Annotated in this window: 49 protein-coding genes and 2 tRNA genes (2 of these 51 only partly in view); 17 read left to right on the plus strand and 34 right to left on the minus strand. The window is 64.1% G+C overall.

The window, feature by feature from the left end:
- From DOM54_RS12260 to DOM54_RS12305, 10 genes are all read right to left on the minus strand, one after another.
- Window positions 1-124, minus strand: partial view of an HP0495 family protein gene (locus DOM54_RS12260; RefSeq protein ID WP_110716563.1) — the 5' end (the start) only. It extends 164 nt beyond the left edge of the window; 124 of the gene's 288 nt are visible here — the first part of the coding sequence; its start codon is at window positions 122-124; the stop codon falls past the left edge of the window.
- A gap of 139 nt (window positions 125-263) precedes the next feature.
- Entirely contained in the window at window positions 264-1,484 is a 1,221-nt protein-coding gene (locus DOM54_RS12265) for a D-alanyl-D-alanine carboxypeptidase family protein (protein ID WP_110716564.1), read from the minus strand.
- A 26-nt stretch (window positions 1,485-1,510) separates the two neighbouring features.
- Window positions 1,511-2,629 carry a septal ring lytic transglycosylase RlpA family protein gene (locus DOM54_RS12270; protein WP_110716565.1) on the minus strand — a complete coding sequence of 373 codons (1,119 nt, stop codon included), beginning with the start codon at window positions 2,627-2,629 and terminating at the stop codon, window positions 1,511-1,513.
- A complete protein-coding gene (mltB, locus tag DOM54_RS12275) occupies window positions 2,626-3,657 on the minus strand; it encodes a lytic murein transglycosylase B (RefSeq protein ID WP_110716566.1) in 1,032 nt (343 codons plus the stop codon). Before mltB ends, DOM54_RS12270 begins: the two co-directional genes overlap by 4 nt.
- A 35-nt stretch (window positions 3,658-3,692) precedes the next feature.
- The gene (gene rodA / locus DOM54_RS12280; RefSeq protein WP_110716567.1) at window positions 3,693-4,835 is read right to left on the minus strand and encodes a rod shape-determining protein RodA; all 1,143 of its coding nucleotides are present in this window, start codon (window positions 4,833-4,835) and stop codon (window positions 3,693-3,695) included.
- Entirely contained in the window at window positions 4,825-6,720 is a 1,896-nt protein-coding gene (gene mrdA / locus DOM54_RS12285) for a penicillin-binding protein 2 (protein ID WP_110716568.1), read from the minus strand. The genes rodA and mrdA overlap by 11 nt, the downstream gene beginning before the upstream one ends.
- 105 nt (window positions 6,721-6,825) lie before the next feature.
- A complete protein-coding gene (rlmH, locus tag DOM54_RS12290; protein ID WP_110716569.1) occupies window positions 6,826-7,293 on the minus strand; it encodes a 23S rRNA (pseudouridine(1915)-N(3))-methyltransferase RlmH in 468 nt (155 codons plus the stop codon).
- On the minus strand, window positions 7,290-7,667 hold the full coding sequence (gene rsfS / locus DOM54_RS12295) for a ribosome silencing factor (protein WP_110716570.1): 378 nt from the start codon (window positions 7,665-7,667) through the stop codon (window positions 7,290-7,292). Before rsfS ends, rlmH begins: the two co-directional genes overlap by 4 nt.
- 112 nt (window positions 7,668-7,779) lie before the next feature.
- Window positions 7,780-8,454 (minus strand): nicotinate-nucleotide adenylyltransferase, encoded by a 675-nt coding sequence (gene nadD / locus DOM54_RS12300; RefSeq protein WP_110716571.1) that lies wholly within the window; start codon window positions 8,452-8,454, stop codon window positions 7,780-7,782.
- Entirely contained in the window at window positions 8,441-9,724 is a 1,284-nt protein-coding gene (locus DOM54_RS12305) for a glutamate-5-semialdehyde dehydrogenase (protein WP_110716572.1), read from the minus strand. The genes nadD and DOM54_RS12305 overlap by 14 nt, the downstream gene beginning before the upstream one ends.
- Before the next feature lie 341 nt (window positions 9,725-10,065).
- Here DOM54_RS12305 and DOM54_RS12310 point away from each other — a divergent pair, with 341 nt between their 5' ends.
- The 3 genes from DOM54_RS12310 to DOM54_RS12320 are packed head-to-tail and all read left to right on the plus strand — an operon-like array spanning window position 10,066 to window position 13,075.
- Window positions 10,066-10,761, plus strand: a complete 696-nt coding sequence (locus DOM54_RS12310; protein WP_206019082.1) for a hypothetical protein — start codon at window positions 10,066-10,068, stop codon at window positions 10,759-10,761.
- Window positions 10,752-11,672, plus strand: coding sequence for a diguanylate cyclase domain-containing protein (locus DOM54_RS12315; RefSeq protein ID WP_162619846.1), 921 nt, complete (start codon window positions 10,752-10,754; stop codon window positions 11,670-11,672). Before DOM54_RS12310 ends, DOM54_RS12315 begins: the two co-directional genes overlap by 10 nt.
- A complete protein-coding gene (locus DOM54_RS12320; RefSeq protein ID WP_110716575.1) occupies window positions 11,669-13,075 on the plus strand; it encodes a bifunctional DedA family/phosphatase PAP2 family protein in 1,407 nt (468 codons plus the stop codon). Before DOM54_RS12315 ends, DOM54_RS12320 begins: the two co-directional genes overlap by 4 nt.
- Before the next feature lie 16 nt (window positions 13,076-13,091).
- Here the strand turns inward: DOM54_RS12320 and DOM54_RS12325 are convergent, their stop codons facing one another.
- Window positions 13,092-13,730: a flavin prenyltransferase UbiX gene (locus DOM54_RS12325; RefSeq protein WP_110716576.1), complete on the minus strand. Its 639-nt coding sequence runs from the start codon at window positions 13,728-13,730 to the stop codon at window positions 13,092-13,094.
- On the minus strand, window positions 13,714-15,087 hold the full coding sequence (gene mpl / locus DOM54_RS12330) for a UDP-N-acetylmuramate:L-alanyl-gamma-D-glutamyl-meso-diaminopimelate ligase (RefSeq protein WP_110716577.1): 1,374 nt from the start codon (window positions 15,085-15,087) through the stop codon (window positions 13,714-13,716). Before mpl ends, DOM54_RS12325 begins: the two co-directional genes overlap by 17 nt.
- Before the next feature lie 420 nt (window positions 15,088-15,507).
- On the opposite strand from mpl, the gene DOM54_RS12335 reads away from it, so the two are divergent.
- Together DOM54_RS12335 and DOM54_RS12340 are read left to right on the plus strand one after the other, a co-directional pair.
- Window positions 15,508-16,767, plus strand: a complete 1,260-nt coding sequence (locus DOM54_RS12335) for a 6-phosphofructokinase (RefSeq protein ID WP_110716578.1) — start codon at window positions 15,508-15,510, stop codon at window positions 16,765-16,767.
- Between the two features lie 397 nt (window positions 16,768-17,164).
- Window positions 17,165-17,713, plus strand: a complete 549-nt coding sequence (locus DOM54_RS12340) for a glycine zipper 2TM domain-containing protein (RefSeq protein ID WP_110716579.1) — start codon at window positions 17,165-17,167, stop codon at window positions 17,711-17,713.
- A 1,045-nt stretch (window positions 17,714-18,758) separates the two neighbouring features.
- Here the strand turns inward: DOM54_RS12340 and DOM54_RS12345 are convergent.
- The 5 genes from DOM54_RS12345 to hemA all read right to left on the minus strand — a co-directional run bounded on the left by DOM54_RS12345 (window position 18,759) and on the right by hemA (window position 23,457).
- On the minus strand, window positions 18,759-19,505 hold the full coding sequence (locus DOM54_RS12345; RefSeq protein ID WP_110716580.1) for a HesA/MoeB/ThiF family protein: 747 nt from the start codon (window positions 19,503-19,505) through the stop codon (window positions 18,759-18,761).
- Between the two features lie 51 nt (window positions 19,506-19,556).
- Window positions 19,557-20,057 (minus strand): Lrp/AsnC ligand binding domain-containing protein, encoded by a 501-nt coding sequence (locus tag DOM54_RS12350; RefSeq protein ID WP_110716581.1) that lies wholly within the window; start codon window positions 20,055-20,057, stop codon window positions 19,557-19,559.
- A gap of 193 nt (window positions 20,058-20,250) precedes the next feature.
- Window positions 20,251-21,081 carry a peptide chain release factor N(5)-glutamine methyltransferase gene (gene prmC, locus DOM54_RS12355; protein ID WP_110716582.1) on the minus strand — a complete coding sequence of 277 codons (831 nt, stop codon included), beginning with the start codon at window positions 21,079-21,081 and terminating at the stop codon, window positions 20,251-20,253.
- Entirely contained in the window at window positions 21,081-22,166 is a 1,086-nt protein-coding gene (gene prfA, locus DOM54_RS12360) for a peptide chain release factor 1 (protein WP_110716583.1), read from the minus strand. Before prfA ends, prmC begins: the two co-directional genes overlap by 1 nt.
- A 16-nt stretch (window positions 22,167-22,182) precedes the next feature.
- Complete coding sequence (gene hemA, locus DOM54_RS12365) at window positions 22,183-23,457, minus strand: glutamyl-tRNA reductase (protein WP_110716690.1); 1,275 nt, start codon at window positions 23,455-23,457, stop codon at window positions 22,183-22,185.
- Between the two features lie 465 nt (window positions 23,458-23,922).
- On the opposite strand from hemA, the gene DOM54_RS12370 reads away from it, so the two are divergent.
- The 9 genes from DOM54_RS12370 (at window position 23,923) to DOM54_RS12410 (ending at window position 31,589) form a co-directional block, all read left to right on the plus strand.
- Window positions 23,923-25,641 carry a tetratricopeptide repeat protein gene (locus DOM54_RS12370; RefSeq protein WP_110716691.1) on the plus strand — a complete coding sequence of 573 codons (1,719 nt, stop codon included), beginning with the start codon at window positions 23,923-23,925 and terminating at the stop codon, window positions 25,639-25,641.
- 110 nt (window positions 25,642-25,751) lie between these two features.
- Entirely contained in the window at window positions 25,752-26,447 is a 696-nt protein-coding gene (gene lolB / locus DOM54_RS12375) for a lipoprotein insertase outer membrane protein LolB (RefSeq protein ID WP_110716584.1), read from the plus strand.
- A complete protein-coding gene (gene ispE / locus DOM54_RS12380; RefSeq protein ID WP_110716585.1) occupies window positions 26,444-27,328 on the plus strand; it encodes a 4-(cytidine 5'-diphospho)-2-C-methyl-D-erythritol kinase in 885 nt (294 codons plus the stop codon). Before lolB ends, ispE begins: the two co-directional genes overlap by 4 nt.
- A 138-nt stretch (window positions 27,329-27,466) precedes the next feature.
- Window positions 27,467-27,541 (plus strand) — tRNA-Gln (locus DOM54_RS12385).
- A 258-nt stretch (window positions 27,542-27,799) separates the two neighbouring features.
- On the plus strand, window positions 27,800-28,741 hold the full coding sequence (locus DOM54_RS12390; RefSeq protein WP_198655830.1) for a ribose-phosphate pyrophosphokinase: 942 nt from the start codon (window positions 27,800-27,802) through the stop codon (window positions 28,739-28,741).
- A 154-nt stretch (window positions 28,742-28,895) separates the two neighbouring features.
- Window positions 28,896-29,543 (plus strand): 50S ribosomal protein L25/general stress protein Ctc, encoded by a 648-nt coding sequence (locus DOM54_RS12395; RefSeq protein WP_110716586.1) that lies wholly within the window; start codon window positions 28,896-28,898, stop codon window positions 29,541-29,543.
- A 34-nt stretch (window positions 29,544-29,577) separates the two neighbouring features.
- Window positions 29,578-30,159 (plus strand): aminoacyl-tRNA hydrolase, encoded by a 582-nt coding sequence (gene pth, locus DOM54_RS12400; protein WP_110716587.1) that lies wholly within the window; start codon window positions 29,578-29,580, stop codon window positions 30,157-30,159.
- Window positions 30,160-30,316: 157 nt separating this feature from the next.
- Complete coding sequence (ychF, locus tag DOM54_RS12405) at window positions 30,317-31,408, plus strand: redox-regulated ATPase YchF (RefSeq protein WP_106420049.1); 1,092 nt, start codon at window positions 30,317-30,319, stop codon at window positions 31,406-31,408.
- A gap of 104 nt (window positions 31,409-31,512) precedes the next feature.
- Window positions 31,513-31,589: transfer RNA gene (locus tag DOM54_RS12410), tRNA-Met, on the plus strand.
- 97 nt (window positions 31,590-31,686) lie between these two features.
- On the opposite strand, the gene DOM54_RS12415 is transcribed toward DOM54_RS12410, so the two are convergent.
- The 11 genes from DOM54_RS12415 to DOM54_RS12465 form a co-directional block, all read right to left on the minus strand.
- Window positions 31,687-32,559 (minus strand): D-amino-acid transaminase, encoded by an 873-nt coding sequence (locus tag DOM54_RS12415; RefSeq protein ID WP_240613879.1) that lies wholly within the window; start codon window positions 32,557-32,559, stop codon window positions 31,687-31,689.
- A 32-nt stretch (window positions 32,560-32,591) separates the two neighbouring features.
- The gene (gene dgcA, locus DOM54_RS12420) at window positions 32,592-33,572 is read right to left on the minus strand and encodes an N-acetyl-D-Glu racemase DgcA (protein ID WP_206019083.1); all 981 of its coding nucleotides are present in this window, start codon (window positions 33,570-33,572) and stop codon (window positions 32,592-32,594) included.
- Window positions 33,566-34,567: an N-acetyltransferase DgcN gene (gene dgcN / locus DOM54_RS12425; RefSeq protein WP_110716588.1), complete on the minus strand. Its 1,002-nt coding sequence runs from the start codon at window positions 34,565-34,567 to the stop codon at window positions 33,566-33,568. Before dgcN ends, dgcA begins: the two co-directional genes overlap by 7 nt.
- A gap of 73 nt (window positions 34,568-34,640) precedes the next feature.
- Entirely contained in the window at window positions 34,641-35,957 is a 1,317-nt protein-coding gene (locus DOM54_RS12430; protein WP_162619847.1) for a TRAP transporter large permease, read from the minus strand.
- Window positions 35,958-36,051: 94 nt separating this feature from the next.
- A complete protein-coding gene (locus tag DOM54_RS12435; protein ID WP_162619848.1) occupies window positions 36,052-36,522 on the minus strand; it encodes a TRAP transporter small permease subunit in 471 nt (156 codons plus the stop codon).
- Between the two features lie 61 nt (window positions 36,523-36,583).
- Window positions 36,584-37,669 carry a TRAP transporter substrate-binding protein gene (locus DOM54_RS12440; RefSeq protein WP_110716591.1) on the minus strand — a complete coding sequence of 362 codons (1,086 nt, stop codon included), beginning with the start codon at window positions 37,667-37,669 and terminating at the stop codon, window positions 36,584-36,586.
- A gap of 138 nt (window positions 37,670-37,807) precedes the next feature.
- Window positions 37,808-39,241, minus strand: a complete 1,434-nt coding sequence (locus DOM54_RS12445; RefSeq protein WP_110716592.1) for an N-acyl-D-amino-acid deacylase family protein — start codon at window positions 39,239-39,241, stop codon at window positions 37,808-37,810.
- A 37-nt stretch (window positions 39,242-39,278) separates the two neighbouring features.
- Window positions 39,279-40,685, minus strand: coding sequence for an amidohydrolase family protein (locus tag DOM54_RS12450; protein ID WP_162619849.1), 1,407 nt, complete (start codon window positions 40,683-40,685; stop codon window positions 39,279-39,281).
- A gap of 61 nt (window positions 40,686-40,746) precedes the next feature.
- Window positions 40,747-41,673: an N-carbamoyl-D-amino-acid hydrolase gene (locus DOM54_RS12455; RefSeq protein ID WP_110716594.1), complete on the minus strand. Its 927-nt coding sequence runs from the start codon at window positions 41,671-41,673 to the stop codon at window positions 40,747-40,749.
- A 97-nt stretch (window positions 41,674-41,770) separates the two neighbouring features.
- Window positions 41,771-42,691 (minus strand): LysR family transcriptional regulator, encoded by a 921-nt coding sequence (locus DOM54_RS12460; RefSeq protein ID WP_110716595.1) that lies wholly within the window; start codon window positions 42,689-42,691, stop codon window positions 41,771-41,773.
- Window positions 42,692-42,796: 105 nt separating this feature from the next.
- Window positions 42,797-44,113 (minus strand): M18 family aminopeptidase, encoded by a 1,317-nt coding sequence (locus DOM54_RS12465; RefSeq protein WP_110716596.1) that lies wholly within the window; start codon window positions 44,111-44,113, stop codon window positions 42,797-42,799.
- Between the two features lie 133 nt (window positions 44,114-44,246).
- On the opposite strand from DOM54_RS12465, the gene DOM54_RS12470 reads away from it, so the two are divergent.
- The 3 genes from DOM54_RS12470 to DOM54_RS12480 all read left to right on the plus strand — a co-directional run bounded on the left by DOM54_RS12470 (window position 44,247) and on the right by DOM54_RS12480 (window position 49,813).
- Window positions 44,247-46,346 (plus strand): carboxy terminal-processing peptidase, encoded by a 2,100-nt coding sequence (locus DOM54_RS12470; RefSeq protein ID WP_110716597.1) that lies wholly within the window; start codon window positions 44,247-44,249, stop codon window positions 46,344-46,346.
- 201 nt (window positions 46,347-46,547) lie between these two features.
- Window positions 46,548-48,317, plus strand: a complete 1,770-nt coding sequence (ligB, locus tag DOM54_RS12475; RefSeq protein WP_110716598.1) for an NAD-dependent DNA ligase LigB — start codon at window positions 46,548-46,550, stop codon at window positions 48,315-48,317.
- Between the two features lie 245 nt (window positions 48,318-48,562).
- Window positions 48,563-49,813, plus strand: a complete 1,251-nt coding sequence (locus tag DOM54_RS12480) for a capsular polysaccharide export protein, LipB/KpsS family (protein WP_110716599.1) — start codon at window positions 48,563-48,565, stop codon at window positions 49,811-49,813.
- A 391-nt stretch (window positions 49,814-50,204) separates the two neighbouring features.
- Here the strand turns inward: DOM54_RS12480 and DOM54_RS12485 are convergent, their stop codons facing one another.
- The 6 genes from DOM54_RS12485 to DOM54_RS12505 all read right to left on the minus strand — a co-directional run.
- The gene (locus tag DOM54_RS12485; protein WP_162619850.1) at window positions 50,205-51,155 is read right to left on the minus strand and encodes a glycosyltransferase family 2 protein; all 951 of its coding nucleotides are present in this window, start codon (window positions 51,153-51,155) and stop codon (window positions 50,205-50,207) included.
- A 73-nt stretch (window positions 51,156-51,228) separates the two neighbouring features.
- Complete coding sequence (locus tag DOM54_RS12490; protein ID WP_240613880.1) at window positions 51,229-52,257, minus strand: glycosyltransferase family protein; 1,029 nt, start codon at window positions 52,255-52,257, stop codon at window positions 51,229-51,231.
- A gap of 43 nt (window positions 52,258-52,300) precedes the next feature.
- Window positions 52,301-54,616 carry a glycosyltransferase family 2 protein gene (locus DOM54_RS12495; protein WP_110716602.1) on the minus strand — a complete coding sequence of 772 codons (2,316 nt, stop codon included), beginning with the start codon at window positions 54,614-54,616 and terminating at the stop codon, window positions 52,301-52,303.
- 11 nt (window positions 54,617-54,627) lie between these two features.
- The gene (locus DOM54_RS12500) at window positions 54,628-56,472 is read right to left on the minus strand and encodes a glycosyltransferase family 2 protein (protein ID WP_162619851.1); all 1,845 of its coding nucleotides are present in this window, start codon (window positions 56,470-56,472) and stop codon (window positions 54,628-54,630) included.
- 34 nt (window positions 56,473-56,506) lie between these two features.
- Entirely contained in the window at window positions 56,507-57,499 is a 993-nt protein-coding gene (locus DOM54_RS20035) for a glycosyltransferase family protein (RefSeq protein WP_162619852.1), read from the minus strand.
- A gap of 170 nt (window positions 57,500-57,669) precedes the next feature.
- A protein-coding gene (locus DOM54_RS12505; protein WP_206019084.1) for a rhamnan synthesis F family protein crosses the window boundary here: on the minus strand, window positions 57,670-57,671 show a 2-nt sliver of it. The gene runs 2,266 nt beyond the window's last position; a 2-nt sliver of its 2,268-nt coding sequence is all that appears in the window; its start codon lies beyond the right edge, outside the window — the gene reads right to left on this strand; only part of the stop codon is in view: it crosses the right edge, with 2 bases visible at window positions 57,670-57,671.

The raw sequence follows: 57,671 nt of genomic DNA on the forward strand, positions 1-57,671 counted from the left end.
CGATCACGTTGCTGACGACCGCCACGAAGTCATCGGCGGCGTCGCCAACCACCCGTATCGGGTAATCGCAGGGAAACTCGACCTTGGGCCGGGGAAGATCAACATCACTGGGAGTCTGGGTCATGGCATCTGGGCATGGAAGACATTTCCGAGCATTCTACTCAACATTACCCGACTCACCAACCGAAGCCCGACCCAGCACTCCGGGGGAATTCTCCCGAAGCGCCAGGAGAGGCACCGGTCGAGCGGCGCCTCGGCGGGGCTCAGTCGAACAACCCGGTCACGAACAGCACGATGGAGTCCCAGACGCGTTTGAAGATGCTGCCCTCTTCGACGCCTTCCAGCGCGACCAGCGGCTCCTGGCCCAGCACTTCGTCACCGGATTTGATCTCCAGCGTGCCGACCTGCTGCCCAGCCTGGATCGGCGCATGCAGGGTCTCCGGCAGATTCAGACGTGCGGTCAGGTTGTCGGCACTGCCCCGGGGTACGGTCATGCTGACCGCATCCTTGACGCCGAGGCGCACGGTGTCGCTATCGCCGCCCCAGACCCGCGCCTCGTTGAGCACGGAACCGGCATCATAGAGCTTGCGGGTCTGGAAGAAACGGAAACCGTAGTTGAGCAGGCGCTGGGTTTCCGCCGCCCGCGCCTCATCGGAATTGGTACCCATGACCACGGCGATCAGGCGCGTGTCCTGCTTCTTGGCGGAAGCGACCAGACAGTAGCCGGCGGCTTCCGTGTGCCCGGTCTTCAGGCCGTCGACGTCCGGATCACGCCATAGCAGGCGGTTACGGTTGGGCTGGCGGATATCGTTATAGGTGAAGTATTTTTCGGAGTAGACCTGATAGTGGTCGGGAAAGTCCTTGATGATATGGCGCGCGAGAATCGCCAGATCGTGGGCGGACGAATAGTGATCGTCGTGCGGTAGCCCCGTGGGGTTCATGAAGTGGCTGTTCTGCATGCCCATGCGTTGGGCCTGCTGGTTCATCAGATCAGCGAAGGCCGACTCGCTTCCGGCGACGTACTCCGACAGCGCCACGCTGGCGTCGTTGCCGGACTGCACGACCACGCCGCGCAGCAGGTTCTCGACGCTGACCTGAGTCCCCTCCTGGATGAACATGCGCGAACCGCCCGTGCGCCAGGCATTTTCGCTCACGCTGACCATGTCGCTGTCGGAGATACTGCCGCCGTCGATCTCCTGTTCGACGATGTACGCCGTCATCATCTTGGTCAGACTGGCTGGCGGCAGCCGCTGATCGCCGTTGTGATTCACCAGCAACTGGCCCGTGGAAGCATCCATCAGCACCCAGGAAGAGGCTGCCAGATCCGGCGGCGACGGGATCAACTGACCGGGCTCGGGGTTGGTCGCGGACATCTGGCTATCGGGGGTCGGCTGCTGGGCGCTGACCGGCGATGAAAGCAGCCCCAGACACAATGACGCCGAGATGACCAGACGGGAAACAGACGAAGTGAACAACGCTTTCATGACAATCGGGTTCTCACTGAAAGAGGTTACTGAGTGGGCGCTACCAGGAACACCTGGCCGTAGCCGGCGTCTCGCAAGGTAGCTCTGATGGAGTCGAGCGACGCCAGGTCTTCGATGGGCCCGACCTGGACGCGATAGAGAGGTGACGCATTGTCAATGCGAACCGGCCGCGACAGCAAGCCCTGGAGGCGGCTTTTCAGCGCCTCCGCCCCGGCCAGCGAGCCCAGCGCGGCAACTTGAACGTAGCGCTGCCCGGCGGACAAACTCGAAGCACCGGCGGACGGGGACGCGGCACTGCCGGATCGCGCGGATAGCGCGCCCGAGGCACCGCCTGATGAAGAGGTGGCACGGGCGGGCCGCGCGGAGGCCCCACCCGCGGGCGCGCCATCGTTGGCCGCCGCAAGAAGCGGATCGATCGTCGCCTCGTAATCCGTCGTTTTGCCGGCATACGACCTCGGGTCGGCCGACCGGTTCGGTGCGGCCCGTGTCGATACCGGAGCCGGAGCCGCCGACGCCGGTCGGGAAGCCAACTCGGTCTGCTCGGTACCGTCACCCGTCGAGCTGGATCGACCATGGGTGCGCGCCCAGGCCACCGGGTCGATCGCCTCCACCTTCACCCGCCCCGTCCCGCCCTTCAGGATTCCCAGCCGGGCGGCCGCCGCGTAGGAGAGGTCGATCAGGCGATCGCTGTGAAACGGACCACGGTCGTTGACCCGCACGATGACCTTGCGACCATTGTCGAGGTTGGTGACGCGGGCGTAGGTCGGCAGGGGAAGCGAGCGATGCGCCGCCGACATCTTGTACATGTCGTAGGTCTCGCCATTGGCGGTGTCGTAGCCCTGGAACTTGACCCCGTACCACGATGCGCGACCTTCCGCCGAGTAGCCGGTTGGGTCGTCGAGCACATGATAGGTCTTTCCCCAGACGCTATACGTCGAGCGGTTGCCGCTTCTGGACCGGGGCTCGACCTTGGGCACCGCGTCCGGCACGTTGGCGACATCCTCGGGCGAGTCGGGATAGGCATCCTGGTCCATGGCGTAACGCCCGCCACCCTGCTGGGAGCCGCCACCACCGGCACACCCCGCCAGTATCGACACCAGCAGGATCGCCGGTAATCCGCGCCGAGCCAGGCTTCGCCCCCTCATATCCCCTCATCCATGGCCGTCTGAATGCGCTGGGCCAGTGTCGCCACCGCCATGGCGTAGAGATGACTGTGGTTGTAACGCGTGATGACGTAGAAATTGTCGAGGCCCATGACATAGCGGACATGGCCATCGGCGAAATCCAGCGCCAGCGGCACGACCTTGTCCTGCGGCTGCAGGTTGCCCGCCGTCGGCTGAATACCCGCACGCGCGAGGGCCTCGACCGTGGTATCCGGCGGCTCGGTACGGTTGAATCTCACGTCCGGAGGCATCGCCTCGGGGCCACTGGCCTCGACCAGTACCGCCTGGTGGCGCTGCCAGCCATGCTCGCTGAAGTAGTTGGCGATGCTGCCGATGGCGTCGACCGGATTGTTCCACAGGTCCTTCAAACCATCGCCGTCGAAGTCGACCGCGTAGGCCTGGTAGCTCGTCGGAATGAACTGAGGATATCCCATGGCGCCAGCGTAGGAGCCGTAAAGCGTCCCGGGATCGACCCCCTGCCCAAGCGTGATTTCGAGAAAGGCTTCGAGCTCGCCACGGAAGAACCCACCCCGTGTGGGATGGTGAAACGCCAGCGTCGACAGGGAATCGAGCACACGATGGGTTCCCTTGTGCCGGCCATACTGGGTCTCGACGCCCAGAATCGCCACGACGACTTCCGGCGGCACGCCGTAGCGCCGCTCGGCGCGCTCCAGGGCTTCCCGGTTGGCGTCGAGAAAAGCGACCCCCTGTCTTATCCGCTCGGACTGAATGAAGATGTCGCGATACTCGTCCCAGCGCAGCCGGCGCTCGGCCGCATGGCTCATCGACTCCAGCACCTGGGGCCGGTACCTCGCCGCCCGCATGGCGGCGTCGAGTTCACGCGGCGACATCCCCTGGCGAGCCAGCGAATCCAGCATCGCCTTGACGTCGGGGTGGGTAGCGGGATCGAAGTTCTCGTCGCCCAGCGCGACTGCGTTCGCCATGCTCAGCAACCCCGCCAGCAGCAGGATGAGGCTGAATCGCAATTCTCGTCTCCAACGCAGCGGCATGCGTGACTTGCTCCCTGATTGCGGCTTGTCCAGCGTCAGTGTGTCAACAGCCGCCGGTGCGTGTGAATCGACATGAGAATACCGAACCCGGCCATCAAGGTCACGCTGGAGGTCCCGCCGTAGCTGACCAGCGGCAGCGGCACCCCGACCACCGGCAGAATGCCGCTGACCATCCCGATATTGACGAACACATAGATGAAAAACGTCAGCACGATGCTGCCGGCCAGCAAGCGCCCGTAGGTATCCTGGGCGTTGTTGGCCATCACAAGGCCTCGCGAGACCAGCAGGAGATAAAGGATCAGGATGGTGCACATGCCGATCAGCCCGAACTCCTCCCCGAGTACGGCGACAATGAAATCGGTATGGCGTTCGGGCAGGAACTCGAGCTGGGACTGTGTCCCCAGCCCCCAGCCTTTTCCTTCCAGCCCTCCGCTACCGATCGCCGTCTTGGACTGGATGATGTTCCAGCCGGCACCCAATGGATCGCTCTCCGGGTTGAGAAAGGTCAACACCCGCTGCCGCTGATAGTCATGCATGTTGATCCATAGCAGCGGCATCGCCCCTCCGGCCATGACCACCAGCGTCAGGATGAACTTCCAGGAAAGCCCCGCCAGCAGGATCACGAAGACGGCGGCGCAGGTGACCAGCAGCGAGGTCCCCAGGTCGGGCTGGCGCGCGATCAGAAGCACCGGGACGCCGACGATCACCCCGCAGACCAGAAGATCGCGCCATGTCGGCGGCAGAGGTCGCCGGTGGAGATAGGCGGCCAGCATCATCGGCATGGCGATCTTCATCAATTCCGAGGGCTGGAAGCGCAAGGGGCCGATCTCCAGCCAGCGCTGGGCCCCCATGCCGATATCCCCCATGATCTCGACGGCGACGAGCATCAGCAGCCCCGCGCCATAGGCGACCGGCGTCCACCGAAACAGCGTGACAGGCGAGAACTGGGCGATGGCGATCGCCCCGAGCAGCGCAACCCCCATGCGCGAAGCCTGGGCCATCGTCGTCGAAACCGACATGCCGCTGGCGCTGTAGAGCACCACCAGACCAAAGGAGATCAGCAGTACCAGAATCGACAGCAGCCAGGGATCGATATGAATACGCAACCATATCGAGCGCTTGCGCCCGACTCGGGCGCGCTGCGTTCGCGGTGCCACGCGCTGGAAATCAATCGCCATCGATACTCTCGACTTCTTCGTTGACCGTGGTGCCGGGCCAGTCTTTCAACTGTCCGTCCGGCAACAGCCAGGCGTCGGTCAATTCACGGCCCAGACCGGAGACGCCGCCACCGGCGTTCTCGACGATGACCGCGATCGCAATCTGCGGATCCTCCACCGGCGCAAAACCGATGAACAGCGCGTGATCGCGGAGTCGCTCCGTCAGTTCATCGGCGTCGTACTTCTGATTCTGTCCCAGCGAGAATACCTGAGCCGTGCCGGTTTTGGCCGCCATCTCGTACTTCAGGCCGGCCCCCGCCTTGCGGGCGGTACCTTCGGAACCCTGGAGTACCGCCTCCATGCCCTTGTAGACGTCCTGCCACCAGCGGGCCTGGTCGACCTGGACGTCCGGCTTGGTGTCGGCGAAAGGCGGCTCGATGGCTTGGTCACCGATCTCCTTGGCCAGGTGCGGACGGACCCAGTGACCATGGTTGGCCAGCGTCGCAGTGGCGGCGGCCAGTTGGAGCGGCGTGGCCATGAAATAGCCCTGGCCAATACCCGCGGAGAGCGTCTCGCCGGGATACCAGACCTGGTTGTATTTCTCGCGCTTCCATTCACGGGATGGCATCAGCCCTGGTGATGCACCCTGCACATCCAGCGACGTTATCTCGCCGAAGCCGAACTGATGCATGAAAGCGGAGAGCCGGTCGATGCCCAGCCGGTAAGCCATGGTGTAGAAGTAGGTGTTGTTGGAGACCTCCAGCGCCCGCTCGAGATCGACACGCCCGTGGCCCCAGCGCAGCCAGTTATGATAGCGCCGCGTATCGTTGGGCAACTGGAAATAGCCCGGGTCGTAAATGACATCATTGGGCTTGACCACTCCATCCTGTAACGCCGCCAGGGCCTCGAAAGGCTTGACCGTGGAGCCGGGCGGATACTGGCCTCGAACCGCGCGATTATACAGGGGCAGATCGAGATTCTGCTGCAGCGCCCGGTAGTCGTCGTAAGAGATACCGGTCACGAACTTGTTGATATCGAAACCCGGCGCGGAAACCATCGCCAGGATGTCGCCGGTCTTGGGCTGGATCGCCACGATGGCACCGCGCCGGCCATCCAGCAGGTCGTACGCCATGTGCTGGAGACGGCTGTCGATGGTCAGCGTGATGTCCTTTCCGGGCACCGGCGGGTCCCGATCCAGCTCCCGCAGGACTCTTCCCCGCGCGTTGGTCTCGACCTTGCGAAGGCCGGCCTTGCCGTGGAGCTGATCCTCGTAGGTGTACTCGACGCCGGTCTTGCCGATGAAGTGGGTACCGGCGTAATTCCCCGAGTCCAGCTCGGCCAGCTCCTGCTCGTTGATCCGCCCGACATAGCCCAGCACATGCGACATCACGATGGGATCGGGGTAGTAGCGCATCAGCTGAGCCTCGACCTCGACGCCGCTGAGCAGGTATCGGTTCACCGCCAGGCGTGCGATCTGATCCTCGGTGAGGTCGCTCATCAGGAGCGCCGGCTGGTAAGGCCGCTGACGCTGCCGGGAGCGTTCGCGAAAAGTCGCCACCTCATCCTCGGGCAGATCGAGAATATCGATCAACCGCTGCAGCGTGGTATCGAGATCATCGACACGTTCACGCACGATGGTGAGATTGTAGGTTGGCCGGTTTTCCGCCAGCAGCTTACCGTTCCGGTCGTAGATCAGCCCACGCCGGGGCGGCAGCGGTTCGACCCGCATGCGATTGTTGTCGGACCGGGTGATGAAGACGTCGTGCTCGATGACCTGCAGGTAGAACAGGCGGGAAACCAGTGCCCCGGCCATCAGCACGATGACCAGCGCGGCGACCAGCGAGCGGTTGCGGAAGACACGGACTTCCTGCTCGTGGTTCTTGATGTTCGCTCGACGCTTACGCATGACGAGAATGACGGTTCAAGGCACGGGAACCCCCGGCGCGGGCAAGGCGTCCAACGGCGTCGCTGTCGGCAGTATCGAATGGGAACAAGCGACTGACTCTCTGACTCAACGGTGGTACGGGTGGCCTGTAAGCAATGTCCAGGCGCGGTAGAGCTGCTCCGCCAGCACGACCCGCACCAGCGGATGCGGTAACGTCAATGCGGACAGCGACCAGGAGTGTCGAGCGCGGCTCACGACCCGGGGATCAAGCCCGTCCGGGCCGCCGACCACCAGGGCGATATCCTGTCCTTCCAGACGCCAGGCATCGAGCTGTCGGGCAAGCTGCTCTGTGGTCCAGGCCGTACCTTTGACCTCGAGCGCCACGATACGTTCCTGATCTCTCAGCTTTTCCAGCATCCGATCACCCTCGGCCTGGATCGCCCGCGCCACGTCGGCGTTCTTGCCACGGGGGCCTGCCGGAATCTCGACGATCTCGACCGGCATTTCCCGCGGCATCCGCTTGCGGTACTCGTCGACGCCGGCCTCGACCCATGCCGGCATGCGCGAGCCGACCGCCAGCAGCCGGATTTTCATCCCCGGAGCTCTTGTCGATCCGCATCGCCGGTGGCTCGCCGGGAGTCGGCGGGCAGATCGGCCCAGAGACGCTCGAGATCGTAGAGCTGACGGGTCTCGGGCATCATCACATGAGCGATCACATCGCCCAGATCCACCAGCACCCACTCTCCGCTCTGCTGTCCTTCCACGCCCAACGGGCGAAGGCCGGCCTCCTTGGCTTTCTCGATCACGTTGTCCGCCAGCGCGGAAACGTGCCGCGAGGACGTGCCGCTGGCGACGACCATGACGTCGGTGACGCTGGTCAATTCAGCCACGTCCAGCTCGACGACATCGCGCGCCTTCAGCTCCTCGAGCGCGTCCACCACCAATGATTTAAGCGTATCTGTCTGCATAGCTCCTCGTCATATAACCCCTTCCGGAGAAGGGAATCGCGACCCCCGGGATCCGGGAGTCGCGCATTTTACGCGGATAGGCCATTAACGCCAGTCCCCTCCTCGATATCGCTCATGGATGGCGATAGAGGGCATGACTGGCGATATAGCGCTCCACCGCTTCGGGAATCAGATAGCGCACGCTGAGCCCCTGCTGCAGACGCCAGCGTACCTCGGTGGCGGCAATGGCCATACGGCTCGGCAGTCGCAGCCGCAGCAGGTGCCCACCAGGCGCTGCCATCATCGACTCCACCGTCGAGACCTCCCGGCCCTCGATCAGCGACGCCAATGCCGGTTCCAGCGGGGCCTCGTGGTCGGGCCGGTCGATCACCACGATGTGCGCCAGTGACAACAACCGATCTCGCTGGTGCCATTCCGGAAGCCCCAGAAACGCATCGTGACCAACGGCCATGATCAGTCGCGCCTGCTCGCCCCACTCTTCGCGCAACGATATCAGCGTGTCGATGGAATAGGAGTGCCCCGGGCGCCGGACCTCCCGATCGTCCGCCACCAGCCCCGGTGTGTCGCCGATACCGGCTTTCAGCATCGCCAGGCGGTGCTCGGCCGAAATCCCCGGTGCCTTGCGATGCGGGGGGACATGAGCCGGGATCATGTGCACCGCATCCAGCGCCAGCGCCTCTCCCAGCTCGACGGCGCTACGTAGATGCCCAATGTGAACCGGGTCGAACGTCCCGCCCAGCATCGCAATTCGTGGAATCGAGGAGCCCGGCACGTCAACTCCGCACATGGCCGTCACCGAAGACGACGTATTTTCGCGTGGTCAAGCCTTCGAGGCCCACAGGACCTCGGGCATGGAGCTTGTTGGTGGAGATGCCGATCTCCGCCCCCAGCCCGTATTCGAAACCGTCGGCAAAGCGCGTCGAGGCATTGACGATCACCGAACTCGAGTCCACCTCGCCGAGGAACCGTCTCGCGAGGGTCAGGTTCTCCGTCACGATGGCGTCGGTATGCTGGGACCCATGGGTATTGATGTGATCGACGGCCTGATCGAAATCGTCCACCACCCGGATGGAGACGATCGGTGCCAGGTACTCCGTCGCCCAGTCCTCGGGGGTTGCCGCCAAGGCATCGCCGACCCACTCTCGGGTGCGCGGGCAACCACGCATTTCCACGTTCTTGTCGCGATAGACGGCCGCTACCCGAGGCAGCACCTGACCCGCGATATCGGCGTGGACGAGCAACGTCTCCATGGTATTGCAGGGAGAGTAGCGCTGGGTCTTGGCGTTGTCCGCGATCGCTAACGCCTTGTCCAGATCCGCGCTGGCGTCGATATAGACGTGGCAGACGCCATCCAGGTGCTTGATGACCGGCACTGTCGCCTCGCCGGCAACGCGAGCGATCAACGACTTGCCGCCACGCGGCACGATGACGTCCACGAACTGGGGCATGGTGATCAGTTCCCCCACTGCCGCGCGGTCCGTCGTCGCGACGATCTGCACGGTGGCGGCAGGCAAGCCGGCATCCGCCAGGCCTTGGCCTATGCACTCGGCGATGGTCGCGTTGCTGGACGCTGCTTCGGAGCCGCCGCGGAGAATGCAGGCATTACCCGATTTCAGGCACAGGCTAGCCGCCTCGACGGTCACGTTGGGACGGGACTCGTAGATGATGCCGACCACGCCCAGCGGGACGCGCATCTGGCCGACCTGAATTCCGCTCGGCCGATAGCTCAAGCCATCTATCTGGCCCACCGGGTCGGCGAGCGCGGCAACCTGACGAACGCCGAGGATCATCGCGTCGATCCGGTCGGGGGTCAGCGCCAGGCGATCGAGCAGCGCATCGCTCAGACCGTTCTCGCGACCACGGGCCAAGTCCTCCCGGTTGGCCTCCGCCAACGCCGGCCTGGCGCCATCCAGGCGCGCCGCGATCGCCTCGAGCGCGGCGTTTTTCCGACCGCTGTCGACACGCCTCAATGCGGCACTCGCAACGCGTGCCTGCCGCCCCAGCTCCCGCATATATTGGGCGATATCCTCGACCCGACGGGTCGCAGTCTGCTGCATGGTGTACTATCTCTTGTCAGTGGTAGCCCGCAACGAACGACGCTCGACATCGCATCGAGAGCGTATCGACCGGCCGCGAAGCTTGGCATCGAATGGGCGATAAGGCTTTGTCCTTGATCGCAATCGACGCTATACGGCTGTTCTCGGCACGTGCGATAGTGAGGGACGAATCGAGCAAGCCATTCGCAATCGGTCCAATATAAGCCACCATGCAAAGCAAGTACAAAAGCCTCGGCTCAAGAATCCTACTGTCGCTTCTGTTGCTGCTCGCTCTGCTCACGGGCTGGCTGGCGGAAGACGCTATAAGAGTGGTGGCCTGGGGCAGCAGCATCGCGTTTGCGATGTTGACGATTGGCCCCTCGCGCCTATCTCGCTGGGTTCCCGCCGCAATCGTGGTGTCGAGCATCGCGCTGCTTGCTACCCTCCAGCCCAGCAGCTACATCTGGTTGTGGATACTGCCGTTGTGCCTGCTGAGGATGCCGGGCAAGCCCGGCCTCGCATTCAGCGGGCTGATCTATGTCTTGAGCCTCGTCCACATCGGCTGGACCACGCCGCTGCCCACCGCTGTCGTTGCCGACCTATCGCTGGCCATCGCCTGGCTGCTGTGCCTGGAGCGGCAGACGAGCCCCGCGGCGATATCGGCGCACGCCACATCGAGCTGGCTGCTCCCGGTCGCCCAGTTGGACGGCGACATCCAGCGGGAGCTGAAGCGGGCCAAGCGCGAGGCGCTACAGGCGGAAGTGGTGGTTTTCGGTTGTGCTCGCTCGACGGCGGCTGACATGGCGACACTGTCCCGCCGCCTTCAGGATACGCTGGCGCTCTATGAGCGCGCCTACCGGCTCAACGACTACGGTATCGCCGTCATCCTGGTGGCCCCGGACCCGGAATCGGCCCGCCAACGACGTCAGCAGCTGCGGCATGCGATTGCCCCGCACAAGGAGGTGTGGTCGACGCCCTTGACGGAGATCGGGGATCGCTTCGCGAGCTACCATGGCAAACGATCCGCTGCGGTTCCGGAGGTGCAGCCTTGGCATTGAGCCGATACAAGTTGATCGCCCACCTTCTCACGCTGGCGTTACTGCTGGGGCTTGCCGTGTGGGAACACCTGATGCGTCACTACGATCTGATACTACCGCCCACATTGATGGCTATCGCACTGCTGATCTCAGTGCCACTGCAATGTCTGGGTCGCCTGCGTCCCGCTGTCGCCGACCACGTCCTGCTGATCGGCGGCCTGATTCTGTGCGCCCTGGAAGCCCCGGGTAGCCACAGCCCCATGTTATGGCTGGGGCTGTCGATCACGCTCGGCTATCTGCTGCTGTCCCCCTTGCCGGCCCTGCTGTTGACGGTACTTCTGGTACCACTATGGCTGTTGCTTCTCGGCAACGCGCACATGACGGCCATCAATCTGATGCTCGGCTGGTGGTTCTCTCTCGCGGCGGCGGCCCTGACCCTGTTGCCGGGCGGCACTCGCGCCCTGCGGTTCACGCTGAGGCCATGGCGAGACGACGTGCAGCCCACCGGAGAGTTCATTTCCAGAAGCCTCGATATGGAGGTAGCCCGGGCAGCCGCGCTCGACCGACCGCTGAGCGTACTGGTGCTCTACATTCCGCAATTGGATCAGGCCGGCGACCAGTTCGGTGGTCACATGCGCGAGATACTGTCGGCGAGTTTCAGCGAAGTGATCTCCGACAACAGCCGCCAGAGCGATCTGCTTGGCGAACATCATGCCAATGTCTTCTGGCTCATTTTGCCCAACGCCGGCGAGGCGGGGGCCGTGGCAGCCGCCAAGCGGCTCTCGAATGCCGTGACGTCGGTCGCCCATCCGGAGATCGGATCCCTGGAAAGTTTCAGTCGCGTCTGCACACTGCGTGCTCAGGAGAGCCCCGAACGCTTTTCGCAACGCCTGGAAACCGCCGCCAACAAACTGCTGGAACCGCACGCTTGAACCTTACTCACTGGCTCTACTCTCTCGCCCCTCCACCGGAACTGCTGCTGGTCATCATCTTCGCAGTGGCCTTGATCGAGTCACTCGCGGTCGTCGGTATCGTCGTTCCTGGTGTGGTTTTGCTGGGTGCGGCGGCCTCGATCGCCGGCCATGACGACGTTCCGCTGTGGTCGGTTCTGATCGTCGGCATCCTGGGCGCATTCGCCGGCGACAACCTGAGCTTCTGGCTGGGCCGCACGCAGCGCGACCGCATTCCGTACTGGTGGCCGCTGTCACGTCATCCCCAGTGGCTGGCAAGAGGCCACGAGTTCTTTCAGCGCTACGGTATCCTGTCCGTCGTCGTTGGCCGATTTCTCGGACCTGTCCGCCCGTTCATTCCCATGATCGCCGGCATGCTGGCGATGCCGACGAAACGTTTCACCCTCGTCAACCTGCTCTCCGCGATAGCATGGGCCCCGGTCTACCTGCTACCGGGCTACCTGCTCGGCCGCTCGTGGGAGGAGTTGATGCAGTTGCCTCCCGGTGCCGAACGGTGGCTGCTGACGCTGTCCGTTTCGCTGCTGGTGCTGGCGCTGCTGTTCTCGTGGATTCGATATCAGCTCAGCGGGGAGGGTCGCCTGCACCGCTGGCTGGAGAAACGCATGGCGCGCAGCCCGCGACTCTCCAAAGGCTGGCATGCGCTATGTTCGCCATCCCCAGCCAACGAGTTTCCGCTGGCCTCGGTGTCGTTACTCGCGACCAGCCTGATCGCCCTGATCGTCTGGACCGCATGGGTCCTGATGCACAATGGCCCACTACCGATGGATCAGCAGATTCATGCCCTGGCCAGCCTGCTGCAGCGCAACTGGCTCATCGGAACCAGCGAGGTCCTGGCCAAGGTGGGCGATGCACTGGGCATTGGGGTCCTGATGGCGCCCTGGCTCGTGTGGCTACTGCTGGCACGGCGCTTCGCCGCGTTGCTGCATATCGCCGGCGCTCTGATTCTCGTCGCCATCGTCAACACGGTATTCAAATCCCTGGCGGGGCGAGCCCGCCCGGATACGCCGGACTACCTGACGGGGTCGATGTCCTACCCCAGCGCCCACACCTCGACGATTGTGGTCGTGGTGGGATTGACGGCCGCTTTCGCGGCCCAGGTGATGCCCCAGCGCTATCGTGGATACGCCTACTGGCTGGGTATCGTCGCGTGCGTCCCCATGGCCCTGTCCCGGTTGGTGATTGGCGTTCACTGGGCCAGCGACTTGATCGGCGGCGCCCTGGTGGGCCTGATCGTCTGTGCCCTGACGCGCATCAGCTATCAGCATTTTCAGCGCCCGGACCGCGACATGCCTCCCTGGCCCTGGCTCTGTGCGGCCTCGCTGATACTGGAGGTGCTGAGAGTCGTCCTCTTCGCCCCTGTCTAGAGGCTTCCACGCCGGCTCAATCGCCCCAGCGCGGCATCAGCGTCTGGGCTATACCCAACTGATTGAGAATGCGTGCCACGACGAAATCGATCATCGCCTGGACGCTGTCCGGGCGATGATAGAAACCGGGGGCAGCCGGCAGTATCACGCCCCCCATGTTGGTCAGCTTCAGCATGTTGTCGAGGTGAACGGCCGATAGCGGCGTTTCCCTGGGAACCAGGATCAGCTTTCGCCGCTCCTTAAGCGCCACATCGGCGGCACGCTCGATCAGATTGTTGCTGGCGCCACAGACCACCGCGGATAGGGTGCCGGTCGAACAAGGGCAGACGACCAGTGCCTGCCACGCCCCGGAACCGGATGCCACCGGCGCCATCCAGTCCTCGCGACCAAAGCAGCGGACCTGCCCCTCCCCGGCACCGAATCGCTTGGTCAGGTCCCGCGCAAGCCGATCCGGCTGGGCTGGCAGTTCGATCTCGGTCTCGACGGCGATCACACGATGAGCGGCCTTGGAGACCATTACGTAGACCTCATGCTCGGCGGCGATGAGACACTCGACCAGGCGTAGCCCATACTGGACGCCAGACGCACCGGTGAGCGCGACGGCGATCGGTGCCCGATATTGCTTCACGGAAATCGACTCATCGCGAACGGCCATGGCGTGCCTCCAGTGCCTGCAACAACTTGTCGTGGATGCCGCCGAATCCACCGTTCGACATGACGACGATCCGGTCACCGGATGCCGCCTGTTCGACGACGTGGGCGACGAGCGCATCGAGATCGGTCTCGACGCGACTGGCCCCATGCCCGGCCACCACCTCCGCCAGCGACCATTCGAGCCCGGGGGGCTGATACCACCAGACGCTGTCGGCCCGCGAGACGCTATCGGCCAGACGTGTTTTCATGCCTCCCAGGCGCATGGTGTTGGAGCGGGGCTCGATCACCGCCAGCAACCGCCCCCCATGCCGGTCCTGGTCCAACCCCTCGAGCGTCAGCGCGATGGCCGAGGGATGGTGGGCAAAGTCATCGAGAACCTGGATTCCACCTGCCTCGCCGCGGATCTCCTGACGCCGGCGGGGCGCGGCGAATGTCGCCAGCGCGCGACAGCCATCGGCCAGGGTAACACCCAGGCAACTGGCCGCGGCCAGGGCGGCCACGGCGTTGGCCGCATTGTGCCGGCCACTCATTCCCCAGCGGACGACATGGCTCTCGCCCCCCGAAACCACGGTGAAGACACGGCTGTCATCCGGATCTGGCAGCAGTCGCCACTCGCTCCCGGGCAGTCGCCCGAAGCGCTGAACCGGTGTCCAGCACCCCTGGCTCAACACGCGTTCCAGGGAGGGTTCGTCATCGGCGACCAGTAGCGAGCCGTTACCCGGCACCGTGCGTACCAAGTGGTGAAACTGTCGTTCGATGGCTGCCAGGTCGGGGAAGATATCGGCATGGTCGAACTCGAGATTGTTGAGAATGGCGACATCCGGCCGGTAGTGGACGAATTTCGAGCGCTTGTCGAAAAAGGCCGTGTCGTACTCGTCCGCTTCGACGATGAACGGTGCACCGGCCCCGCCGAGACGGGCGGAGAGGCCGAAGTTGCGAAGTACGCCTCCGATCAGGAAACCAGGCTCGAGACCGGCGCACTCCAGTATCCAGGCCAGCAGGCTGGCAGTCGTCGTCTTGCCGTGCGTCCCGGCCACTGCCAGGACCCGGCGCCCCGGCAGGACTTGCTCCGCCAGCCACTGCGGCCCGGAGACATAGGGCAGCTTGGCATTCAGCAACGCCTCGACCTCCGGATTTCCCCGGGAGAGCGCATTACCGACGATGACCAGGTCCGGTGCCGGCTGCAAGTTCTTGGCATCATAGCCTTCCGCCAGTTCGACGCCCATTTCCCGAAGCTGGAGGCTCATCGGCGGGTAGACGTTGGCGTCCGACCCCGTCACCCGATGTCCCAGCATCTTGGCCAGACGTGCCAGACTCCCCATGAAAGTCCCGCAAGCCCCTACTACATGAATGTGCATTCGAACTCTCCCTCACATTAACCGGCGAGCCTAGCATGGCCTCCCGGACCGAACCACTGGACGCCCGCCGGTGACGTGGCCCTCACCGTCCACCCGGTCCAGCCGGCAACTCAACTCGGTCGATCAGCCCGAACTGGTCTCCCTCTCATCCCTCAGTTGCAGAAAATTGACGTGCCCCTCAATCCCGCCTCGTATTAACAGGCATTCGCCTTTCGGCTATGCTGGGCCCGCTTTCGTGCCCCGGCCCTCGACAGGGAGGTGTCAAACGATTGGCCAGCCAGTTTCATCCACTCGTGATGATTCGAGGTCGATCATTGCCAGCGCGAGACCGTCATCGAAGTCCGCGCGGGAATGCGACCGAGCACACCGGGCCGACGACGTCAGACCAGCACAACCGAACCTCAGGAGATGAGAGCCGATATGGCCAAGCACAATGCGTTCTACGCTCAGTCCGGTGGCGTCACTGCCGTCATCAACGCCAGCGCCTGCGGCGTGATCGAAGCCTGCCGTCGCCACTCGGATCGCATCGGTCATCTCTATGCGGGGCACAACGGCATCATCGGCGCGCTTCTGGAAGACCTGATCGATACCAACCAGGAGAGCGAGGAATCTATCTCGGCGCTGCGCCACACGCCCGGCGGCGCGTTCGGCTCCTGTCGCTACAAGCTCAAGTCCATCGAGACGCATCGCGCCGAGTACGAGCGCCTGATCGAGGTATTCAAGGCCCACGACATCCGCTACTTCTTCTACAACGGCGGAGGCGACAGCGCCGATACCTGCCTCAAGGTCTCCCAGCTGTCGGAGACGATGGGCTACCCGTTGACGGCTATCCACGTTCCCAAGACCGTCGACAATGATCTCCCCATCACCGACAACTCCCCCGGCTTCGGTAGTGTCGCCAAGTACGTCGCCACCTCGACCCGCGAAGCGGCGCTCGACATCGAGTCGATGTGCTCGACGTCCACCAAGGTCTTCATCCTCGAGGTGATGGGTCGACATGCCGGCTGGATCGCTGCCGCCGGCGCCCTCTCCGGAGAGTCCCCGCAACAAGCACCGCACCTGATCATCTTTCCGGAGATCGCGTTCGATCGTGAGAAGGTCATGGCGCGCATCGACGAGGCGGTCAAGTCTCACGGTTTTTGCGTGCTCGTGGTGTCCGAGGGCGCCCAGTACGCCGACGGGACCTTCCTTACCGACTCGGGCAGCACCGACGCCTTCGGCCACAAGCAGCTCGGTGGAGTCGCCCCCACCCTGGCATCGATGGTCAAGGAAGATCTCGGCTACAAGTACCACTGGGCGGTGGCCGATTACCTGCAGCGGGCGGCCCGCCACATCGCCTCCAAGACCGATGTCGATCAGGCTTATGCCGTGGGCGAAGCCGCCGTCGAACTCGCGCTGGCAGGCCAGAACTCGATGATGCCCGCCATCAAGCGCGTCTCCGATACCCCCTACGAATGGAAGATCGAGCCTGCCCCGCTGTCGGAGATAGCCAATCACGAGAAGTTCATGCCGCGGGAGTACATCAGCGAGGATGGTCTCTATATCAGCGAAGCTGGCCGCCGCTATCTCGCGCCGCTGATTCTGGGCGAGGACTTCCCTCCGTTCGAGAATGGTCTGCCCAAGGTCGCCAAACTCAAGAAGGCCAGAGTCGACCGCAAGCTGGCCCAGTTCGCGCTGTAAACCCCAGCGGCACGAAACTCGGCGCCGGGGACCCGGCGCCGACGAGTCCTGTCAGTTCTCCCCACTCCTGATACCCGCCCCGCTTCTCGGTCCTTGTCGTGGAAAAAGTCGCCTCACGCTTCCCATCGCTTGACCTGATGATCGCCGCCCGGAGACGTTTCCATTTGGAGACACCCCGTCGCCAAAATGGAAACAGCGTTCAATAACCCGCCGGCCCGGCGCTCTCCGGAAGTTTCGAGGCTATAATCATTCGATCTTGCGGAAGCGCTCATGGAGTGGCGCTCTCCGAAGATCATGCCAATCGGCAATCGATAGGGACATCACAAGAATTGCGAAGACTGCAGCATCGAACGCATGACGGTTCGGTACTGCAGAGAGCACAGAGAGGAGCAAGGTCATGAACAAACCGATCGTCATTGGTGGCGTCATTGCTGCACTGGGTATTGCCGGAGGCATCGCCGTCGGCTCCTATCAATCCTCGGAGAGCGGGCCCAGATATGCGGAGATCGTCAGCGTCGAGCCGATCGTTCAGACCACCAACACGCCGCGCGAAGTGTGCAAGAACGTCACGGTGACCCATCAGCGCCCGGTGAAAGACGAGAACCGCATCGCCGGCACCGCGATCGGCGCCATCGTCGGTGGCGTCGTGGGCAATCAGTTCGGTGGCGGCAGCGGCAAGAAGATCATGACCGCGGCGGGTGCCGTCGGTGGTGGCGTGGCAGGCAACCAGGTCCAGCAGCAGATGCAGCAGGGCGACACCTACCAGACCACCGAACAGCGCTGCAGCACCGTCAATGACAGCAAGGATGAGACTGTGGGCTACGATGTCCGGTATCGCTACGATGGCGAGGTGCATGAAGCCAAGCTGGACGAGAAGCCCGACGGGGACCGAGTCCTGATGCGTGACGGCAATCCGCAATGGGATGGTGACTCTCGATCCTCGTAAGAGCGAGCCGGCCAACACGGTTTCTCGCTTTCACCCGAAAGCCCCTGACGATGCCGCAGGGGCTCTCGCCTTTCCACCCGATCCCGTGCGATTTTTCCGGGCGAGCATCGAGTCTAGCGATGCGTGGGTTTCCTCGGACGCCCTTGGGGCCCGATAGGTTGACTTAGCGCAATCTCGATGGCGCGCTCTCTTTCGACGCCTCGGTCGACAAGTTTCTTGACCCGCGTTTTCAATGTTCCCAGCGGCATCCCGGAAATCCGAGCGTGGTAGGCAAGGGTCCCCTTGCGCGGCGCATTTTTTGTCCGTTGCTGGACGGGCTGAAGATCCCGCGTCGTCAATTTCATGGCCTTACCGAATACTCGCCTCTGATACAGCCCGGGCAACCTCAACGCGGCTGAACAGTGTTCGACCGTGAATTAATTAAAGTTAGTCTGCCCCACATTACGCTTCAACTTAATTAACACAGGTTAAAAAATCACTGAAAAAGCGCTACTTTACAATGGCATAAATGAGTGCCACCCCGCTGAGAAAAACCGCACTTGGCTCTGGATATCGGCAGAGATATCAAAATCTTGAGAATGACCTGGAGCGGAAGTCGCCAAGCAAGAAAAGTGACCAGCGGGCGTTTTTACCGCGCTAGGAACAAAAAAATGCCCCACCGACTCGATCGCTACGATGGAGTCGGCAGGGCCAAAGATCGCGGTATCGCGACCATGAACCTCTGGGCACGCGCAGCGGGTGCGCTCGCCTCGATTCAACAAATCATGAAATTGGTTTTTGCACGCCGGAAATCAACATATGGTAGATTTATCCCCCAGCCAACTACTATAGATATTAGGCTATCAGGATAACACGAGGGAGAGAAGCCGGAATTTTCATCAACTTTAGTGTTGCCGGGCAGACGTCCTGCCCCATCTCCACCAGGTAGAACGGGCGGTGCCGTCATCAGGTCCACATTGCCGGCGAAGGCCGACTCATCTCGCCGCTACCTATCGCCGGCAGGTCGCCGTGAATCATCGCCGTCCCTTCGCAATGCCAGGTATATTTAGCGATTACCACACACCGGACAGGCAGGATCTCTAGGCAGCGCGAAATGGCGCCACTCGCCCTCCAGCGCGTTGAATGTGGATAACCCCTGGTGAGGCCGCCCCGCCCCCGTGATCAATTTCATCGCCTCCAGCGCCTGGAAGCTCCCGATCAAACCGACCAGTGGTGAAATCACCCCGCTCTCGGCACAGGTCAGCGCTTCATCGTCCCCTTGCTCACCGTAGAGGCAGGCGTAACACGGCGATTGGTGCTGGCGGGGATCGAAGACGGCCAATTGGCCGGAAAAGCGAATGGCCGCGCCGCTCACCAGAGGCGTCCCGCTCTCGACGCAGGCGCGATTGATGTCGAAGCGACTGGAGAACCGATCGGTGCAATCCAGCACCACATCGGCCAGGGCGACTTCCGCCATCATCGCCTCGCCGACGAGACGTGCTTCCAGGGCTCGTACGTCACATGCCGAGTTCAGGCTTCGTGCCGCTTCAGCCGCCGAGCGGGCCTTGGAGTGCCCCAGGCGCCCTTCCGTGTGGGCAATCTGACGCTGCAGGTTGGACAACTCGACAATGTCGTCATCGGCAATGCCCAGATGACCCACGCCGGCTCCCGCCAGGTAGAGGGCCGCGGGAGATCCCAGCCCACCGGCACCGATGACCAACACGCGGGAGGCCAGCAGGCGCTCCTGTCCCACGATGTCGATCTCGTCGAGCATGATGTGACGGCTGTAGCGTAACAATGCTTGGTCGTTCATGAACTTTCCTGGGCACGAAAGCTACCGTTATCGGCCAGCCCTAGCCACGCATCATCGGTCGTCTTCCGGCAGGCAGTCGGGAATCGGCAGCGCCAACTCCTCCTTGACCTCTTCCATGACCACGTAGCTCTTGGACTCCTTGACGCCGGGCAACGTCAATACCACGTCGCCCAGCAGTTGCCGATAGGCAGACATTTCGGGAATACGGCATTTGAGAATGTAGTCGAACTGTCCGGAGACCAGATGGCACTCCTGGATCTGCGGCAGCTTGGCGACCGCCTTGCGAAACTCGTCGAACACCGATGGCGACTGCGTGTTGAGGCTGATTTCAACGAACACCAGCAGGTTGGCACGCAGCGCGCGAGGGTCGAGGATGGCCTTGTAACCCCGGATGATACCGGAACGCTCGAGGCGCTTGACCCGCTCCAGGCAGGGCGTGGTCGACAGACCCACTTGCGATGCCAGATCCACGTAGGAGATACGGGCGTTGTCCTGCAGGCAACGCAGTATGTTGAGATCGATCCGATCGAGAGCTCGAGATTTGGCTTTCATTGGTGTAATTGTTCCAAGCCGATGGATGAGAAGGGTTCCCTGAAAACAAGCGGTCGACAGCGAGACTGTCATGCCACGAGCCGCGGTTCCGTCGCCGCTCATGGGGGCGTTATTACTATCACAGGGGCGTTACAAACCTCCAGTGAGCCCGGTCACCTTCGTTCAACGCTGGTGGCCAAGCTGGCATTTCGAGTCAGCCCCACTGACCACCGCTCACCCGCTCGTGGCCTGCCAGGTCGCGCCGCGACGTGACGCCGCGAAAACCGCGATCCCGCAGCGCCTTCCGCACCGGTCCCGCCTGACGATGACCGTGCTCGACCCATAGCCAGCCTGCCGGACGCAAGTAGTCCGGCGCATGCTCGACCAGCCAGACCAGATCCGACATCCCCGCGGCCTCCGCCACCAGCGCCGAGCGAGGCTCGAAGCGGACGTCATCGAGCAGCAGGTGCGGATCGTCTTCCGCAATATAGGGAGGATTGGAGAGGATCAGGTCGAAGCGATGTCCGGACAGCACGGAAAACCAGTCGCTCTGGAGAAAGCGCGCATTGGTTATCGCCAGCCGTCGGGCATTGCGCCACGCCAGCGCCACCGCATCGGTCGAGAGGTCGACGCCGGTAACATGCCAATCACGCCGTTCACTGGCAAAGGCCAGCGCGATGGCGCCGGTGCCGGTGCCCAGATCGAGCAGCTCGCCGGCGGGCGCCGATGCCGCCTCGAGCGCGACCTCGACGAGACACTCGGTATCCGGCCGGGGAATCAGCGTCACCGGCGACGTCTCGAGACTCAGCCCCCAGAACTCGCGCGATCCGACCAGATAGGCCACCGGCACCCCCTCGACCCGGTGGGCGGTCAGCGCCTGGAAGCGTTCCCGCTGCGCCGCCGTCAGTTCGCGATCGCCCCAGGTATAGAGCCAGGTCCGGTTGGCGGCACAGACATGGGCCAGCAGCACCTCGGCGTCAAGCCGCGCCGTGGGTGATGCCACGAGTCTCGCCGCCGCCTCACGCAGGGCCTCGTCGATCGTCATCACTCGCCCTGCAGGGCTGCCAGTTGATCGGCCTGGTACTCGTTGACCAGCGGTTTGATCACTTCGTCGAGATCGCCGGCAACGACTTCACCCAGCTTGTAGATCGTCAGGTTGATCCGGTGGTCGGTGAGCCGCCCTTGGGGAAAGTTGTAGGTCCGGATCCGCTCGCTACGGTCGCCCGACCCTACCAGCGAGCGCCGGGTATCGGCCTGCTGCTGGCGCTGCGAGTCCACCGCGGCCTGCTTGAGTCGCGCCGCCAGTAACGACATCGCCTTGGCCCGGTTCTTGTGCTGGCTGCGCTCTTCCTGACATTCGACCACCAGCCCGGTCGGCAAATGGGTAATGCGGATGGCGGAGTCCGTGGTGTTGACGTGCTGGCCACCGGCACCGCTGGAGCGGAACGTATCGACGCGGAGATCGTTGGTGTTGATATCGACATCGCCGACTTCGCTCGCCTCGGGCATGACCGCGACGGTACAGGCCGAGGTGTGGATACGCCCCTGGGATTCCGTGGCCGGGACGCGTTGTACCCGGTGCGCCCCGGACTCGAACTTCAACGACGCGTAGACGTTATCGCCCTTGACGCGCGCGATGATCTCCTTGTAGCCGCCCTGCTCGCCATGGCTGGCACTGACCACCTCGACCTTCCAGCCCCGGCGCTCGGCATAGCGGGAATACATCCGAAACAGATCACCGGCGAACAGCGCGGCCTCGTCGCCACCGGTGCCCGCGCGAACCTCCAGGAAGACGTTGCTGTCGTCATCCGGGTCCTTGGGCACCAGCAGGCGCTTGACCTCTTCCTCCAGCTCCTCGAGTTCCGCTCGTGACGAGCGCCACTCCTCCTCGGCCAGCTCGCGCATCTCCGGATCGCTGTCTTGGCGCATCTGGTCGGCCGCCTCGATGTCGCCTTCGGTGCGGCGATAGGCGAGCCAGGCCCCGACCAGCGGCTCGAGTTCGGCATACTCGCGGGAGTAGTCCCGGAAACGCGGTTGATCGGCGATCACCTCGGGCTCGGAAAGAAGCGCGGACAGCTCCTCGAAGCGGTCCTGGAAGGCGTCGAGTCGTTCGCGCAAAGACGCTTTCATGCCCAGTCCTGTATTGTCATACCGAGTCCTGTGTCTTGGCGGGCCCCTCGATGAGCAGGTTATCGGCCGCCTGGATGATATCGTGACGTGACTGGCCCGATGCTTCGCGCAGGCGCAGCGTCGGACCATGCATCAATTTGTTGGCCAACTGGTGCGAAAGCCGCTTGATCACCGTCTCGGGATCCTCGCCGCGCGCCAATTGCGCCAGTGCCTCCGCTTCGGAGTCGCGCCTGAGCGCTTCGCCGTGCTGACGATAACGCCGAATCAGGTCCCCCGCGCCGCGAACCCGGCGCTGGTGCAACCAGTGCTCGACGCCACTGTCGATCAGCGCCTCGGCCTGCCGCGCGGCGACCTCGCGATGACGGCGGTTTTCGGCGATCACCTGCTGCAGATCGTCAACGCTATAAAGGAAGACATCGTCGAGATCGCCCACTTCGGGCTCGATATCCCGCGGCACCGCGATGTCGACCATGAAGATGGGCCGATGACGGCGCACCTTGAGCGCACGCTCGACCATACCCTTGCCGAGGATCGGCAATTCACTGGCCGTGGAAGCGATCACGATGTCCGCCTGCTCCAGCGCCTGCGGGATGGCGCTGAGCTCGATCGCCCGTCCACCGCAGTCGTCGGCCAGCGCCTGGGCTCGCGCCAGGGTGCGATTGGCAACGGTCAGCCCCATGATGCCCGCCTCGCGAAGATGGCGCGCAACCAGCTCGACCGTCTCCCCGGCGCCAATCAGCAGGGCGCGGGCCCGGCTGAAATCATCGAAGATCCGGCTGGCCAGACTGACCGCCGCGTAGGCAACCGATACGGGGTTCTCGCCGATCGAAGTCTCGCTTCGGACCTGCTTGGCGATGGAGAACGTATGCTGGAAGAGACGCTCCAGCTCGCTGCCGAGTCCCGCGTGCTGACGCGCGATCTGATAGGCATCCTTGAGTTGACCGAGGATCTGCGGCTCGCCCAGCACCATCGAGTCCAGCCCGGCTGCCACTCGCATCAGATGCTTTGCGGCCTCGCCCTCGTGGTAGTGATAGGCACAGTTCAACAACTCCTCGGCCGGCATGCCGTGGAATGTCCCCAGCCACTCCAGCAATTGACGCTCACCTTCGGCCACGGTGATGCAATACAACTCGGTCCGGTTGCAGGTGGAGAGCACCGCCGCCTCGCGCACGTCGGGCAGGGCCCGCAGCTGCGTCAGCGCGGACTCGAGCTGTGCCGGCGAGAAGGCGACACGCTCGCGCATGTCGACAGCGGCCGTCCTATGATTGATACCCAGTGCTAGCAGCGTCATGAAATCACGGTCACTTTCTTGCGTGGACCCGGCCCTCGCGCCTTCGAGCATCATGCGGCGCGCCGGGATGGAACGCGACGGATGTCAGGTCGTCAGACGCTCCATCAATGTTCGCGACCGGCCAGTGGCCAAGACGCCAAGACATACCAGCCGACGGCGGGCCCCAACCGGGGCCCGTTCACACTATAGGCCGCGAGCCGCGTTGCTGCGTCAAGTGCGTTCAGGCAAGGCGCGGGACGCCGGTAAGAGTCGTTTCCTGATCCCGTCACCCAACGAAGCCTGGACGGACCTGACGCGCAGCCAAGGGGCAGGCCCACGTGTCACCCGTCGAGCGAAGCGGCGCCATTTTAGCACAACCGGAAGACGCTTAGCAGGCAATGAATCAGGCCCGCGATGGCTGTCTCCGCGATTGACCCCGGCCCGCCAGCCGCTATGCTGGACCCATTGATCGATCTCGAGGGCCGCATGCCTAAAAGTCTGTTATCCGCCGCCATCTGTGCGGCCCTGTTGGCTGGCTGCGAGAGCCTGTCGGGCGGTTCCATGTCGCCGCCTGTCGATGACCCGTTAGCGACGGCACCGCCGGTCTCCAGTGGCTTCGATGCAGAGGGTCTCTCCCAGGTGCTGCTCTCCGAGATGGCTGGCCAACGCGGCGATTTTCATCGTGCCGCGATGGGTTACCTGGCGGCCGCCGAGCGTTACCGCTCCGCCCCCCTGGCCGAGCGTGCCACCTTGGCCGCGCGCTATACCGACGATACGGCGCTGCTGAATGCCACGGCGGAACGCTGGCAGCAGTTGGCACCTGAGGATACGGCTCCGGAAAAGCTGCTGTCGGGAATCGCAGTAGATCGCGGCAACTGGCCGGCGGCCCTGCAGCACAGGCTGGAACTCGCCCGGGCGGGGGAAGATGCCCAATTGCTCGATCTGGCAGACCTGATGGTGGAGTCCCAAGCGGAACTGCCGCCGCTGATCGCTCAACTGCGCGACTTCACCGCCACCTTCCCCGACGATGCCGACGCCCAGATGGCGACTGCCCGACTGGAGGCCGCCGACGGCCGGGTGGATGAGGCCCAGCAGCGCCTGAAACGCCTGACACGACAACACGCCGAGCTACCCGAGCTCTGGCTGGCCCGATCCCAGATCGCCCTCGAGGCCGGCGACTACGCCCAGGCCACCGCGACCGCCAGGCGTGGCCAGGAGCTCTCTCCCGATGACGACCGGTTCCTGCTGGCAATGGCCCAGGCCCAGATCGCCAATGGCGACATCTCCGCCGCCGAAGGCCAGATCGATCAGCTGTTGGCGCGGCACAACGCGACCCCATCGCTGCGGATCGGCCTCGCCCAGCTCTATCTCGAGGCGGGAGCGATCGAACCCGCCCGCCGATTGCTGCTGCCACTGCTCGACCGCGATGACACGCCGCCGGCCACCTATCTGGTACTGGGGAGCATTGCCGAGACCCAGGGTGAGATCGAGAACGCGCTTCTTTACTACCGCCAGGTACCCGTGGGTCCGGGTTTCCTCGATTCACGTGCGCTGGCCACCCGGATGCTCACCGCCGACGGTCGCACCGACCAGGCCCAGCAGTTCTTGCGCATCGAGATTCTGCGCCACCCCGGCCAACGCGTCGCGCTGACCCAGATCGGCCTGCAGGCTCTCGACAATGTCGATCGGACAGCGGCGGCGGATACGTTGCTTGCCAGCAGCCTCGAGCAGGCCCCGGACGACGCCGACCTCCTCTATACTCGTGCCATGCGCGAGTTCGAACGTGGCAACGTCGAGACAATGATGAGCCAGATGCGTCAGCTCATCGCCAGGTACCCCGACAATGCCGCCGCGCTCAACGCCCTGGGTTATACCCTCGCGACGACAACCGAGAACTACGACGAGGCGCAGGAGCTCATCGAAAGAGCTCATGCCCTCGAGCCGCAGAGCCCTGCGATCCTCGACAGCCTGGGATGGGTGTATTTCAAACGCGGGGAGACCCGCAAGGCGCTGGGCTACCTGCGCCGCGCCTACGCTGGCCAACCCGATCAGGAGGTTGCCGCGCATCTCGCCGAAGTCCTGGTCGCGCTCGATCATCAGCGAGAGGCACGGGAACTGGTTAAATCCGCGCTTGCCGACAGCGAAGTCCATCCGGATATCGACGACCTGTTGACCCGCTATCCCCAGTTGGCCCCGCAGCCCTAGGCCCGGGGGCGAGGTAGACGAACTCGCGGTTCTTGACGACCTGGCGCCCCTGTTATCGTATACGCCCCCATCTGCACACCGGAATCATCCGCGCTCGACAGGAATTTGCCATGTCTCCAAGCCTTTTTGCCAATGCTCAGCCACGCCACCTGTCGTTCCCGTCTCGACGCTGGTGGCAGCCACTGGGGGCGCTGCTTCTGCTCGCCTGGCTGGCCGGCTGCGCCGGACAAGCACCAGCCCCGGAGGTGCCGCGACAGCCCGATGACTGGCAGCGGCAACAGCAGGACCTGGCAGCGCTGGATACCTGGACGGTCGCCGGCAAGGTCGGGCTACGCACCGCAGAAGAGAGCCGCAGTGCCAACCTGGACTGGTCCCAGGCACCCGATCACTACCGCATGCTGATCAGCGGTCCCTTCGGCGCCGGACGCAGCGTGCTCGAGGGCCGCCGGGGTGCCGTCACCCTGACCACCGGCGATGGCCGCTTCGAGGCATCGTCGCCGGAAGCGCTGATGCAGCAACAGCTGGGATGGTCGCTGCCGATATCGGCGCTGGACTATTGGGTGCGAGGGCTCCCCGCGCCGGGCCGGATCCATCAGCAGAGCGATGACGAACTCGGCTTCCCCAGGACCCTGAGCCAGGATGGCTGGACCATTCACTACCGGGACTGGACCTATGCCGACTCGCTGTGGCTGCCGAGCCGCCTGATCATGACCTACGATGACATCCGCGCCACGCTGGTGGTCAACCAGTGGCAACCGGGGAGCGGCAGCGACAAGGCGCCGGAACAGGCGGCGGGATCGCCATGAGGTCGCTGACGCTGCCGGCGCCGGCCAAGCTCAATCGGCTGCTGCGGATCACCGGGCGTCGCGAGGATGGCTATCATTCGCTGCAGACGTTGTTCCAGATCCTGGATCGCGGCGACACGCTGCGGTTCGAGACGCCGCCCCGGGGGACCGATATCGTCTTGTCGCCGGCACTCGCCGGCGTCGCCGAAGCGGACAACCTGATCGTGCGTGCCGCCCGCCGGCTTCAACGCGAGACCGGCTGCCGGCAGGGCGCGACCATCACCCTGGAGAAGCGCCTACCGATGGGCGGTGGGCTGGGTGGCGGCAGCTCCAACGCCGCCACCACGTTACTGGCGCTCGACCGCCTGTGGGATCTCGGGCTCGGCATCGAGCGGCTGGCGACGCTGGGGCTGGAGCTGGGCGCCGATGTCCCGGTGTTCGTGCGGGGCCGCAGCGCCTGGGCTGAGGGTGTCGGCGAGCGTTTGAGCGCCGTGGATCTCGAGCCGGCCTGGTTCGTCATCCTTCATCCTGGCGTGGAAATCTCCACGGCGGCGATTTTCGGCCACCCCGGTTTGACACGCGATAGCACGGTCATTAGTATGCGTCGCGCACTCGATGGGGCTGGCCCCGAAGCGGTGTGGCGCAACGACTGCGAGCGCATCGTGCGAGCGCTTCATCCGGAGGTCGATCGCGCGCTGGACTGGCTTGGCCAGTACGGCCACGCGATGCTGACAGGGACTGGCGCCTGCGTCTTCTGTCCGCTGGACGGCGAAACGCAGGCCGATCAGGTACTGCAGCAGGTCCCGGATGAATGGCAAGCCTTCAAGGCCCGCGGTTGCAATCTGTCGCCACTGCACCAGGCTTTGGATCTTGCCGAAGGTTTGGGTCAGGCCCAAGCGTGACGTCTTCGATCTGAAAACCGAGACTTACGTGGTTTTCATCAGTCTTTTCAGACGAATGACGACTTCACGACTGGTTTTGCCCTCAAACCTAGCCAACGGTTTGCGCTTTTGCGCATAATGAGCGCGACCGATGATTGCTGGGGTATCGCCAAGTGGTAAGGCACTGGTTTCTGGTACCAGCATTCCCAGGTTCGAATCCTGGTACCCCAGCCACTTCCTGAATTTCGACAAGCCTGCAAACGGAAACCGGGACGCGATGGCCGCTCAGCCCACACGATTTCCCCACCGACGTTGCGGTTCTTTTCCCTGCCGTCTCGACGCACGATTTCGATGCCGCCCCGCATCGCAAGCGGGCGGGCGTGGTGTTTCGGCAACCTCTCGTCTCGTACGCTACCGGCAGTCTTGTCACCCGTCCTGGCTTGAACCGAATGTCCCCTACTGACCTTCAACAGCTCCCAAAGGTGGCCGCGCGTGTCTAAATTGATGGTTTTTACCGGTAACGCCAATGTCGGACTCGCCTCCAAGGTAGCCGAGAGTCTCGATAACCGGCTCGGCCATGCCACGGTCGGCCAGTTCAGCGATGGCGAAATCGCTGTCGAGATCAATGAAAACGTGCGCGGTAAAGACGTCTTTATTCTCCAGTCGACCTGCGCGCCGACCAACGACAACCTGATGGAACTGATCCTGATGGTCGATGCGCTGCGCCGCGCTTCGGCAACGCGGATCACCGCGGTGGTGCCCTACTTCGGCTACGCCCGCCAGGATCGCCGGGTGCGCTCCGCCCGAGTGCCGATCTCGGCCAAGGTCGTGGCGGACATGATGGTCAAGGCCGGCGTCGACCGAGTCATGACCATGGACCTCCATGCCGACCAGATCCAGGGCTTCTTCGACGTGCCGGTGGACAACGTCTACGGCTCGCCGATCCTGCTCGACGACATCGAGCGCCAGAACTATGACGATCTGGTGGTGGTCTCCCCTGACGTGGGCGGCGTGGTGCGCGCTCGCGCCATCGCCAAGCAGCTCAACGTCGACCTGGCGATCATCGACAAGCGCCGCCCTCAGGCCAACCAGGCCCAGGTGATGCACATCATCGGCGACATTCAGGACCGCACCTGCGTGGTGGTCGACGACATGGTCGATACCGCCGGCACCCTATGCAAGGCCGCCGAGGCGCTGAAGGCCCACGGCGCCCGTCGCGTGGTCGCTTATGCCACGCACCCGATCCTTTCCGGACCCGCCGTGGACAATATTAGCGGTTCGGTGCTTGACGAACTCGTCGTTGCCGATACCATACCGCTCTCCGAACCTGCACGTCGCAGCGGCAAGATCCGTCAATTGACGGTCGCCGGCCTGATTGCCGAAGCCATCCGGCGTGTCAGTAACGAAGAATCCGTCAGCGCGATGTTTCACTGATCCCTCCCGACACCGGAAACGGGGCGGGAGCGAACAGCGAAGCACGCGTGGATACGTGAGCCACTGCCGTGATGGCAGTGGTTCCTGCTGGAACGGCATCGTCTGGTCGCGGGCGATGCCGATTCCTTTACTTGACCACTAGAGGTGACAATCCATGTCCCATTACACCCTGACCGCCAATGTTCGTAAGGAGCTGGGGAAAGGTGCGAGCCGCCGCCTGCGCCGCAAGAACGAACAGGTCGCCGCCATCATCTACGGTGGCGAAGCCGCCCCGCAGCCGATCACCATCGACAAGCCGGCCTTCTACAAGGCGATCGAAGACGAGGCGTTCTTCTCCTCGGTCATCGATATCAAGGTCGACGGCAAGAGCGAACAGGTCGTCATCCGTGATCTTCAGCGTCATCCGTACAAGGCGCTGATCACTCATGCCGACTTCATGCGCGTCGATGCGACCCACGAGCTGACCCTGAACGTCCCGCTGCACTTCCTCAACGAAGAGAACTGCAAGGGCGTCAAGGATGAAGGTGGCGTGATCCACGTCCTCAACAACGACGTCCAGATCAGCTGCCTGCCGTCCAAGCTGCCGGAGTACCTCGAAGTCGACGTCGCCAACCTGGGCCTCGGCGAGACCATCCACCTCTCCGACCTCAAGCTGCCGGAAGGTGTGACCCTGGTCGAGCTGACCCACGGCGAAGAGCACGATGCCGGCGTGGTCAGCGTGACTCACCCGACCGTGTCGCGTGACGACGAAGTCGCCGGTGAAGGCGTCGACGAAGATGGCGAGCCGAAAGACGACGCATAATCTTGTGTCAAAGACCGGATAACAGGCAGTCGGCATGGTAGTGAAAGCGATCATTGGGCTCGGTAACCCGGGGCCGGAATACGAAGACACTCGCCACAATGCCGGCGCCTGGCTGGTCGAGCAACTCGCTCGGGACGCAGCGCAGACGCTGCGTCCCGAGCGCAAGTTTCTGGGTCTGTATGCCAAGATCCGTCTGAGCGGGCACGACCTGCACCTGCTCAACCCCACCACTTTCATGAATCGCAGCGGCGCCTCCGTGGCCGCGCTGTGCCAGTTCTTCAAGATCGCCCCGGACGAGCTTCTCGTCGCCCATGACGAACTCGATATCGCCCCCGGCTGCGCCCGTTACAAGACAGGCGGCGGGCACGGCGGGCACAACGGTCTGCGTGACATCGTCAGCGCGCTGGGCAATACCAACGGCTTTCACCGCCTTCGCGTCGGCATCGGCCACCCCGGTAGCGCCAAGCTGGTCACCAATTACGTGCTCGGGCGTCCCGGCAAGGCAGAGCGCCAAGCCATCGACGATGCGCTTCTCGAAACCGTACACACCCTCCCCGACGCCCTCGACGGCCAATGGGCCAAGGCGATGAATCGCCTGCACAGCTTCAAGAGCTGAGCAATGAGAAAGAGGACGAAACAGGGCTGCCTCGGCACTCGAGCGCGTGGCTTCCAGGCGCGCGGCGCCGTTCTTTCCTCTTCCTTCTGCTGCGGCGTCCCGTAGAATAGCGAGCCTCTCTTTCAGCTTTTCCTGCACATCAACTCGGATACATCCTATGGGTTTCAATTGCGGCATCGTCGGCCTACCCAACGTCGGCAAGTCGACGCTCTTCAACGCCTTGACGCGCTCCGGCATCGACGCCGAGAACTTCCCCTTCTGCACCATCGAACCCAACACCGGTATCGTGCCGATGCCCGACCCGCGACTCGACAAGCTGGCCGAGATCGTCAAGCCGGAGAAGGTCGTGCCCACGACCATGGAGTTCGTCGATATCGCCGGCCTGGTCGAGGGCGCCTCCAAGGGCGAAGGCCTGGGCAACCAGTTCCTGGCCAACATCCGCGAGACCGACGCCATCGCCCACGTGGTGCGCTGCTTCGATGACGACAACGTCATCCACGTCGCCAACCAGGTCGACCCCACCGCCGACATCGAGACCATCAACCTCGAGCTCGCGCTGGCTGATCTCGATGCGGTGGAGCGCTCGATTCAGCGTCTGACCCGGGTGGTCAAGGGCGGCGACAAGGAGGCGATCGCCACCAAGGCGATCCTCGACCGCATCCAGCCCCATCTCGCCGAGGGCCAACCACTGCGCAGCTTCGGCCTGGACGAGGATGAACAGCGCCAGTTGCGCAGCTTCGGTTTCCTGACGCTCAAGCCGACGATGTACATTGCCAACGTCAACGAAGACGGTTTCGAGAACAACCCCCATCTCGATACGGTACGCCGCATCGCCGCCAGTGAGAACGCCGTCGTGGTGCCGGTGTGCAACAAGCTGGAAGCGGAGATCGCCGAGCTCGAGGATGAGGAGCGCGCCATGTTCCTCGACGAGATGGGCATGGAGGAGCCTGGGCTCGATCGCGTCATTCGGGCCGGCTATGGCCTGCTGGGCCTGCAGACCTACTTCACCGCAGGCGTGAAGGAAGTGCGGGCGTGGACGGTCAAGGTTGGCGCCACCGCCCCCCAGGCGGCGGGCGTGATCCATACTGACTTCGAGAAGGGTTTCATCCGCGCCGAAGTGGTCAGCTATGACGATTTCGTGGCGCTGGGCGGCGAGAACGGCGCCAAGGAAGCCGGCAAGTGGCGCCTGGAAGGCAAGGCCTACGTGGTCCAGGACGGCGACGTCATGCACTTCCGCTTCAACGTCTAGCCGAGGCCACCCCCGAACTGGATGTGGATTTCGAAAAGCGTTGACGTTTCATCGGGTTATGGTAGTATTCGCAACCGTTGTCGGGCGACTCGATTTGCCCTTCAGGCTACGTAGCTCAGCTGGTTAGAGCACATCACTCATAATGATGGGGTCCCCTGTTCGAATCAGGGCGTAGCCACCAGATATCACGACAAGGCCCGCCGTTCTCGCGATCGGCGGGCCTTGTCGTTTCCGGCTGGTCCGCGTCGGCCGACTCGTTCGAGCCGGCCGGCGGCGGCTTAGAGGGCGCGGCGGCGACTCACCTCGATATAGGCCGCTCGCAGGCGCTGGGCCACCTCACCGGGATGTCCGTCGCCGACCGAGACCCCATCGATCGCGATGACCGGTGTCACGAACGAGGAGGCCGAGGTAACGAAGCACTCCCTGGCCTGCTGTGCCTCCTCGACGCTGAACGCCCGCTCCTCGAGCTGCAGTGACAGCGCTTCGGCGAGCGTCATGACGGCGGCCCGGGTAATGCCCGGCAAAATGGCGGATGAAAGCTCGCGGGTCACCAGGGTCGCGTCGTGCGTCAGCATCCACACATTATTGGAAGCCCCTTCGGTCACCATGCCGTCCTCGACCAACCAGGCGTCATCGGCCCCGGCAGCCTTCGCCGCCATCTTGGCCATGGCGGGATAGAGCAGTTGCACCGTCTTGATATCACGCCGTGCCCAGCGCCAGTCCGGCTGCGTGGCCACACGGATGCCCTCCCGGCCACTGCGAGCGTCGACCAGCGGCTTGGCCTGGGTGAACAGCACCAGCGTGGGCTGGGTATCGGCGTCGGGGTAGTGAAAATCCCGGTCGCCGGCGCTGCCTCGGGTCAACTGGAGGTAGACCATCCCCTCGTCCAGCGCATTGCGCCGAATCAGCTCGCGGTGGATCGCCAGTAGCGTCTCCTCGTCCCACGGAAGCGCTATCTCGAGCGCGGCGGCGGAGCGCTTCAGGCGCCCCATATGGCCGGGGAAGTCGATCAGCTTGCCATCCAGCACCGAAGAGACTTCGTAGACGCCATCGGCAAGCATGAATCCCCGGTCGAAGATCGATACCGTGGCGTCCCGCTCAGCGACGTAGTCGCCATTCACGTACACCGTGCGCTGTGTCATCTCATTCATTTTCTTGTCTCGATCCTTGTGCGACGCGCCCTTCAGCCCCACAGGCGCGGCGAAGCCGGGTGGATGCCTGCCGCGTCGAAGCGCATGCCAGGCTCGCGATCCCGGGCCAGCAGCAGCGGCCCGTCGAGATCGACCACGGCCGCCCCCTGGGCCACCAGTAGCGCCGGTGCCATCGACAGCGACGACCCCACCATGCACCCCACCATCACCTCGAATCCCCTGGCCAGCGCCTCGCGCTTGAGCGCCAGAGCTTCGGTCAAACCACCGGTCTTGTCGAGCTTGATATTGATCATGTCGTAGCGCCCCGTCAGCGCCGCCAGGGAGCTTCGATCATGGCAGGCCTCGTCGGCACACACCGGCAGTGGCCGCTCGATCTCCGCCAGTGACGCGTCATCCGCGGCGGGCAGCGGCTGCTCCACCATGTCGATTCCCAACTCGAGCAGAGCCGGCGCCAGGCGCTGATAGGCCTCGCGATCCCAGCCCTCGTTGGCATCGACGATGATTCGCGAATCCGGCGCCCCCTCGCGTACCGCCCGCAACCGCTCGATATCGCCCTCGCCACCCAGTTTCAGCTTCAACAGGGGGCGTGCGGCATGCTGCCTGGCCTTGTCGCGCATCATCGCCGGGCTATCGAGCGAGAGCGTGAAAGCCGTGATCTCGGCCACCGGCGCTGGCAGCCCGGCGAGTTGCCAGACCGGCGTTCCGCTGCGCTTGGCCTCGAGATCCCAGAACGCGCAATCTACCGCGTTGCGCGCCGCCCCGGCCGGCAGCCTAGCCTGCAGCGCCTCACGATCCAGCCCGTTGGCCAGATCGTCCTGCAGCGATTCGATCTGCGCGATGACGCTCGCCACCGACTCGCCATAGTGCGCATAGGGCACGCACTCGCCGCGCCCGACATGAACGTCGTCGCTCAGGGTCGCCACCACGACCCGCGCGTCGGTGCGCGAGCCGCGGGAGATGGTGAACACCTCGGCGAGCGGGAAGACCTGCTCCTCGACGCGCAGCTTCAACATGCCGCCACCGCCTCCGCCAGTCGTTCTGCGCCCTGGCGATAGGGATCCACGCACGGCAGTCCCAGCCGCGATTCGAGTGCTTCAAGATAGCGATCCGCCTCGTCGGCGGGCATGGCGGCGGTGTTGACCGAAACGCCGACGACCTGACAGGCGGGATTCACCACCTGGGCCAGCGGCAGCGCAGTATCGCGCAGTTGCTCGAGCGTCGGCAGCGAGTAATGGGGCAGGCCGCGCATGTGCGTGCGGGTCGGCTCGTGACACAGGATCAGCGCATCGGGCTGGCCGCCGTGGATCAACGCCAGCGTCACGCCAGAGTATGAGGGATGAAACAGACTGCCCTGCCCTTCGATGATGTCCCAGTGGTCGTCGTCATTGTCCGGCGTCAGCCACTCGATCGAACCGGCCATGAAGTCGGCGACGACGGCATCCAGCGGCACGCCCTCGCCGGTGATCAGGATCCCGGTCTGGCCGGTGGCGCGGAAGCTCGACTTCACGCCGCGTTCGCGCAACGCGATATCCAGCGCCAGCGCCGTGTACATTTTGCCGATGGAACAGTCCGTTCCCACCGCCAGGCAACGTTTGCCCCGACGCGGCTTGCCGTCGCCGATCGGATACTGGACCTGAGGCACGCGCACGTCGACGAGGCGTCCGCCATGCTTCTTCGCGGCCTCGACCAGCACCGGCTCGTCACGCAGCAGATTGTGCAGACCGGAAGCGATGTCCATTCCGGCGGCCAGTGCCTCCTCGAGCACTGCAATCCAGCTGCGGGAGATCACCCCGCCACGGTTGGCCGCGCCGATCACCAGCGTCTGGGCACCCTGCGCAACCGCGTCTTCGATCGTCAGGTCGGGAAGTTTCATGTCCGCCTGGCAGCCCGGCAACCGATACTGACCCAACGCATATTCCGGACGCCAGTCACGGATACCCTGCGCCACCTTGGCGGACAACGGGTCGGGCACATCGCCCAGAAAAAGCAGGTAAGGGGTCTTGAGCATGAGGGTTATCTCTATCCAATGTCTCGGGTAGTGCAGTGTCTCGGGTGGTGGCACCGCGATCATGACGACGCCATTACATCATGGTTTCCGGCAACAACAGTGAAATGGCGGGAAATGCCAACAGCAGTGCCAGCACGATCAGGTCACACAGCACGAATGGCCAGACCCCGGCAAACACCTCGTTGATCTTGACGCCCTTGCCGGCCGCGCCCGCCAGCGCGAAGGCGTTGAGTCCCACGGGCGGGGTCACGCCAGCGATCTCGCACATTTTCATCGCGATAACGCAGAACCATACCGGGTGATAGCCCAGCTCCACAACGATGGGAAACACGATCGGCAGCGTCAGCGCAAAGGCGGCGGCTGGCACCACGACCATCCCCATCAGAAACCAGATGAGCAGGATCAGGCCCAGCACCATCCACGAGGGCACGTCCCAGGAGACCATGAAACTGGATATCTCGAACGGGATGCGTGTCAGGCCCAGGAAGCGACTGAAGAACAGCGCCGCGATGATGATGAAGAACAGCGTCGTGGTGATGCCCGCCGATTCGCGCAGCGCCCCACGCAGTCTTGGCATCGAGCGCAACGGTCCGCCGACCAGGCCGAGCAGCAGCGCCCCGAGCGCGCCGATGGCACCCGCTTCGGTCGCCGTGAACAGGCCGCTGTACATGCCGCCGATAACCACGCCACCGAGCGCGAGTATCTGCCACAGGTCCCGCACGCCACGTACTCGGTCACGCACCGTGACCTCGCGCTCCTCGGCATCGATCGGCGCCAGTCGTGGATGGCGTTTGGCGCGCCACACGATCGAAAGTGTATAGACGATCGCGGTCAGAATGCCTGGGAGAATGCCCGCCATGAACAGCTGGCCGACCGACACGCCGGTGAAGATCGAGAACAGGATGAACATGCCGCTGGGCGGGATCATCGCCGCCAACGATCCCGAGCAGGCGATACTGCCCAGCGCGAAGCGCTTGTCGTAGCCGTAGCGCCGCATCTCGGGATAGGCGATACGGCCGAACACGCTGGCCGTGGCCAGCGAAGAGCCGCAGACCGTGGAAAAGGCCGCACTACCGAATGCCGTGGCCACCGCCAGCGACCCCGGCACCCTCGCCGCCAGCCGGTGGATCCCCTTGTAGGCCTGCTCGGCAAAGCCACTGGCCGCCGCCAGCGCGCCCATCAGGACGAACAGCGGCAATACGGTAAAGGTCGGCGAGGCGATCGCCGTATACATGGTATCGCCCAACAACGATGACGCGCTGGACGGCGTCAAAAGCGTGGCAATACCGATGAAGCCGACCAGCAGGAAGTTGATGGCCAGCGGCACACCCATGACCAACAGCAGCAGCAGCACCGCAATGCCGCCGATACCTATCAGCGTGAAATCCATGATCATATCCGTGTTCAGAATAAGACTGTCGAGAGACCGTCCGGCGATGCCGGCCGAATCGTCGCGCCCCCACCCGGCAAGGTCCGGCCACCGATCACTCGTCGTGCGCTGCCCGCCTGAACTGGCGCGACAAGCTGCGGCAGAGTTGCAGGCCATACAGGACGAGCGCGGCGAACATCACGAACTTGATCGGGTAAACGAGGATCGGGCGCGGCCCGGCAATCGCCTGGCGGCTGTCGAACGCACCGATGGCGTTATGCCATACCGCCCAGCCGACGATCACGATCGTGGCCAGCGACACCAGCGTGACGAAGCCATTGAGACAGCGTCCGGCGATACCCTGCAGCCGTTCCGGCAACCATTCGACGCGAATATGGGCGTCCTGCTCCTCGGCATGGGAGAGCCCGAGATAGACGATCGCGATCATGGTGAACATGGCCAGTTCGGAGACGCCATAAAGGGGGCGGGAGAATCCCCGCGCCACCAGATCGACGACCATGAACAGCACCACCACGATCAACAGCCAGCCGCACAGTTCGGCCAGGCCGCGATTGAGCAGGGTCAACAGGCGCGGCCTCCGCGACCGTCGAGCCTCCGTCCCCGCTCGCGGCTCATGCTGCGCCCGCTCAGTCATGGGCCACGCCACCCGAGCCAGCGTCGATGATCGCCTTCATTCGCTCGATGATCTGCGCGGGCTTTTCGGCGCCGGCCTTCTCGGCACTCTGAATCCAGGTCTCGCGGTTGGATGCCACCGCCGGCAATGACACGAACTTCTCGATATCCTCGTCCGACGCGGCCGTCACCGTATAGCCGGCGTCCTGCTGCACCTTGACGATGCGATCGAACTCGTTGTCGTAGTATTCGCCAAAGGTCTTCTCCGCCTGCGCCGCGGCCTGTTCGAACCAGCCCTGCATCTGCGGGGACATGGCGTCCCACTTGCGCTGGTTGATGGTCAGGATCATGGGAACCGCAAGCCACAGTCGGCGCGAGGTGAGGATGTTCGGCGCGACCTCGTCCATGCCGGTCCGGTTGAGGCTGTCGTAATTGGTGAAGACGCCATCGATGGCCCCCGACTGCAGCGACTGGTAGGTGTCGCTCCACGGCACCGACACCGGCGTCGCTCCCAGATCCCCCAGCAGGTTGAGCATCCACTGGCTGGAAGCCCGGACACGCTTGCCGCGAAAATCGTCGAACGACGTCACCGGCTCGCGAAAGACCCCTGCATATGGCAGATAGGGGTAGATGTAGATGATGTGCTGCCCCTGCTGGGTGAACTCCTCCCGCAACTGTGGCACCTGATCATAGACGTCGTGATAGACCGACATGATGTCGGCGTAATTTTCCGGCCCTTCGGGGAAGAGCTGGAAAGCCCCGTTCAGCAACAACCGGTTGGGATAGTAATTGATGTTGATGTAGCCCATGTCGGCGACACCGTTGCTGACACCACCAAGAATCTCGTCGCCCTGCATGACCGACGCGCCCCAATAAGGGATTACTTCTATCTCGCCGCCGGACACCTCGTTGAGCGCATCGAGAAAGCCTTTCTCGGCGGCGCCACGCAGGCCGTTCGGTGCGGTATTGGTCGCGTAGGTCAGCGTGTCCGCAGCAGCGGGAGCGGGCGCCATGGCGACGGTCGCACCCACGGCCAGGCTGACGGCGGCGGCGGATATCAGATGGCGCCAGCGGCGGGATTCAGGATGAGTCAAAGACATGGGGTAACCTCGTTTTCGTTGTCATTGTCGTCGAGCTCGTCGCCAAGCCCGCCAAAAAAAGTGTCAGCGATCCGACACGCAGCTGTCTCATGCTTTTTCGTCGACAGCCCATAACCCGGTGTTAACGGGTTGTCGGCGTCACGGTCCCTCGCGCCGGAGAAGCCGACCGGCACGCCGGCGCACGTCGCCATCGACCCAGGTCTCGTTGCCGTTGACCATGACCCAATCGATCCCCACCGCTGGCGTGGTCGGCTCGACGAAACTGGCGCCATCGAGAATGGTGTCGAAGTCGAACAGGGTCAGGTCGGCGAATGCCCCCTCGCGAATCACGCCGCGATCGGTCAGACCGAAACGGGCCGCCGACATCGACGTCATCTTGCGGATCGCTTCGGGCAGCGAGAAAAGCCCCTCATCGCGGCAGTAGTGGCCGATCACCCGGGGGAAACTGCCCCAGAGGCGCGGGTGCGGGTTGGGGTCGCTCGGCAGGCCATCGGAGCCGATCATGGTCAACGGATGCGCCAGTACGCGGCGCACGTCGCGCTCGTCCATGTTGTGGTAGATCGCCCCGGCCGGCATCAGCCGGCGTGCCGCCTCGGCCAGATCCACGCCCCACTCCTCGGCAATGGTGGAGAGCAGCCGCCGGCCCTGTTCGGGGTGTGGCTTCGACCAGGTGATCAGGATGTCGAACTGGCCCGACACCCGCCATAGATCGAGCGTGGTGGAACAAGCAGCGTACGGATAGCAGTCGCAATGGCAGGGCTGGCGTTGCGCGGCCTGCTCGAGCTTCTCGATCGCATGTTCGCTCTTGCCCCAGTTGTCGACGTCGGCGCACTTCAGGTGGGAGATCACCAGCGGCACTTGCCCATGCCGGGCCGTCTCGAAGGCCTCGTCCATCGCCTCGAACAAGGCCTCGCGCTCGTTGCGCATGTGGGTGGTATAGATCCCGCCCGCTTCGCCGACGACCTCGACCAGCGCCTTGACCTCTTGAGTCGGCGCCTGACGCGCGTTGGTGTAGGCAAGTCCCGTGCTCAAGCCGATCGCCCCCGCCCGCAGTGCCGCGCGCAGCGTCTCGCGCATGGCCTCGATCTCGACCTCGCTGGCAGGCCGATCGAAACGATCCATCACCCCCGCCCGCAGCGTGGTATGACCGATCAGCGCCGCCACGTTGACGGCGGGCATGGCGGAGTCCACGGCCGAGGCGAAGTCCCCGAAGGTGTCGAAGAAGTCGTCGGCCTCGCCCAGCAGGTTCATCGGGTCCGGGACCTCACCGTCGATCTTGACCGGCGAGGCACTGATACCGCAGTTGCCGACGATGACGGTGGTGACGCCCTGGCTGATCTTGGGGCGCATCTCCGGTTGGCGAATCGCGCAACTATCATCGTGAGTATGCACGTCAATGAACCCCGGCGAGAGAAACCGCCCCGCGGCTTCGACCACCTGCGCGGCCTGCGTCGCATCCAGATCGCCGATCGCCGCGATTCGCTCTCCCTTCACGCCGATATCGGCCACGAATGGCTCGCGTCCCGTCCCGTCGACAACCTGGGCACGACGAATGATCACATCGAATGTCATGTTGTTCTCCTGATGGCGAGGTGCGGCCAACGTCTTGTCATTGAGGGGTTTGCAGCATCGTGCCGGGCTGAACGATCAACGCGTCCAGCCCGGCAGCACGCACCGCCTTCTCGCCCACGGGCGTCGTGATCAGGCGGCCGCCGCGGCCGACCACCTCCTCGCCGTCGAGCAGTCGTTGCCCATGGGCATAGGTCAACACGGGACGACGGCGTTCGAGATCGAGCACGCAGATATCCGCATCGGCACCCACGCCCAGATGCCCCTTGTCGCGCAGCCCGAGGATTCGCGCCGGATGCAGACTCGCCTTGCGCACGAAGCCATCCAGGCTCAAGGCATCGAGATGCACCAGCGCGAGGCCGCGCGCCACGATGTCGTTGCGTGGGATGCCACCGCCGTCGGTGGCCAGGGCATCCACCGCGAAGCGGCCATCAGGCCGCGTGGCCGTCACCAGCCGCAGACGTGGCTCGGGCGGATTGGCACGAAAACTGATACCGATGAGCGACCCGCAGGCGCGCCAGGCGGCCAGCCCCTCGGCCCCACCCACCAGTTCGATGACGCCGTCGCGCTCCAGATTGACCAGCGCCCAGCCGGCCAGAATCGCCTCGGCCATCCCCTCGGTGGTGGCCGGATATCCGCCACGTTCGAGTCCGAAGGCGGCCAGTCGGCTGCCGGGAACGCCATCGATGCACTCGCCACTGACACCATTGAACGGCGCGAGATAGGATTCCGAACGGATATGCGGATGAGCCGCCAGCAGCCGCAATGCCTCTTCGCCCTCGGCGACGGCATCATGGATCTGACCGCGGCAGTAGCTGTTGATATGCGCCAAGTGAAGCGGATGTCCGGCGCTCAGTTCGCACGCCTCCCGCATACCCTCGATATTGGAGCCGGCCGACCGCGTGCCGGCATGAAAGGCCGCGTACGCACCTTGCCCTGCAGCCGCTGCGATGGCCTGCGCCGTCGCGTCGGCCGTCAATGGATAGTGCCCACCCAGAAGCTTCAGCCCGATCGCGCCCTGACTCAGGGCGTGACTCAACGCATCCTCGATATCGCCCCGGCCGGGGTCGGCGGAGGCGATGGTGTGTCCCGGACGCAGATAGTTGACGCAGGCGATGCTCAGCCCGCAACCGTGACGGACCGCCAGATCGACGACACCCTCGATGGGTCCGGCCATATCCAGCGCGGTGGTCACGCCCGCCAGCGCCAGCATGCGATGGCCGCATCCTCCACCCAGGAAGGGCGAGAGATGCACGTGCATGTCGACGATACCCGGTATGACCAGCAACCCCGTCAGATCGTGCTCGCGTCTTGCCCCACCGGCGATGGTCGGCGCCACCTCGACGATTTTTCCATCGCGCAAGGCAATGTCCCGAATGTCGTGCACCCCGTTGGCCGGGTCGACGACGGTGCCGTTGCGCAGCAGGGTGTCATAACCTTCCATCATCTCCACACCTCGGCGATCAGCGTGACTGTCATGCTCGACATAGCGACCTTCTCCGCGGCGACTATTGCTGGCGCTCAACACCCGTCTGCGAGGTAATGCGCCCATAGTGTTCGATGCGACGATGACGCGCGAAATCGAAGATGGTTGTCTTGCCGAACTGGCAGCGTTCCATATCGCAGGTCGCCGTGATCAGCTCGTCTTCCTCGGTCTGCGCCCGGGCGACGACGAAACCGTCGGGATCGACGATGATCGAGCCACCCATCAGCGGAAACCCATCCTCGACGCCAGCCTTGGCCACGGCCACCGCCCAGGTCGCATTCTGGTAAGCCCCCGCCGTGACGGAGAGTTCGGAGTGATAGAGGCGCTGCTCCAGTCCCTCCCCTCGATTCTGGGAGTTCACCGACGGCGTGTTGTAGCCGAGCATCACCAGCTCGACCCCCTGTAATCCCATGACGCGCCAGGTTTCCGGCCAGCGGCGATCGTTGCAGATGCACATGCCCATCAGCGTGCCTTCGTTGTCGAAGGTCTCGAAGCCCAGGTCGCCGGGTTCGAAATAGCGCTTCTCGAGATGCTGGAAATCCCGCCCGGTGTCGTACTCGACATGCCCCGGCAGATGTACCTTGCGATACTTGCCGACGATCTCGCCCTCACGGTCGGTCACGATGGAAGTATTGAAATGGCGCCCTTCCGGCGTCAGCTCGGCATAACCGAACGAGATGGCGATACGGTGCTCTCGAGCGCGGTCGAACAGCGGCTGCGTCGCGGCGTTCGGCATCTCGCGCTCGAACCAAGTATCGACCTCGGCCTGATCCTCCATGTACCAGCGCGGGAAGAACGTCGTGAGTGCCAGTTCCGGAAAGACCACCAGGTCGCATCCGCTGGCCGCGGCCCGATCCAGCAGCGCGATCATTCTCGCCACTACCGCTTCACGCGTGTCTCGCTTCTGAATGGCTCCCATCTGAGCCGCGCCGATTACCCATTCACGCATTGCCGATCCACCTGCTGATGTCTTGTTGGTCGGCTCAGTGTCTGGATTCCGGGCGATGATGTCGTATACCGATTCATCGCCAGCCCATAACTTTTGATTAAGGCCGGGAAGCCGGGCCTTCGACAGCGGCGCTGAAACGGACGAACGCCGCTTCGAGGTGGGTGATGAAGAGACGAGCCAGTTGCGAGAGCGGTTCGGTCCGCGGATAGGCCAGACTCACCACCAGGCGCTGCTCGACCGGCAGGGGAACGGCAGTCAGGTGCCGGCTGCGCCAGCCGTGCCAGGTAAACTCATCGATCAGGGCGATACCGGCACCGGCGTCCGCCATGGCGCAGGCGTAGTGCGGAGAGTCGACCTCGGTGGCCGGCCGCCATGGCTCGCCGGCCGCCTCGAAAGCGGCACGGATATGCTGGCCGAACGGGGTTTCCGCGCCGTAACCGATCAGGTCATATTGGCGGAGTTCGGGCAGCGAGACCGTGTCGCGCGCCGCCAGCGGATGGTCGATCGGACAGACGCAGACCATGCCTGCGCGGTGCAGCGGGTTGGCCTCCAGGTTGGGATGATTCACCGGAAACAGCGAGATACCCAGATCGGCCTGACGGTCGAGCAGTTGGTCGCGCAACTGCGTATGACGCTGGCAATCCAGACTGACCCGGACATCATGCTCTTCCCGGAAGCTGGTGATCGCCCAAGGCACGATCTGATGACCGAGACTCGAACTGGCGGCGATGCGCACCACCCCATGGCGCCGCTGAGTCAGGTCATGCAGCGTATTGTTGACCCGCTGGACGTCGCGGTAGACGTTCTCCACGTCGCGGAACAGCCGACGCGCTTCCGGCGATGGGTAGAGCCGCCCCTTGATACGCCCGAACAGCGGAAAGCCGATGCGCTGCTCGGTATGGGAGAGCATCCGACTCACGGCCGGCTGGGAAATCATCAGGACGCGTGACGCGCCACTGATGCTGCCGGTGGTCATGATTGCCCGGAAAACCTCGATCTGCCGCAGATTCAGCGCCATGCTCCCCCTCCTCCCGATGGTCGGACGCGGCCTGATGCCGACGGTCACCCCGGCCACGCCTCCGCTGGAGCCCGCTACGCTGAAATGCTCCGCCTTATCCGGATATCACTCGATCAAGAGCGAATCGCGATTGAAGAATACCGTCAACGCCCGGATCAGATACGCCGGATCGCGGGTACCGGCCGTCTCGCGAATCGAGTGCATGCCGAACTGCGGCACGCCTACGTCGATGGTCGGCACGCCCAGCTCGGTCGCCGTGATCGGACCGATGGTGCTGCCGCAACCCATGTCGGCACGGGTCACGAACTGCTGCACCGGCACGTCCGCTTCCCGGCATAGGTCATGGAACAACGCTGCCGTCGTGCTGTTGGTCGCGTAGCGCTGGCTGGCGTTGACCTTGATCACCGGGCCGGCGTTGAGCGCCGGGCCATGGTTGGCATCGTGCTTGTCGGCGAAGTTGGGATGCACGGCATGGGCATTGTCGCAGGAGATCATCAGCGAACGCTGGATCAGCCTGACGAAGCCCTCGTCGCCCGCCTCGCCCAGCGCCGCGTTGAGTCGGCGCAGCACATCGGCCAGGAAGGGTCCCTGGGCACCGCAGGCGCTGGCACTGCCCACTTCTTCATGGTCGTTGGCGACGAACAGCGCGCCCTGTCGGCCATCGGAGGCCAATAGCGCCTCGACGCCGATGAAGCAGGAGAGCAGGTTGTCCAGTCGCGCGCTGGCAAGCATCTCGCCGCCGACGCCGACCCGCGAGGGAGGCTGAACGTCATAGAACCCCAGCTCGAAATCGACGATATCCGCCACCTCGAGGCCGTGTTCGCGCTCGATCCACTGTTTCAGCAGGCGATCGAGGTCGGGCGCGTCGCCGCCCTGCATCAGCAACGGCGCCATCTGCGTCTGCGCATTGAGGGGCCGGCCGTTGTTGGCTTCGCGATCCATGTGAATCGCCAGGCTGGGTATGATCGCAATCGGCTCTCTCACGTTCAGCAGCACCGCCTGAAGCTTCCCATCGGTACGGCGAACATGCACGCGCCCGGCAAGCCCCAGGTCACGGTCGAACCAGGGTGCCAGCAGCGCCCCGCCGTAGACCTGGACACCCAGTTGCAGCCAGCCCTTGTTGACGATCGCCGGTTGCGGTTTCAGGCGCAAGACCGGACTATCGGTGTGGGCACCTACCATGCGCAGGGTCTCGAGAGACGACGCCGGTAGCTGAAACGCGATCAAGGCACTATCGTTGCGCGTCACATAATATTTTTCGCCGGCTGACAATTTCCAGCTGTCAGTTTCCTTGAGCGACCGATATCCTGCCGCCTCCAGCCTGGCCACGAGGTTCGCGGTGGCGTGCCAGGGGGAAGGAGAACGCTGGAGAAAATCGATCAAGCGGTCTTCGAGAGCCTTGTCGGCAGCGTGGTCTGACATGGGTTTCCTCGGATGTCGGTCTGTAGTCATGCGGACTGACTGCTACAATAGGTCCCGGACCTGAAAAAGATTCATGGATCCGGTGGTCTTCTAGGGAATAGAGAGTGTACAGGAAACCGGGAGTGCTTCATTGATGACCCTGACTGTCGCCGCTCGGCACGCGGCCATGTGTTTGCTACTGCTGGCATGGAGCGTCACGGCGCTGGCCGGTCCCACCCCAACCGACGATCAGCGCCAGGCGGCGAGCGAAGTCGCCGAGTCTCTGCAGTACGGCTCCTATTCGGGAGTCGACCTCGACGACGAGTGGTCGAAACGCGCCTTCCAGCGTCTGCTCGACGTGCTGGACGACCAGCGTGCCTACTTTCTGCAGCGGGACGTCGATAATTTCAACGATCTGGATACATCGCTCGATGACGCGGTCAAGTCGGGCGACCTGGATCGCGTCTATGCATTCTATTCACGCTATCAGGATCGCGTGGAAGCGCGACTCCAGTGGCTGGTGGACAAGGTCGACCGCGGCATCGACTACGGCTACACCAGCGACGAGCGCCTGGCGCTGGATCGCAAGGACTACCCCTGGGCAGGCAGTGAAAGCGCGCTGGACGACCTCTGGAGCAAGCGGCTGGAGAATGCCGCACTGACGCTGTCGCTAAGCGACCAGTCGCCGGAAGAGATCCAGAAGACGCTGCACGACCGCTACACCAACCAGCTCAACCGGGTGCGCCAGACCAATGCCGAGGACGTGCTGGTGCTACTGATGTCGGCGGTGACCGGCACGGTGGATCCGCATACCGAATACTTCTCGCCGCAACAGAGCGAGTCCTTCGATATCCAGATGCGGCTCTCGCTGGAAGGGATCGGCGCGCTGCTGCAGAGCGATGGCGAGTACGTCAAGGTGTCGAGCCTGGTCCCCGGCGGCCCGGCGGACAAGGCCGGCGTCCTGCAGCCGGCGGATCGTATCGTCGCGGTGGGTCAGAACGAGGACGGCGACATGGTCAACGTCGTCGGGATGCGCCTCGACGAAGTGGTCGACCTGATTCGCGGGCCAAAAGGCTCGACGGTGAGGCTGGAGATCATTCCCGCCAAGGCGGTCGACGTGACCCGGACCCACACCATTAGGATCACCCGGGATACGGTCAAGCTCGAGGATCAGGCCGCCCACAGCCGGGTCGAGGAGATCCAGCGCGACGGCGAGACCCACAAGATCGGGATCATCACCGTGCCCGCCTTCTACGTCGACTTCGACGCCTGGCAGGCCGGCGAGTCCGACTACCGCAGCACCACCCGCGACGTGGCCAAGGAGATCGACAAGCTCAAGGCCGAGCAGGTCGAAGGCATCGTCCTCGACTTGCGTAACGATGGCGGCGGTGCCCTGCAGGAAGCCAACTCGATGATCGGGCTGTTCATCGATCGCGGCCCGACCGTCCAGGTGCGCGACGCGCGAGGGCGGATCAATCTCTATGGCGATACCGATGCCGGCGTCACCTATGACGGCCCCCTTGCCGTGCTGGTCAACCGGCTGTCCGCGTCGGCCTCGGAGATCTTCGCCGGCGCGATACAGGATTACGGTCGTGGACTGGTGGTCGGTAGCCGGACCTTTGGCAAGGGCACCGTGCAGACGCTCACCGACCTCAGCCATGGTCAGCTCAAGCTGACCCGGGCCAAGTTCTATCGCATCTCGGGCGAGAGCACCCAGCACCGCGGCGTCGAACCGGACATCATCTACCCGAGCCTGATCGACCCGGATCAGATCGGCGAGAGTGCCCTCGACAACGCCCTGCCCTGGGACCGGGTCCGACCGGTGCAATATCGTCTCTACGGCGAGCCGTGGCGCTATCTCGAGGCGCTGCAGGACCGTCACGAGCAGCGCATCGCCAATGACCCCGATTTCGTCTATCTGGAAAAGCAGGCCCAGTTGAGCAAGCGCCTGCGCGAGCAGCAGACCAGCATCAGTCTCAATAAGGAGCAGCGTCAGCGCGAAATGGATGCTCAGGAAACCGAGCAACTGGCGTTGGAGAATCAGCGGCGGCGATCGCTGGGCATGGAACCGCTCGATGACTGGACCGATGCCAGGGGGCAGAGCGATGGCTCGGACCAGGACAGCGCCGACGCCGAGGCCAGCGGAGAAGACGAGATTCCCGATTCGGACGACGCCAAGCCCATCGACCGCGCCGAGCTGCAGGAAACGTCCCAGATCCTGCTGGACTACGTGAAACTGACCGCCAAGCGTTGAACGCCACGTGCCGGCCCGACTCGGGGCCGGCACGTCCAACCTAGCGCCCTGTAACGATGCAGCCCCGCGACAGGAACCCACTCGCTGAAGTCGGTTCGTGTCGCGGGGCTGTTTCGTCGAGACGCGTCGTCTCCTCCCCCCTGCGGGTCAAGAAAGCCGCCGAATGGTCGTTGAAGGATTCAAAGACCCGGGAGCGACGACATGAAGGCGAGAGCAATCCGGTGCGTGATCCTGGCCTGGCTGTGCCTGGCCGGAGCATCCCATTCCCATGGGGCCGATGCCGGCGTGGCGTGCCCGCCGGGCACGGACCAGGCATCACGGCAACAGAGCTACGGCGCGCTGACCCGCCAACTTCGGGCGTGGGACGAAGCCTACTACCAGCACGGCGAGCGTCTCGTCGATGACGGGGTCTACGACGAAGCCAAGCGCCGCTGGCGGCGATGGCGTCGCTGCCTGCAACCGGATGCCCCGACAGCAACCCAATCCACACCTGTCTCGGCTCGGGACGAACTCGAGCATCCTTTCGCCCAGACCGGGCTCGACAAGCTCCCCGATCGCCGGGCCGTCGGCGAGTGGCTATCCAGGCAACCGGATCGCCCCCTCTGGATCCAGCCCAAGATCGATGGCGTCGCCGTGACCCTGGTCTATCGGAACGGTCGTCTCCAACGCGCCATCAGTCGGGGCGATGGCAGCATGGGACAGGACTGGACCGCTGCGGTCCGGAGAATCGAGAGCGTTCCGGCCACACTGGCGACCGACGAGCCGGTGACGCTGCAGGGCGAACTCTACCTGCGGCTGACCGATCACGTGCAAGCCCGGGATGGCGGCGCTTCGGCGCGTTCCCGGGTGGCGGGGCTACTGAACCGGCACCAACTGACCGCGTCGGAGGCCCGCGAGATCGGCTTCTTTGCCTGGGCCTGGCCGGATGGCCCCAGAGCCGGTGAAGAGCGCCTCCAGCGCCTGACGCAGCTCGGCTTTCCCGATACGGCCAGCTATACCCAGCCGATCGACCGGCTCTCGCAGGTAGCGCGCTGGCGTGATCACTGGTACCACGCCGCGCTGCCCTTCGCCTCCGATGGCGTCGTCGTCAAGCGCCCCGAACGACCGCCGGGCGCCACCTGGCGTGCGGAGCCGCCCAGTTGGTCGATCGCCTGGAAATACCCGGCGGAGAAGACACTCGCCGTGGTCGAGGCGATCGACGTCTCGGTGGGCCGCACCGGACGTCTGACGCCCGTCGCCCGGCTGGAGCCGGTCCTGCTCGACGACCGCGAGGTCGGCTCGGTGAGCCTGGGGTCGCTGTCCCAATGGGAAGCGCTGGACGTTCGTCCCGGCGATGAGGTGGAGATCGCGCTCGCCGGTGCCACCATTCCCCGGGTCGAGCGAGTCGTCATTCCCGCCAAGCCTCGCGCCGAGTTGACGCTGCCGGACGAGACACGCTACGACGCCCTCTCCTGTCTCACCCCGTCAGCGGGCTGCCGCGAACAGTTCCTCGCGCGCCTGGCCTGGCTCGGCGGCAAGCAGGGACTGGACATGGCCGGTGTCGGGCCCGCCACCTGGAGCGCCCTGATGGACGCCGGCCTGATCGACGGCCTGCTCTCCTGGCGGTCGCTGGATATCGGTCAACTGCAGTCGCTGCCCGGGGTCGGAGAGGCAAGGGCCCAGCAGTGGATTGAGGCTTTCCGGGCCGCGGAAGCCAGAAGCCGGAAGCGCTGGCTGGTGGCACTGGGAATGCCACCGGTGCCCAAGGCCGTGCGCCAGTCCGCGCTCGCGGCCCCCCTGCCGATACTGCGCGCCCGCTCCGCCACCGCCTGGCAGACATTCCCGGGCATCGGCCCGGTCCGGAGCGAACAACTGGTCCGCTTCTTCCACGACGCCACCATCGACGAACTGCTCACCGCCCTGCCCAAGCGTGGCACCTCGCCGCCCCAGGGCAGCGAGACTGACGAGCCTCATCCCCCCAAGACGATTTAAACCACCGCCAGAATCACCAAAACGCGTCATGGCAGGCCGGCCGTGCCGCGTTACAGTCAAGTCGAGCCTACCCGTGCCCGACAGCGCGACTGGGTGCCATCATCCGCCTCGTCGACCCTGTCGGCCGACGACCGCCTGGCGATGGCCCCCGGTCGATCACGACTCCCGGGAGCAATCACGGATGGCACGCTTGCGTCGCGGCGCTCCTCGCCGACGATGCTTACCGGCATAGAGGGATCGAGACGATGTTCCCCGCAAGGCGAGCTTTTCTATTCCTGCAAGGCCCCCGCTCTCCGTTCTTCAGTCAGCTCGGAGAGCGGCTGACCGACGACGGGCACAAGGTGGTCAAGGTCAACTTCACGCTCGGCGACCAGGCGGCCTGGCAAGGTGCTCACGTCGAGACCTTTCGAGACCCTTGGCCGATGCTGGCGGCGTTCGTCACCGACCTCTGGCAACGCCACGGCATCACCGATCAGGTAGCCTTCGATGACAGTCGACCGGCCCACCGGGAGGTCGTCCGCGCCGCCCGTCGGCGCGGCATCCGCAGTCACATCCTGGCGCCGGGATACTTCCAGCCCCACTGGATCACCCTGGAGCGTGAAGGCATCGACGGCCATTCGCTGCTGCCCCGGGATCCCGATTGGTACCACATGATCGGCCCGACGCTTCCCCGCCAGCTACCCCCGAGACCGTTCGAAGCGACATTCGCCACGGCCGCGGTCCGGGAACTGGGCTACCGCATGGCGGATATCGCCACGCCGCTTCTGTTCCGGCATGCCCGCGGTCAGGCCGGGTCCTCGGAGGGAACCCGCTACCGCTCGGCGGTCGCCCGACTCGTCGGTCTGCAGCGTCGTCGCGCCGACCGCCTGCAGCGCGCCTTGATCAGCGACGGGAAGCCCTACTACCTGTTTCCCACCCAGCCCGCTGCCGCCCCCCGAATCCGGTTCCATTCACCCTACACCGACCTGCGGGCGGCCTTGACCCAAGTGGTCGAATCCTTTGCCCGGTTCGCCCCGGGCCACACCCGCCTGGCCATCGTCGACCCCGCAGGTCACGCCGGTGCCGCCTATACGCGGCACCTGCGGGACCTGGCGGCAAAGACCGGCCTTGGCGAGCGGTTGGTGCTGATGCCTCCGGGGGATCTGCCAGCCTTGATCGAGCACGCGTCGGGCCTGGTCACGATCAATGGCAACGAGGGCTTGATGTCGTTGGAGGGCGAGTGCCCGACCCTGGCGCTGGGCGACGCCATCTACCGTATGCCCGGGCTCACCGCCCCCAGCTCGCTGGACGACTTCTGGTGCCATCCGATCGGCCCGGATCGCCGCCTATTCCGGAGCTTCGCCCGCACGGTCATTCATGCCACCCAGATCAACGGCGACTTCTACAGCCAGCCAGGCATCGATCTCGCCGTCGTCAACGCCGTCTCGCCCTTGACGGCCAACGTCTCGCCCATCGAACGCCTGCTCTGGGACTCCCGACTGCCGGTCGCCTCCTGATTCCTGGCACCCGCGCCTGCCTGGCCCAACCCCGTGGTCCCGTGACACGAACGGCCAGGAGGTCGCCCCCGGCCAATGACTGCTGTCGGGAACCCCATCACGGCCGCGGCAGGATGCCATGAGGTGACAAGACAACGCCCCGGGAGAGACGTGTCGTGGCGCTACTGCCGCGAGCGATAACGCGGTATGGCGATCCCATGGCTCATGGCCCTGGGATCGGGCCGCCCATCGAGCCATACCCCGTTCCCTGCCCGACTCGCGCCCCCTACCGCCGACACGCACTTTCCTCGTCCAAACCCGTGATGCCATACGACGAGCGGCCAGGTGATCGCCACCCGGCCGCTAGTGTTCACTGCTTGAACTTCCGCGTTTCCCGTCCCGATGCGCGTCCTTAGTGGCTCGCCGGCGACAGTGCCCGGCCTATGTCGATCCGGGGTTTCACCATCAGCTTGGTGAACGCCATCAACACCATCTCCTCGATCGCCGGCCCCATCTCCTGCTTGAGCGCTTCGTAGCTGGGGTAGCTCGGCTCCGGCGCGATGCACATCTCGAAGAAGTGCTGGCGATTGATGTGCGGGTTGTCGATGAAGAACTGACTCAAGCGGTTGTGCTTTTCCTGCTTGGCGGCGCTGGAAACGTAATTGCCGATCCGGGCGAAGAACTGCTCGACGCTGCGCAACGGGAGGTGGTAAATGCACGCTTCCCACTCCCGGGCAAAATCCATGATCTCCGCCTCGGGTTCCAGGACGGCACCATCCTGCTTGGCCATGAGCCAGTGGTAGCCCATGTGCAGCCGGTGGGACTGGCGGTAGACGAACAGCGCCTTGGTGTCGGAGGCCTGCTCGCCCAGCGACCAGTACTCCGCCTCCAGCAGGTGACCCTCGAGATCCTGCTGGTAGGCAATGCGTTCCTTGCAGATCACATTGATCCAGGGCAACCGGAAGTAGAATCGCTTGAGGTTCTCCTCCCCCGGGAAGCGCTGGGCAAAGGCAGCGTAGAAATCCTTGATCGTGAGCCCCTTCTTGAAGGTCAGGAACTCATCGGCATCGAAGCCGTAGACGACATTGTAGCAATCCTTCTTCAGGTAGAGCTCCAGCGCCCCATTGATGTAATCGGCCTTGCGCTTCGAAAAGCCCTGCTCGTCCTCGATCTCGACGAACGCAATCTCCTTTTCCGGATAGCGATCCCGCAATTCGGCAACGCACTCCCGAAGAAAGTCATGCTCGATATGACTCAGCACGACGAGCCGGTCGAATCCCAGTCGCAGGTGGTGCAGGAACGAAGCGAAGACGACGTCCTCTTCTCCCCTGACCATTGTGATAGCGGTGAACTCGAGTTTCATGGTGGGATGTCCTGTCATTGTTGAGAATGCTTGCCGCCACGACGGCGACACGAACTGGGAATACGGTTGCCGCTCAGCGCCTTACCCACCAGAAGGCCCGGGCCTTTTCCGGGTTGCCGATATCGAGCGCCTTGCGAGCGGCGTTTTGTGCCATGAGCCGGGCAGTTGCCGGGTCATCGATCAACTGCTGCATCGCCGAACGCCAGGCTTCGGGGGTGTCCTCCACCAGCAGCCCGTCCTCGCCGTGGGAGACGATTTCCCGGTACGGCGAGCGAGCGCTGTAGAGCCCCACGCTGCCCATGGCGGCGTTGTCCAGGAACTTGATGTACGTCTTGCCGGCGTTGAACGGAGTGTCGCGCATCGGCGTCAGGCTGATGTGCATGCGCTGGCGGTCGCGATAGCGCTGGAATGCCCGCCACCCCAGCGGTTTCGGCGTACGAACGCGCTGCAGCCCGCGCAGGGAGACCGGGGAATACCCCCCCAGCATGATCTCGAAGGTCAACGCCACGTTGCGCTCGTGAATGTCGACCAGCGCCGGCGTGATGTTCTCGAGATCGGCCAGATGCGCCCGGGAGCCATGAAATCCGACCCGTGGCGCCAGCATGGAAAAATGGTCGTGGGTCGGCATCGGCGAAATCAGCGAAGGCGCCAGCAGCGAGACCGAATCGTGGCGACGGCTGAAGTGTCTCGCCAATGGCTCACAGCACGCGATCACCTCGTCGGCGATCGCCAGCAGGCGCGGCTGCAGGTGCGAGGAGACATGGGCCATCCGCCGCCGGTAGGTCTCGGGCAGTTGCTGGTCGAGGGCAGCGGCGGAGATATCGTCATCGATCAGATAGCGGATGGTCGCCAGCCGATGACGATTGTCTTCCAGCCACGAGATCCAGGCCGCGTTGAGCGAGCGGCAGACGAGAATGTGAGCGTTACGCAACTCGCCTACCAGCCAAGGCATGCACATGACCGGCAGCCGCCAGTAGCTGGTGTCGATGCGCTTGACCTCGATGCCACGCGATTGCAGCCACGGCGCCACCGATTTCAGGAAGTAGATATCTTCGGTCGGGCAGGTTCCATCACTTAAAACCACCCAGCGCGGATAGCTCATGATCAGTCCCCTCGTAGGCTGGATTGGCGTTCCCCTCGCGCACTCATCGCAGCGAGAAGTCTTCGTAAGTCAGTGTCAGGTTGGGGTGGTATGCCGGGTCGTCGAACAGGCGGTGACGCCAGCGATCCCGCATGTACTCCGCCTCTCGGGATGCCCGTAGCCGTTTGGCCTGGGTGTCATCGGCCCCGCGGGAAACCGACTCGTGGTGATAGAGCTCGGCGAATGGGGTCCACAGGTTGCGATACCCCGCCTCGCCCACCTTGAGGCAGAAGTCCACGTCATTGAACGCGACCGCCAGGTTGGCCTCGTCCAGCCCGCCGACGGCCTCGAACAGCGACTTGCGCACCACCAGGCACGCCGCGGTGACGGCGGAAAAGTTCTGGGCGAGATGGAGTCGACTGAAATAGCCGGGTTCGTGGCGCGAAAAGAACTTGTGGGCATGCCCCGCGACCCCGCCGACGCCAAGCAGGACGCCGGCATGCTGGACCGTGCCATTGGGGTAGTAGAGCTTGGCGCCGACGCAGCCGATCTCCTCGCGGCAAGCCTGACTGACCATCTCCTCCAGCCAGTCTTCGTTGATCGGCTCGATATCGTTGTTGATCAGCCCCAGCAGTTCCCCTCGCGCATGGCGAGCGCCGAAGTTGTTGATGGCCGAGTAATTGAAGGGATGCGGCCAATGCAGCACCCGAACCCGGGGATGCCCGGCGAGCTCACCCAGAAAGTTCAGGGTTTCCGGGCAGGTCGAGCCATTGTCGAGAACCAGCACCTCCAGGCGGGGGTAGCGTGTCCGCTCGAGCAGTGCTTCCACGCAGGGTCGCAGTATCTCCACCCGATCCCGGGTCGGGATGAGCAGGCTCACCAGCGGCGCCGGATCGGGAAGCGGCCAGCGCACGCGATAGGTATTGGGAAACCGGCCGGGTTCGGCGGTCGCCCCCCGGGCATGCCGGGACAGGTGATCCTGAACCGCGTGGAGGCCGGCCTCGCCGGTATAACGTTTGGCCGCGGCGGCCGATGCGGTCGATCCCTGCCCGGCGTGCCAGTGGTAGAGCACGTGCGGAATTCTGACGATACGATCCGAGTCGAGTCCGGCCGTGAAGCGCAGGGCCAGGTCGTGATCCTGGCTCCCCTCGTAACCCTCGCGGAAGCCCCCGACCGCCTTCACTCTCGCCGTTCGATACACCCCGAGGTGCGATAGGTAGTTCTGCCCGAGCAGCAGATCGGGATTCCAGGCGGGCTTGAAATGCGGATCGAACCGCTCCCCGTGGTCATCGATCTTGTCCTCGTCGCTGTACAGCAGCTCTGCCCGCGGCCGCTGCTGCAACGCATCGACGACACGGAAGAGCGCATCGGGTACCAGTTGATCGTCATGATCCAGCAGCGCCACATACTCACCCCGCGCCAGGGACAGCGCACTGTTGCTCGCCGCGCAGATATGCCCATTGACCGGACGGAACGTCACTTCGATACGGGAGTCCTGCTCGGCGTAGCGCCGCAGCCGCTCGCCGATGCGGCGATCGGTGGAGGCATCGTCGGCAATGCATAACTGCCATTGGGTATAGCGCTGCGCCAGCACCGATTCGATGCAGCGGTCGAGAGCTTCCGGAGTCGGATCGTAGGTGGGAAGCAGAATCGAGATCGTGGGGCGATAGGCGAACGCCGCCAGCCGGCTCGAGAGCCACGCCTGCGAAGCCACCGGCTGCTGCGCCAACCACTCGGAGTAGCTCTTGCGCGGGCAGAGGCGAACGAAGGTCTCCTCGTACTGCTTGAGGGCGATCGCCCGCCAGGGCGTGTTCTGCTCCCTGGCGAGCCGCTTGAGCCGGGACAGAACGCAGGCCTTGGGCGTCTCGAGCCACTGACCATGCAGATTGGCCAACCGCTGGACGAGACGGTCGCAGGCAAACCAGGGGGTCAGCCATACCAGTCGCAGGTGCTCGATGGAGAAGCACCCCTCCGTCTCCAGCGGATCGAAACGAATTCCCCGGACGCCCGGGCCGATGTAGCAGAGCCGCTTGGCGATGCGTCCCGGCTTCAAGGCAAGATAGAAGCTTTCCGCCTCGTTGAAGCCACGTCCCGTGTCGACGTACAGCCGTACCGAGCCGCTCGGCTGATCGTGGCGGATCGCGACCTCCAGCATGTTCCAGCCTGGCACCGGCATCTGCCGCCGCCAGGCGAACTGCGGGTCGTTGCCCGTCGAACGCCAGCCGAAGGAGGAGCTCTCGTCGGCCTCGTCCGGCGCTAGCCGCTCCAGTTGGTAGAGCGGTTTCAACCGAGGGCGGCAGATGAAGCGGGTGGAGCGATTCACGCCCCGCCAGACCCTCCAGGATCGCGCCTCCGGCACGGGGGACGAGGAAGTCTGCATCACGATATCCCTCACGGTTCCAGCACGGGCTGAAGCGCGGCGGTGCGATGCACGCGATGCCGCCCCAGCGACTGCTGGGTCAGCGTCACGCGGCAGTCGACGATATCGCCGTGCACGGCCTCGAGCGGCAGATGGAAGCCGACGTAGGCACCACGCGGCGCGCCCCAGCGCAGCATGCCGGGCCGCAGCGCATTGGCCAGCGTCCGCCCCACCTTGCGGTCGTTGATCCAGACTTCGATCTCGACCGGACTATCGTCCGTGGACCACCAGGCCCAACCCACCACCTTGTCGGCAACGCACTGCTGGATCGCGCCATGCACGAACGACTGGCCCTGACGGAAAAGCGCCAGGCGTGACGCGAACAGGCGCTCGCAGTCGCGATAGAGCTTGAAGTCATCCGCGTTCAAGGTCCGCAGCGCGCTCTCGTCGGCGGGATCGATCTCATAGACGTGATCGACGCTGGCGTGGCCCAGATTCTCGGCCATTCCCGGGATCTGCCAGCCGTACAGGTCGTTGAGGATCGCCAGCGAGTCCGCATAGCGTTCGGTCAACCCGATGAACCCCAGCGCCTCGAGGCGAGTCGCCTCGAGAAAACGGCTCTGGCGATTGATCATGTCGTGGCGTCGATAGAATGCCGAGAACGAATCCTGATAGCCGTGATGACGGACGAAGTGGTGGTATTCCGACGCCAGCCGCTGCAAGGGGTCGCGCACGAACGAGAAACAGTGCCGCATGCCGGCCAGATGGGCGTACTTCTCCAGCTTGACGTGGCCGCCGAGCAGCTTCACATCCTGGGCGGAGAGGATCTGCCAGAGTCGCCACAAATCGCGACGTTCGTAGGCCCAGCGCGCCACCATCGGCGCCGTCTCGCGCTGGGTCTCGCCGTAGTCGTGCCAGACCTGAGCGTCTCCGAGATGCGCCTTGGCCCCGAGTCGAAAGCTGGTCCCTGCCGTTTTGGGAATATGCACGAAGAAACACGGCTTACGGGGGGGCGCGGCCAGCTCCGGTGCCAGCTCGCGGGCGGCATCGTCGACCCGGCCCAACAGCTCCGGCGAGAAACCCAGCTTCACCTCGTTCATGTCATGCTTGTGGAAGTACTCCAGATCCCGGGAGTGCGTCGGCCCCATATTGGCGCGCCCCCGCGTCATCTTGGTATCGACGAACTCCTCCTGGGATTTGATGTTGTAGTGGTAGACCCGCATCGGGGTATCGATGACCCGCTCGGTGCGCCCTGACTTCGTCTTGCCATCCAGGAAAGTCGCTGCCTGTCCGTCGGCGCCCAGATAACGGCAGCCCGGTTTCAGCTCCGCGGTGTGAGCGGTCATCGACAGCACCCGCGACGGCTTGACGATCGACTTGACATGGCAGTTGACGACCCGCTCGCTGTCGCTGGCCATGGTGAACCGCTCCAGCACGCCGCCAGGCTGACGAAAGCGCATGCCGGACGACCCGAATATCCGCCAGTTGATCGCGACGGCACCGACGTCCTCGGGCGCCAGGGTCGGCTCCAGCCAATCCAACGGTCGATCGCAATGGGGATGGACCAGGAATTCATCCACGTCCAGAAACGCCAGGTAGGTGGCTTCATGGCCATGCTGCTCGAGCACATGCTGATACCACATCACCTGTGCCCGCTCCTCTTGCTCCCAGCGGCGTGCGGTCACCAGTCCCTGACGTTGCCACTTCGCCAGCAGCAGGTCGGAGTCGTCGGTACTACCGTGGTCGGCAATATAGAAGTGCTCGAAACCGATCAGGCGGTGATAGGCGATCCACTCGGCAAGATACGGTCGCTCGTTCTTGACGATGGCGACGATGGCGTATCGGTAACGGGGTCGATTGGCAGTGCGTGAAATCATCGGCGTAAATTCCCAGGCAACTCGAGCGCCGCGACTATTTCGCGGAGCCCAGAACCGGGCCGACGTCCACTCGATGGCGGTAAATGAACCGAGTGATGGCCCGAATCTTTCTATCGGTAATGGCTTCACCGAAGACATCAGCGGCTTCGGCAAGACTGTTGAATCGTGGCTGGCTGGCGGTACAGGCCGAGAACAGCTCATCGGCGACATCGCTGGACAGCGCCGCGTGAGCCGGAGACGCCCCCGTTTCGGACTGTGTCATGACGCGCCGCAATGGCCCTTCCAGGCGATGGCGAAACTGGCCTGGGCTCCGCAACGGCACGTGATAGACACAGGCCCCGCTCTTCTCGACGAACGCCAACGTTTCGGGGTCCGGCATCACCGGCACATCCTTCTCGCCCACGAAGGCCTGGTGGTAAGCCATGTGAACCCGGGTACCGGGACGCTTGCGAAACAGCACCTTGTGCCGACTGTTGTGCCGGGTATCGACACAAAGGTAATCGCCCTCGAGAAACTGGCCGCTCAGGTCCCGCTCCTGGTAGTGGCGACGTTGGGGGATCAGGTTCAACCAGGGCAGCAGGAAGCACTCCCCCACGCCCGCCGATCCGTCGCTGCGCTGCAGCCCGGCCCTGAACGCGGCGTAGAATTCGCCGATCGAGCCATACGCTCCCAGCGACAGAAATTCGTCGGCATCGAAGCAGTAGACGTAATTGTCCAGCTTGGGGTCGATGAACATCGACAGCGCTCGATTGACATAGAACGCTTTGCGCCTGCCGAAATGCCCGCGACTCTCCAATTCGACGAGATCGACTTCCAGCGCGGGGAAGTCGGCCCTCAGCTTGTCGGTGCATTGACGCAGGAAGTCATGCTCCAGATAGCTGATGACGACAAGACGCTGAAATCCCAGCCGCGCGTGATGCAACAGGGAAGACCAGACGATATCGCTCTCGCCACGCACCATCGTCAGGGCGGTAAAACAGATGTTCGACGTGGCGCGGGTATTCGCGCGCTGTAAATCGGTCGTCACGCATCCCCCTCGACCCCTAAAGCACATCGCTGGAATGGCGCCGGCGATCGGTAGCGGATCGCCTCGGCGCCGGTAAGCTGGCTCGACTTCCGAACCCGGCGGATGTCGACAGCGTCATGTCGACCGAGGCCCCAAGCGCCCGGATCGCCACGAGGTGGCGGCGAGCCTCGTC

Source organism: Salinicola acroporae, from assembly GCF_003206615.1.
In the GTDB taxonomy this organism is placed as follows: Bacteria; Pseudomonadota; Gammaproteobacteria; order Pseudomonadales; family Halomonadaceae; genus Salinicola; species Salinicola acroporae.

Excerpts from the sequence above, each read along its gene's own strand:
- ychF (WP_106420049.1), top strand. The coding sequence starts at position 30,317 with ATGGGTTTCAATTGCGGCATCGTCGGCCTACCCAACGTCGGCAAGTCG.
- prfA (WP_110716583.1), bottom strand. The coding sequence starts at position 22,166 with ATGAAAGCGTCTTTGCGCGAACGACTCGACGCCTTCCAGGACCGCTTC.
- DOM54_RS12450 (WP_162619849.1), bottom strand. The coding sequence starts at position 40,685 with ATGATGGAAGGTTATGACACCCTGCTGCGCAACGGCACCGTCGTCGAC.
- rodA (WP_110716567.1), bottom strand. The coding sequence starts at position 4,835 with ATGGCGATTGATTTCCAGCGCGTGGCACCGCGAACGCAGCGCGCCCGA.
- DOM54_RS12465 (WP_110716596.1), bottom strand. The coding sequence starts at position 44,113 with ATGTCAGACCACGCTGCCGACAAGGCTCTCGAAGACCGCTTGATCGAT.
- DOM54_RS12485 (WP_162619850.1), bottom strand. The coding sequence starts at position 51,155 with ATGAAACTCGAGTTCACCGCTATCACAATGGTCAGGGGAGAAGAGGAC.
- DOM54_RS12445 (WP_110716592.1), bottom strand. The coding sequence starts at position 39,241 with ATGACATTCGATGTGATCATTCGTCGTGCCCAGGTTGTCGACGGGACG.
- pth (WP_110716587.1), top strand. The coding sequence starts at position 29,578 with ATGGTAGTGAAAGCGATCATTGGGCTCGGTAACCCGGGGCCGGAATAC.
- DOM54_RS12370 (WP_110716691.1), top strand. The coding sequence starts at position 23,923 with ATGCCTAAAAGTCTGTTATCCGCCGCCATCTGTGCGGCCCTGTTGGCT.
- DOM54_RS12460 (WP_110716595.1), bottom strand. The coding sequence starts at position 42,691 with ATGGCGCTGAATCTGCGGCAGATCGAGGTTTTCCGGGCAATCATGACC.
- DOM54_RS12325 (WP_110716576.1), bottom strand. The coding sequence starts at position 13,730 with ATGGCCGTTCGCGATGAGTCGATTTCCGTGAAGCAATATCGGGCACCG.
- DOM54_RS12345 (WP_110716580.1), bottom strand. The coding sequence starts at position 19,505 with ATGAACGACCAAGCATTGTTACGCTACAGCCGTCACATCATGCTCGAC.
- prmC (WP_110716582.1), bottom strand. The coding sequence starts at position 21,081 with ATGACGATCGACGAGGCCCTGCGTGAGGCGGCGGCGAGACTCGTGGCA.
- DOM54_RS12415 (WP_240613879.1), bottom strand. The coding sequence starts at position 32,559 with ATGAATGAGATGACACAGCGCACGGTGTACGTGAATGGCGACTACGTC.
- mpl (WP_110716577.1), bottom strand. The coding sequence starts at position 15,087 with ATGCACATTCATGTAGTAGGGGCTTGCGGGACTTTCATGGGGAGTCTG.
- DOM54_RS12495 (WP_110716602.1), bottom strand. The coding sequence starts at position 54,616 with ATGCAGACTTCCTCGTCCCCCGTGCCGGAGGCGCGATCCTGGAGGGTC.
- rlmH (WP_110716569.1), bottom strand. The coding sequence starts at position 7,293 with ATGAAAATCCGGCTGCTGGCGGTCGGCTCGCGCATGCCGGCATGGGTC.
- DOM54_RS12340 (WP_110716579.1), top strand. The coding sequence starts at position 17,165 with ATGAACAAACCGATCGTCATTGGTGGCGTCATTGCTGCACTGGGTATT.
- dgcN (WP_110716588.1), bottom strand. The coding sequence starts at position 34,567 with ATGCTCAAGACCCCTTACCTGCTTTTTCTGGGCGATGTGCCCGACCCG.
- rsfS (WP_110716570.1), bottom strand. The coding sequence starts at position 7,667 with ATGCAGACAGATACGCTTAAATCATTGGTGGTGGACGCGCTCGAGGAG.
- nadD (WP_110716571.1), bottom strand. The coding sequence starts at position 8,454 with ATGTGCGGAGTTGACGTGCCGGGCTCCTCGATTCCACGAATTGCGATG.
- DOM54_RS12395 (WP_110716586.1), top strand. The coding sequence starts at position 28,896 with ATGTCCCATTACACCCTGACCGCCAATGTTCGTAAGGAGCTGGGGAAA.
- mrdA (WP_110716568.1), bottom strand. The coding sequence starts at position 6,720 with ATGCGTAAGCGTCGAGCGAACATCAAGAACCACGAGCAGGAAGTCCGT.
- lolB (WP_110716584.1), top strand. The coding sequence starts at position 25,752 with ATGTCTCCAAGCCTTTTTGCCAATGCTCAGCCACGCCACCTGTCGTTC.
- dgcA (WP_206019083.1), bottom strand. The coding sequence starts at position 33,572 with ATGTTGAAGCTGCGCGTCGAGGAGCAGGTCTTCCCGCTCGCCGAGGTG.
- DOM54_RS12440 (WP_110716591.1), bottom strand. The coding sequence starts at position 37,669 with ATGTCTTTGACTCATCCTGAATCCCGCCGCTGGCGCCATCTGATATCC.
- DOM54_RS12490 (WP_240613880.1), bottom strand. The coding sequence starts at position 52,257 with ATGAGCTATCCGCGCTGGGTGGTTTTAAGTGATGGAACCTGCCCGACC.
- ispE (WP_110716585.1), top strand. The coding sequence starts at position 26,444 with ATGAGGTCGCTGACGCTGCCGGCGCCGGCCAAGCTCAATCGGCTGCTG.
- DOM54_RS12270 (WP_110716565.1), bottom strand. The coding sequence starts at position 2,629 with ATGAGGGGGCGAAGCCTGGCTCGGCGCGGATTACCGGCGATCCTGCTG.
- DOM54_RS12430 (WP_162619847.1), bottom strand. The coding sequence starts at position 35,957 with ATGGATTTCACGCTGATAGGTATCGGCGGCATTGCGGTGCTGCTGCTG.
- DOM54_RS12455 (WP_110716594.1), bottom strand. The coding sequence starts at position 41,673 with ATGCGTGAATGGGTAATCGGCGCGGCTCAGATGGGAGCCATTCAGAAG.
- DOM54_RS12470 (WP_110716597.1), top strand. The coding sequence starts at position 44,247 with ATGACCCTGACTGTCGCCGCTCGGCACGCGGCCATGTGTTTGCTACTG.
- hemA (WP_110716690.1), bottom strand. The coding sequence starts at position 23,457 with ATGACGCTGCTAGCACTGGGTATCAATCATAGGACGGCCGCTGTCGAC.
- ligB (WP_110716598.1), top strand. The coding sequence starts at position 46,548 with ATGAAGGCGAGAGCAATCCGGTGCGTGATCCTGGCCTGGCTGTGCCTG.
- DOM54_RS12350 (WP_110716581.1), bottom strand. The coding sequence starts at position 20,057 with ATGAAAGCCAAATCTCGAGCTCTCGATCGGATCGATCTCAACATACTG.
- DOM54_RS12310 (WP_206019082.1), top strand. The coding sequence starts at position 10,066 with ATGTTGACGATTGGCCCCTCGCGCCTATCTCGCTGGGTTCCCGCCGCA.
- DOM54_RS12500 (WP_162619851.1), bottom strand. The coding sequence starts at position 56,472 with ATGATTTCACGCACTGCCAATCGACCCCGTTACCGATACGCCATCGTC.
- DOM54_RS12335 (WP_110716578.1), top strand. The coding sequence starts at position 15,508 with ATGGCCAAGCACAATGCGTTCTACGCTCAGTCCGGTGGCGTCACTGCC.
- DOM54_RS12480 (WP_110716599.1), top strand. The coding sequence starts at position 48,563 with ATGTTCCCCGCAAGGCGAGCTTTTCTATTCCTGCAAGGCCCCCGCTCT.
- DOM54_RS12305 (WP_110716572.1), bottom strand. The coding sequence starts at position 9,724 with ATGCAGCAGACTGCGACCCGTCGGGTCGAGGATATCGCCCAATATATG.
- DOM54_RS12265 (WP_110716564.1), bottom strand. The coding sequence starts at position 1,484 with ATGAAAGCGTTGTTCACTTCGTCTGTTTCCCGTCTGGTCATCTCGGCG.
- mltB (WP_110716566.1), bottom strand. The coding sequence starts at position 3,657 with ATGCCGCTGCGTTGGAGACGAGAATTGCGATTCAGCCTCATCCTGCTG.